Below are 57671 nucleotides of genomic sequence, written 5' to 3' on the forward strand. Positions count from 1 at the left end.
TTTTAATGATTTTGTTCTTCTGTATTTTTTTATTTTCCATTTCTTTAATAAGGTTATTTTCCTCATTTAAAATTTTATCATAGACATTTTGATCTGATGAATTAGATGATTTTGGAATAAACTTATTTGGAAAAAGTACTCTTCCCTCTATAAAAGTGTTCTTTGGAATGTCTTCAGTTTCTATATGAATTAAATTCTCATCTTTAAAATTAATAGTACTGTTTAAAGGACCATGAGAAAATACTTTAACTCTATTATCTTTATTCTGCGGTAATTTAATATTGACTGAAAAAAAATCTATAGGTATTTCATTGTCTTCCCCTAAAAATTGATACTTTAATTCACCAGTATCCTTATATTTTTTTGCTAGATTCTTTATAGTGTATTGAATTTTAAAAGTTTTTTTATCACCCTTTGAATGAGAATATATATATATGATTTTTTTGTTTTTATTAGTCTCTAAGTCAAATACCCCAGAGTCAGCTTTCTTTTTGTCATTAGTTTTACCATATTCTATTTCTTTCCCTTCTAAAATTTCATACACTTTAATATTGTTAATTTCATTATACTTATTAAAAACTATTTCTCTAAATACATTATTAAATTTTTTTGTTAAATCAAAGGTTATATATTCTTCAATATACAAATCTCCATTTTCTAAGAGCTCAGATTCAATTAGCCATCTAGAGATTGATATAGAGTCATCAGCATGGATTTTTAATGGGAAGCTTAATAATACAATAAATATTAAAGATACAATTGAAATCTTTTTAATGAAATTTTCTATTTTACACATCTCCTTTCTATTTCCTTGTTTAAATTATATTACCATTATTTTGTTTTTAGTGTCAAATTTTTAATTAAATATAAAAAAACATTATAACATATAGTATGGAGGAAAAAATGAAAAAATGGAGAATATATAACTAAAGGACATGATTAGATTCTTTTAACTATGATAATGTTAAAGAAGACTTAGGATATATGGAAGCTTTTACTGAAGAATGTGGAGAATTTTATAGAAAGGGATTTTAATGAGAGAAAAAATTCTAAGATTATTAAAAGAAAATAGTAATGATTTTTTATCTGGAGAAAAAATTAGTGAAAATTTTGATGTAAGTAGAGCTGCAATATGGAAACATATAAATACTTTAAAAGAAGAAGGTTATGAAATAGAATCAGTCCCAAGGAAAGGATATAGACTTATTTCATCACCAGATATACTTACCTATGGAGAAGTAGAAAACTATTTGGATACAAAGTTTATTGGAAGAGAAATACATTACTTTAATACCATAGATTCTACAAATATAAAAGCTAAAGAAATAGCCCAAGAAGAAACAGAAGGTACAGTGATTATTTCAGAAGAGCAAACTTTGGGTAAAGGAAGACTTGGAAGGAGTTGGGCTTCTCCAAGTGGAAAAGGTATTTGGATGTCTATTATACTTAAACCGCATATAGATCCAATGAAAGTAGCTAAGATAACCCAAGTAGGAGCAGCAGCTGTTTCACTAGCATTGGAAGATTTGAATATAAAATCTTATATTAAATGGCCTAATGATATAGTCATGAATGGGAAAAAAGTATGTGGTATCCTTACTGAAATGAGTTGTGAATTAAATATGATTAACTATGTAATAATGGGTGTTGGAATAAATGTAAATTTAAATAAGGAAGATTTTAAAGGAGAAATAGAGAAAATAGGTACATCTATTAAAGTAGAGACTGGAAAAGAAGTAAATAGAAAAAAATTATTAGGTTTCTTTTTAAATAGATTCGAAAAATTATATACTACTTTTGTAAATGAGGACAATTTTAAAGATACATTAGGCATTTGTAGAGACAAATCAATACTTATAGGTAGAGAAGTAAAAATTATAAGAGGTAAAGATGAACAAAAAGGAAAAGTAATAGATATAAGCGATGAAGGAGAATTGTTAGTTGATTATGGAGATAATAAAATAGAAAAGATTATGTCTGGAGAAGTATCTGTAAGAGGGCTTTACGGATATGTATAGCCCTCAGAAAACAATTCTATACTTCTATCTATTATTCCATTTAGATAAGCTAGAACTATTCCATAATTAGTTATAGGAATAGTTTTCCTTTTACATATTCTAATTCTATTCTCAATTTCCTTTTTATTTACCATACATCCTCCACAATGGATTATAAGATTGTATTTTTCAATGTTTTCACTAAAGTTAAAACCAGATTCAAAGTAGAAATTAAAGCTTTTTTTAGTTTTTTCCTCAAGAAGCTTTGGTATTTTAACTCTACCTATATCCTCATGACTAGTATTGTGAGTACAGTTTTCAGCTATAAGAATATTTGCTCCATTTTCTAATTTTTCTATAGTTCTAGCTCCTTGAATAAATTCTTTCAAATCACCTTTATGTCTAGCAAATAAAATAGAAAAAGAAGTAAGTTTAATATTTTTAGGAACTATTTTATCTACCTTTTTAAATATTTGAGAATCAGTAATTACTAGATTTACATCTTTTAAATCTTTTAATGCAGATTTAAGCTCCGTATCTCTTACAATATAGGATTTAATGCCATGGTCTAGACAATCTCTTAAAACTTGTACTTGAGGAAGAATAAGTCTTCCTTTTGGAGCTTGTTTATCAATAGGAACTACAAGAATTATCTTACTATTGTAAGGTATTAAGTCTCCAACAATAGGCAATTCTTTTTTTGTATTTTCAATTTCTTTAATTAGTCTATTTTTAAGTACATCTATATTTATTTTTTTAGTAGAAGATATAAATATAGATTCTGGATATTTAGCTTTTATTTTTTTGAGTTTTTCACTATTTATTGTATCTATCTTATTTATAACATGAATATAATTTGTATTATATTTTTCAAATAATTGTCTCATATTTTCAAAAAAGTCATCATCTATATTATTTGCATCCATAATATATAGAGCTATATCAGTTCTTCGCATTATAGATATACTTTTTTGTATTCTTAAATAACCTAATTGGCTACTATCATCAATTCCAGCTGTGTCTATAAATAGTACTGGACCTATTGGATTCAATTCCATAGCTTTCTTTACAGGATCAGTAGTAGTACCTTTTACAGGGCTTACTATAGATATTTCTTGATTTGTTAAAGAATTAAGCAATGAAGATTTTCCTGCATTTCTTTTTCCATAAATAGAAATAACTACTCTATTTGAGTTTGGGGTATTGTCCATTTTTTCACCTCTTATAAATATACATCTCTATGGCCTTCTTCTATGAGTTGCAATTTTTCTTTAATATTAATTTTTCTTTTTGAATTTTTCTTAGATATTTTTTCTAGTTCTTTTTCTATAAGTTTTTCGCCAGTCTCTTTAGTTTGATCTGAAGCATAATCTAAAAGGTATTCTTTTAAAGTAAGTATACCATTAGCTTCACAATAATTTTGTATATTTCCAGGTTTAGCTACGCACATGAAATTTTCTCCTGTTCTTCCAGATCTATAGCATGCCGTACAAAATGAAGTGAGGAAGCCAGAATCATTCATTTCTTTTACTACTTCATCTAAGGAACGATTGTCACCTAGTTGAAATTGTTCTTTTTCAGGTACCTGATCTCCTACAGTATAGCCTCCTATTCCAATATTTGAACCTGCATCTATTTGTGATATCCCAAGAGGAATTACTTCTTTTCTTACTTGGGAAGTTTCTCTTGCAGTTAAAATCATTCCAGTATAAGGAACAGATAGACGTAATATGGCAACAATCTTTTTAAAATCTTCATCAGAAACTTTATATTTTGCTTGGTTATAAAATTTAGTATCTATAGCAGGTTCTATTCTAGGGAAAGAAATAGTATGAGGTCCTACTCCAAATTTTTCTTCTAAATGTATAGTATGTTTTAAAAGTCCCATGACTTCAAACTTCCAGTCATAAAGACCGAATAATGCACCTATTCCTACATCATCAATACCTGCTTCCATAGCTCTATCTAGTCCATATAACCTCCAAGTATAATCTCCCTTTAAATCTGCTGAGGGATGTAATTTTTCATAGGTTTTGTGGTTATAGGTTTCTTGGAATATTTGAAAAGTGCCTATTTCTGCTCTTTTAAGTATTTTATATCCCTCAATATCTAATGGAGCAGCATTTATATTTACTCTACGAATTTCTCCTCTACCTTCCTTAGTATTATAAACAGTATTCATAGTATTTGCTATAAATTCTGCATCGTAATCAGGATGTTCTCCATAGACTAATATAAGCCTTTTATGCCCACTATTTTCAAGAATTTTTACTTGTTCTTTAAGTTCTTCTTTAGTTAAAGTTTTACGTACTATGGATTCATTAGATCTTCTAAAACCACAATATAGACAATTATTTATACATTTATTGCCTATGTATAAGGGTGCAAAAAATACTATTCTATCACCGTAAATATCTTCTTTAATTTTTTTGGCAGCTTCGAATATTTCTTCTAACAATTCTTTATCATTAACTTGGAGAAGTTTAGCAGTTTCTATAGGTTCTAGACGAGTTTTGCTTAGAGATTTGCTTATAATTTCTCTTATTTCATTTATATCTGATTTTTTTCCTTTTTCAAGAAGCTGAAAAATTTCCTCATCATTAATAAAATCTTCCCTATACATTCTCATTCCTCCTAAAATTTAGATTATCTCCTCTTTCCATATTTATAACAAAACCAATATTTTTAGCTTTCTTTTTCAAAATATTTAATTCTTGGATATCCTTAGTTTCTTTATTTTTATAAATTTCATATTTTTTTCTTACATGTGAGGGAGAAATATTTAGCATAATTACATTGGCACCAGCTAAAATTCCTCTTTCAAACCCATATTCATATATAGTATTTAATGCAGTAGTTACTGGGATTAGGGCATCGGGAAGAAGCAATCTTATGAGAGCAATAAGTACAATGGTTTTTTCTGCAGAACCTATTTTTTCTTTTTTAAGTGGTGTATCAGGATGGGGAATTAAAGGGCCTATTCCTACCATAGCAGGCTCTAATTCTTTTAAAAAAAGCAGATCTTCTGCTAATACTTTGTTAGTTTGATTAGGTAGTCCTACAATGAACCCAGCACCTGTTTGATATCCAATGTTTTTTAAATTATAAAGACAATTTTTTCTTTCATTCCAATACATTTTTGGGTGGATACTATTATATATTATTGGGTCAGCAGTTTCATGTCTAAGTAAGAATCTATCAGCACCAGCCTCAAAAAGCTTTTCATAAGATTCAAAACTTCTTTCGCCAATAGATAGTGTAACAGCTTTATCTGGGTATTTAAATTTTATTTCTCTTATTAAATCTTCAAGGTATTCATCAGTATAATATAAATCTTCTCCACTTTGTAATACAAAGGTACTATAACCTAATTCGCTACTTTCTTCAAGAGATGCAAGTATTTCTTTTTTATCTAGTCTATATCTATCTATGTTTGAATTATCTTTCCTTATGCCACAGTAGATACAATTATTCCTACAATAATTAGAAAATTCAAGAAGACCTCGTATAAAAATTTTATTTCCATAAGTTTCAAATAGTGTATTTTTAGCTAAATTAAAAAGATAATTTTCCCACTCTTTATCTATATTATCTAATATAAAAATTATTTCTTCTTTATTCAAACAATTTGTTCTATAAAGTTTATCTAAAATATTTTTCATAGTATTTTAAAAAGAGAATCCTCCTTCCAGATTCTAATTTCCTATGTCTTTGACAATATTTTAACAATTACTAATAATAAAGTCAATAAGGAGAGGCAATAATGACAAAAATTTCATTTTTAAATAAAAAGTAGATGTCTGTTTTTTAGACATCTACCTTATTTGTGTTTCTTTTATAGTCAGTGGTATTATTTTTGTTGCCACATAAGATGAAATAAAACATTTAAGAATATCTCCTGGCAAGAATATTATACAGCCAGTTTTCAAGGCTGTTATAAAAGATATTTTTTTAAGCAAAATCTTATTTAAAATTACATACATATAAGGAACTCCAAAAGTATAGATGACTAAAGTTCCGACTAAAGTAGCTAAAAATATTTTTTTAAATGTAAAATCTCCATTATTATGAGTTATTAATCCTACTACATATGAAGCAAATATAAATCCTATTAAAAACCCAAAGCTAGGACTAAAAATTGATTGAGGACCTCCTGAAAAACCTACAAATATTTTAACACCGGCAAGTCCTAATATTACATAGATAAGCTGAGATAAACTGCCAAGTTTAGCCCCTAATATAAGTCCAGAAAGAATAGTAAATAAACTTTGAAGTGATATAGGAACATTCCCTATTGGAATACTTAAAAAGGCTCCTATAGCTGTTAAGGCTGTAAACAAAGATACTAAAACCATATCTCTAGTACTTATTTTCATATTAAAGAATCTCCTTTCATATGTAAATTAAAAAATATAAATTGGTTTACAATACTAATATACTTCATTCCATGCATATTGTCAACTAATATAATATAAGAGTTTACAATGTATGTAATATAAAAATATATTGACAAATTATTTAAATGTGTATATACTGTATATAAACAACATATACAGTATATACACTATGTTTTTTGAATAGGAGAGATTGAGATGAAAATAATTATTTCAAACTCTTCAAATTCTCCTATATATGAACAAATTTCTAGTCAAATGAAAGGGATGATACTTAAAGGGGAATTGGAAGAGGGAGATATGTTACCTTCTATTAGAAAGCTAGCTAAGGAGCTCCAAATAAGTGTTATTACTACAAAAAGGGCTTATGAAGAGTTAGAAAAAGAAGGATTTATTGAATCAGTTCAAGGGAAAGGTTCTTTTGTAGCTGGCCAAAATAAAGAACTTATGAAGGAAAAGAAATTAAAAATTATAGAAGAAAAACTTATGAAAGTAGTAGAAGAATGTAAAATTTTAGGACTTACTTTTGAAGAGTTAGAAGAAATGATAAAAATTTTATTTGAGGAGGTATAAAATGGGTTCTATTTTAGAAGTAAATAATTTGAGAAAAGAATTTAAAAATTTCACATTAGATAATATTAGTTTTAACTTAGAGCCAGGATATATTATGGGATTTATTGGACCTAATGGTGCAGGAAAGAGTACTACTATTAAGCTAATAATGAATCTACTTAAAAAGAATGGTGGAGAAATAAAAATATTTGGACTAGATCATATTAAGCATGAAAAAGAGATAAAGGACAGAATAGGTTTCGTATATGATGAAAATTATTACTATGAGGATTTGACTATAAAACAAATGAAAAGTATAGTATCAAGTTTTTATTCTAAATGGGAGGATGATGCTTTCAATAGATATATGAATGAGTTTGACTTAAATCCAAAATCTAAGATTAAAACATTGTCTAAGGGTATGAAAATGAAGTTTTCATTAGCAATAGCATTATCTCATAATGCAGATTTAATAATAATGGATGAGCCTACATCAGGATTAGATCCTGTATTTAGAAGAGAGATATTAGATATTCTCTATAATGTAATTCAGGATGAAAGAAAAAGTATATTTTTTTCTACTCATATAACTACAGATTTAGAAAAAATAGCAGATTATATTACTTTTATAAACAACGGAGAGATAGTGTTTTCTAAATCTAAAGACGAAATATTAGATACTTACGCAATAGTCAAAGGTGGAACAGATCTTCTTGATAGGGATGTAAGAAGTCAATTTATAGGATTAAGAGAAACATCAGTAGGCTTTGAAGGACTTACAAATGATGTTAATAATATTAAGAAGATGTTTAAGGAAGAAGTATTGATAGAAAGAGCAACTCTTGAAGATATAATGGTCTATACAGTGAGGAGGTAAAAAATGTTAGGAATATTGAAAAAAGATTTAAATCTTATGATTTCTGATAATAAAAATAGATTATTTTACCTATTATATATACCTTTATTATTTCTTATAGTTGATTCCTATGAGCCAAAATGGATGTATCTTGTTATATTGTATACCTATACTTATCTTACATCTATAACATCATTTTGGCATGATATATCTAATAAAACGAGCTATATGATAAATTCACTTCCCATTAGTAGAAAAGAGATAGTTATATACAGATATGTATCTACGTTTTTCTATTTTTTAATGACTATTGTGTATGTTGGGATTTATTTGTGGATAATTAATATTTTAGGAATAGCAAATGTGGATTATTTTAATTTAGAGATGATAAAGATATCTATACCTATTATACTTATTTCCACTTCAATAGTATATCCAGCATATTTCCGTTTTGAACCCAGATTAGCTCAGATAATCCATCTATTTATGTTTATAACTTTTTTTATAGGAGTAATGAACGTAGGATATTTAGGTAAAAAGTCTTTGGTAGATAATCTAAAATTTTTGAGTAATGGTAAATATATTCTACTTATATCTATATTTTTATATTTACTATCATTACTATTATCTATAAGGATATACGAAACCAAGGATTTATAAAATGAATTGGAGCTATTTTGTGATTTTAAATGGAGGTGATGCTATGTTTAGATTAGTTAAGAAAGATTTGAAATTATCTTTAAAAATAAATATTTTTGCTGTAATTTATTCATTGTTTATTTCTGTAATGGGAATGAATTTACCTAATTATCCTCTTGGTAACATAATGTATATATTAGGAATTATTATGTTAGTATTTATTTCTGTAATATATTCTAATGGCTATGATGATAAGAATAAAACTGAAGTGGTTTTAAATAGTTTTCCCATTAAAAGAACAGATATTGTGAAAGGAAAATATATGACTTTAATAATTTTTATGCTTATTAGTTGTGTTCTGGCCTATTCATTTACTAATATAATAAAGATAATCGGTTATAATGTGGATGGTAATGTCGTGAGTATTTTGGATATTATTGCAGCTATAACTATATTATTTATATTTTATTCTGTATATTATCCCTTGTACTTTAAATTAGGTGATTTAAAGGTGTTTAATACTATTCTTTGGATGCTAATGTTTGCTTCACCATCTATCATTACTAAGATAGTTAAAAAATTAGAAGCAAAGGGATTATTAGATAAAATAGCAAGTTTCGATTTAAAGGAAATAAGTTTATATACCCTAATATTTTCTATAGCAATATATTATATCTCATTTCAGATATCTAAAAAATTATATATGAAAAGAGAATTTTAGAAGGGCAACTTGCCCTTCTTTTACCTGAATAATTTTCCTTTTTTATAATACTCATTCATTATATTCCTTGGTACTAAACTTCCTCCAGTTGCCCAGCAAATATGGGTTATATTGTCTCTTTTATCTAGTAAACCTTGTTTTTTAATGTATTCTAATCCTTGTTCCTTAGACAAAAATACAGGACCCATAAATCCAGCTAAGGCTGAAGGTTCTAAATAGATATTTTCTTCATCTGCTAATATAGACAAAAATTTATAAAGTCTATTGTCATCAATAGTATAAGAGCCACTTAATATGTTTTCCATCATTTCCCCTATAAAACTAGAAGGTCTACCTACAGCTAGTCCATCAGCGTCAGTTTTATTATCTATTCCAAAATCTTGAACGCATATTTTATTATGGAGCTCAGTCATAAGGCCTAGTATCATAGCAGGAGAGTGGGTTGGTTCTGCAAAGGAACAATGGACACTGTCACCATAGACTAATTTAAGACCATAGGTAACACCTCCAGGACCTCTACCAACTCCACAAGGCAAATATACAAATAAGGGATGATCTTTATCAACTAATATATTCATTTCTTCAAGCTGTTCTTTAATTCTATAGCCTGCTACTCCATATCCAGTAAATAGATCCTTAGAGTTTTCATCATCTATGAAATAACTATTTGGATCTGCATCTGAAAGTTTTCTGCCTTCTTCTACAGCCTTTGAATAGTCAGATGAATATTCTATTACCTCTACTCCTTTATTTCTTAGGAGGTCTTTTTTCCACTGTTTTGCATCAGCAGACATATGTACCTTTACTTTAAATCCTAGCTTTGCACTTATTATTCCTATACTTAAGCCTAGATTGCCAGTGCTTCCTACTTGAATAGTATAGTTGGAGTAAAAACTTCTAAATTTATCACTATTAATTTTAGAATAATCATCATTTATGGAGAGGATGCCCTTATTTATGGCTAATGTTTCAGCATGTTTAAGTACTTCATATATTCCACCTCTTGCTTTAATAGAGCCAGCTATAGGTAGATTGCTATCAAGTTTCACTAGTAGATTTCCAAATATTTTAGTGTTTAAATCTTTTTCAATATGGTTTTTCATACTAGGTATTTTGGTTAATGGAGATTCTATAATTCCACCTAATTTTTTTGTCTCAGGAAAAGCATTTTCTATGTAAGGAGCAAATCTATTTAGTCTATCCTTTGCATTCTTCACATCTTTTCCTGAAGTCTTAAGGTCATTTTTTATATTCTCAAAGCTTTTATAATTAGGATTTATCCAAAATATTTCATTCAAATTTTTTATTTCTTTTATAAGAGGTAAATCTTTTTCTAAGGAATTAAAATTTTTACTTTCCATTTCTAAAACCCCCTTTATCTTATATACCTTATATTATCACAAAAATATTTATATAAATAATTGTGTAGTGGTGTTTGCATTTAATAAGGCTGATTGATATAATTAATCTACTCAAAACATATTAATTATAAAATGTAGGTGATAAGTATGAAGTTAGGTGAAAAAACATATGCAAAACCTTTTGTTAAATGGGCAGGAGGGAAAAGACAGTTAATCGCCGTAATAAATGAAAGTTTACCAAGCGAGTTAAAAGAAGGTAAAATAACAAGGTATATTGAACCTTTTGTAGGTGGTGGAGCGATGTTATTTTATTTATCACAAAATTATAAGTTTGATGAAATTATAATTAATGATTTAAATTTAGATTTAATTAATATATATATAACCATAAAAAATGATGTAAATAAGTTGATAGAGGAACTTAGAAAATTATCATATGAATATTTTAAATTAGACAATGAAGACAGAAAGGACTATTATTCTACAATTAGAAGTAAATTTAATAATGATGGATTAGATGAAATAAAAAAATCTGCTTATTTTATTTTTCTAAATAGGACTTGTTTTAATGGTTTATATAGGGTTAATAAGAAAGGACAATTTAATGTTCCCTATGGAAAATATAAAAAACCTTTAATTTTAGATGAAGATAATTTATTAAATGTATCAAAATTATTGCAAAATGTAACTATATTTAATAAGGACTTTGAAGATATGGATACTTATATTGATGAAAATACCTTTGTTTATTTCGATCCTCCATATAGACCATTAAATAAAACTTCAAGCTTTACATCTTACAATGAATATAAATTTGATGATAGAGAACAAATAAGATTAGCAAATTTTTATAAGAAATTAAGTAGTAGAGGTGCTAAATTAATGTTGAGCAATTCTGATCCTAAAAATGTAGATAGTAGTGATGATTTTTTTGATATTTTATATAAAGAAAATAATATTATTAGAGTGGGTGCAAAAAGAAATATAAATTCAAATGCAAACAAAAGAGGAAAAATTAATGAATTATTAATTTTAAATTATTAGGGGGCTTATAAATGTTGTATTTAGAGACTTATAAAAGATTAGGTCTTAAAGACGAGAATGAAGTTTTCGACTATTTTATAAACAATCTAAAACATTCTAATAGAACTTTTGAATACTTTATAGACTGGGGTAAAGTTTTTTGTAATATAGAAAATATAGAAATTGAATTAAATATGTTAAATTATTTAATAGGTAAAGAAAATATACAAAATGAATTTAAAAAGTTAATAAAAGAGTATCCATCTGTGGTTTCAACAATACCGATTTTGGTAGCTGTAAGAGAAAAAAGCATGGAAGTATTGGTAGATTTTAAAGGGGGAAATTGGAGATATAAAAATTATTCCTTTAAAAAGAAAAGAAACTATTCTGATGATGAAATTAATGATATTATAGAGTTTTGTGATAATATAGGCTTATTAAAACTTTTTTCTAATAAAAAAATTAAAAATATACTTGATTACTGCATAGGGCTAGAGGTTGGTATTGGAACTAATGGTCGTAAAAATAGAAGTGGTAAAATAATGGAAAATATTATAGAATGGTATATTAAAGAAATATGTAAAAAATTAAAGTTAGATTATATTTCACAGGCTACAGGTAAAAAAATAAAAAAGAAATGGAGTTTAGATTTACCAATAGATAAATCCTCTAGGCACTATGATTTTGCTATTAATAACAAGCAAAAATTGATATTAATAGAAACTAATTTTTATTCTAGTGGAGGTTCAAAATTAAAGTCAGTGTCTGGGGAATTCAGAAGTTTAAATGATTTTCTTATGAAAGAGGATATTGTGGATAAGTTTATTTGGATTACAGATGGAATTGGGTGGAAAAGTTCCCATAAACCATTGCGAGAAACATTTGAGAATAATGATTACTTATTAAATACAAAGTTAATATCAGATGGTGCATTAGAAGAAATTATAAACTTATAAGGGTGAAAAAAATCATGGCTAAGAAGTTTAAATGTTTATTTTGCAGTGAAAAGCTTTACAAAAATAAATATTTATCTCACCTAAAGGATAATCATAGACATAATTATAATAGTTTATTAAAGGAGATATTGAAATTAAATAATGCAGGCTATACTATTAAAGAAATAGAGAATCATATACCTTTACCAGAGGGATTAATATCAGTTCAGCTAAAATATTTAAGTAAAAATAAAAAGAACTATAATATAAGGGAACCATTGAAAGTAGATAGTTGGGCTCCTGAAAACTTTGCTTTGGAAGCTACAACTGTATGGAGTTTTCCTGAAAGAGGGAAATGGGCTACCCATAATGGAAAGTACAGGGGTAACTGGTCACCTTATATACCTAGAAATATTATACTTAGATATTCTGAAGAAAATGATACTGTATTAGATCAATTTTTAGGTAGTGGAACTACATTAATTGAGACAAAATTATTAAAAAGAAGGGGAATTGGTGTAGATATTAATTCTGAAACGGTAAAATTGTCAAAAGAAAATTTAAGATTCAATAAAAATAAGGAATATCAGCCAATTATTTATAATGCAGATGCTAGGAATCTAAACTTTATTTCTGATAATAGTATCGATTTAATATGTACTCATCCACCCTATGCTAATATAATTAAGTATAGTAAAAATATAAATGGCGATTTATCTCATTTGAATATAGATAAATTTATTATAGAAATTAGGAAAGTTGCAGAGGAATCGTTTAGAGTACTAAAAAATAATAGATATTGTGCTATACTAATAGGTGATACTAGAAAAGATAAACATATAATACCTCTTGGCTTTAAAGTGATGGAGGAATTTTTAAATGCTGGATTTGTGCTAAAAGAAACTATTATTAAAGAACAACATAATTGTAAGGCTACAGGGTTTTGGTATAATAAAAGTTTGCAATATAATTTTCTTTTAATAGCCCACGAATACTTATTTGTTTTTAGGAAAAATTGTAATTATTAAATGGCCTATTATTGTAGTAAGGCCATTTAAAAGCATTTATATAAATAATTGTATATTTGATTCTAATGCATCTTTTAAGTATTCTTCTGCAGTAATTATTTTTACTTCAGGAAGTAATTCTTCTTCTTTAAAACCCATTACCTCTAGAGATAATTTACAACCATACATAGTTACATCTTTTTTTATAGCACCATCTAAAAAATCTGTTAAGGTTGGTGTTTCATTTTCTTCCATCATATCTTTAAGCATCTTCTTTCCAATTCCACCAACGTTCATCTTAGAGAGAGGAAGTTCCTCTATACCTCTAGGAGTTAAATTTGCAAACATTTTTTCATAAGTTGTTTTATCTTCATCGGTCATTTTTTCTGGATCTCTTATAAGGCAAAGTCCCCAAAAAGCAAAAAATATAGTTACATTCATTTCCATTTCTTTTGCTGCATTAGCTAGAATAAGAGCTGCTAGTGCTTTGTCGTATTCCCCACTAAACATTAGAATATTCATTTTTTTATTCATTGAAAAACCTCCTTTTTATTAGTTTTAGAAAAAAAGAGGTTTTCTATACTTAGTATTATATTTTTCTCTATTTAATGCAATTTCTCTGAGCAATTCTATAAAAATATTTATCTCTTCAAAGTTATTATAGAGGCCAAAACTGACTCTAACCATACCAGGGCGAGGTAAAGTTGAATCATCTTTATATTTTTCTATATCTTTCGGATCAATTTTAAGCAATTTTTGTATATAAGGTTGGGCACAGAAACATCCACTTCTTACTGCAATTCCACCTTCGGAAGCAAGGATTTTAGCTACTATTTCATGGTGAATCCCTTCAATATTAAAAGGAATTATAGAAACTCTATTATTAATAGTTTTATCACAATATAGATTAATATTAGGTATATTTTTAATTTTTTCAAGAGTATAATTTGTTAAAAGTTCTTCATATTCATGAATATTTTCCATTCCTATATCTCTTAGATTTTTTATGCTGGCCATTAAAGCTACTACACCCATAATATTTGGAGTGCCGGCCTCTTCTTTATTGGGTGGATTTTCCCATATAACAAAGTCTGGGGTTACAATACTGACAGTTCCTCCTCCTACAAATTCAGGATCTCCTTTCACAAAAGTTTCCCTTGGGCCTATAAGGACACCAGTGCCAAATGGAGCATACATTTTATGAGCAGAAAAGGCAAGGTAATCTATATGACTATTAGAATTAATAGGTTTCATATCTACTGGATAGTGGGGGATTAGTTGTGCACCATCTACTAATATTTTTGCATTATATTTATGGGCTATTCTAGCAATTTTATAAATAGGATTTATATAACCTGTCACATTTGAAGCTCCTGTGACTGCCACCAATTTAACTTTGCCATTATATTTTTTAAGTTTGTATTCTAAATCATCTAAAGAGAGTCTACCAAATGTATCTATATCTATATAATCTACTTTGTATTTGTTTCTCCAAGGTAGGTCATTTGAATGATGCTCCATAAAGGTAGATAATATAACATCATCTTTATCTTCTTCAAATAATCTATAGGAGAGCTTATTTATAGCTTCTGTTGTATTTTTAACAAAGATTACTTCATGATATCGAGGGTCTCCTTTGACAAAATTTAATACTACATTCCTTGATTTATCATAGAAATCAGATGAAAGAACAGATTTATATCCAGTGCCTCTATGTATGGAAGAATACCAAGGTGCAAAATTGTTAATTCCATTAATAACAGAAGAAAAAGGAGGGGTTGTAGCTCCATTGTCAAAATTTATATAAGGTACTTTTTTCCCATTCCTAATTGGAACTAATGTATCTATTCCAAATATTAAATTTCTATACATTATTCATCACCTAAAATTTATTTTACTATCATTATATTGGAGAGAATAAAAATTGTTACTTAAAAAGTATTAACAAACATTTAAAATCTTTATTTCATATATGGTTTTATATTATAATTAAAGTCAGAATATAAATAAAATTTGGAAATAAGAATGGATAAACATTGTGAAAATAGTTCCAAAGTAGTTAAATTCTTTGAAAAGCATCCAATAGTTGAAAAAGTCTACTATCCAGGACTTAAAAGTTTTCCTCAATATGAATTAGCCAAAAAACAGATGAAACTTCTAAGGGCTATTATATCCTTTGAAATAAAAGGTGGTATAGAAGACGGAAAGAAAGTTATGGATAATGTTAAACTTTGCTCTTTAGCAGTAAGTTTAGGAGATACAGAAACTTTGATTCAACATCCAGCTTTTATGACTCATTCTCCTTATACAGAAGAAGAAAGAAAAGAAAGTGGTATTTCAGATGGACTTATAAGATTATCTATTGGTTTAGAAATAACTGAAGATATAATTAATGATTTAAAGCAAGCATTATGTATTATTATTTAGCATTTAGATAAATATAAATAAGAAGAGTATATACTCTTCTTATTTATATTTTGTTAAAATAATATCAGTATTTCACTTATTTCTTTCCAAATGATATAATTATTATAATAATGGCATAATATATTCAAATACATAACTTAAGGTGATGTAATGAATAAGCAAAAAAAGTTTCTTTTAACTATCCTTGCAGTAGGTATATCAGCACAATTATATATAAATTTTTACATATCGAATTTTAAATTTTCTTTTGCTGGTATAGTGTTTCCGATATTCTTATTTATGTATGATGAGATAAATCCAATTTTATTAGGAATTTTTTCAGGATTGTCCTTATATATTTTTAGAGTTATTTTAGGAGGAAGTTTTCCTAATACAGACATATTTTGGTATTTTCCAGAAACGATATTTTATATAGTTTATGGTACCGTTTTCTTCATATGTAAGAATTTTCTAGTATCTATTACTTCAAATCAAATGTTTATTATTTCTTTTGTAAGTGATTTTTTAGGAAATTTATTAGAGGTCTATATTAGAATTGGAGACAATGTTTTTTTAAGAGAATCAAATGTAATAAGAGGTTTAATATTAGTAGCTTTTATAAGAGCGGGGATTGTGTGGTTAATACTCAATTCTCTCAGGTATTACAGAATGTTTTTAATGAAAAAAGAACATGAGGAAAGATATATTAAACTTCTCTGGCTTACATCTAGACTTAAGACGGAAATATATTGGATGGAAAAGAACATGGAAAATATTGAGTCAGTTATGTCTAATGCATATGAATTGTTTTTCAAGATTAATAATAAAGAAGATAGGGAAAGTTGGGGTAATAGAGCTTTAGATATCTCTAAAGATGTTCATGAAATTAAAAAGGAATATGGGCTAGTAGTTAAGGGGATAGAAGAAGTAATTTCTAATAAACTTAATGACAAAGGAATTTATTTTCATGAGATAGAACGAATATTAGAAAATAGTATGAAGACAGAGATTAAATATAAAAAGAAAAGAATTGCATTGGATTTTCAACTAGGAGAAAACTTCTACACAGAAAAACATTATTATTTAATGTCTATATTAAGAAATATTATAATGAATTCCATTGAATCTATAGAAAATACAGGCAAAATTATATTTATTCATGAAGTTAGAGAAAAGGAGCATTTATTTATAATTAAAGATAATGGCTGTGGAATAAGTGAAGAAGATTTAGATTATATTTTCTCACCAGGATATTCTACAAAAATAAATTATGTAACAGGTGAAATAAATAGAGGATTAGGATTAAGTCTTGTAAAAAACATAGTTGAAGTTCACTTAAAGGGAAATATTAATATATTCTCTAAAATAGGTGAGGGTACTACATTTGAAATATTTATTCCAATTACAGAATTGGAGGTTGAAAATATATGAAAATATTTATATTAGATGATGATATGAATGTTGTTAGGATATTGGAAAAGATTATTTATGATAGAAATTTAGGGACTGTTGTAGGAAAATCTACAAATGGAAATGAAGGATATGAAAAGATCAAAGAACTTGAACCAGATTTAGTACTTATAGATCTTTTGATGCCAGGTGAAGATGGAATATCAATTGTAAAAAAACTTAAGAATTATTATCCTAATATAGAATTTATAATGATATCTCAAGTATCTTCTAAAGATATGGTAGAAAAAGCTTATAAATACGGCGTAGAGTATTATATTTACAAACCTATAAATGCATTAGAAGTAGAGATAATTATAAAGAAAGTAAGAGAAAGAATAGAGATTGATAGAACCCTTGTAAAAATTCAACAATTATTTAATGATAAAGAGTCTTATGTAGAGTATAAAGATAGAAAATATTCTTGTGAACAATGTATCAAAGATATATTAATAAAATTGGGCATTATGGGTGAAAAAGGAAGTTATGATATTATTAAAGTGTCCCAATATATTATTAATAAAGATATAGATATTTCCAATGTGACTATACGAAATCTTTGCAATAATTTTTCTAAAAATCCAAAATCTATGGAACAGCGAATGAGAAGAACTATTGCCGTGGCTATGTCAAATATAGCTAGCTTAGGAATTGAAGATTATATGAATGATACGTTTGTAGAATATTCAAGTAGCTTATTTAACTTTGAACAAGTCAAGAAGGAAATGGATTATCTAAGGAAAAAATCTGATAGAAGAGGTTCGGTAAATACAAAAAAGTTTATAGCTGGCCTCATAACACATTGTGAAAATAAAAACGATTAAAAATTTTCAGAATATATTTTGTAGTACTCTGTAGTTTGTTGAATCTCCTAATATATACTTTAATTGAGTTTAAATTAGGAGGTTTTTATATGAAAACTTTTGAGGCAATCGTTTCCCAAGGAGTAAAGTTAGCCTGGGGACCTGTAACTATTATTTTATTAGTAGGAATAGGTATTTACTTAAGTATTGCTACTAGGTTTATTCAATTTAGGAAAATGAAAACTAGTCTTAAACTTCTTACATCTAAATCAGATGAAGGAGAAGGTGATTTAACACCATTTCAAGCTTTAATGACATCTATGGCAGCAACTATTGGAACTGGTAATATTGCAGGAGTAGCATCTGCAATAGTGATGGGAGGACCAGGAGCTATATTTTGGATGTGGGTAAGTGGTCTCTTCGGTGGTGCAACTAAGTTTGCTGAAGGTCTTCTTGCTGTGAAATATAGGATAACAAATGAAGATGGAGAAAAATCTGGCGGTCCAATGTATTATATAAGTCGAGGCATTAAAGAACAATATGGAATTAATGCTAGTTGGCTTGGATGGTTGTTTGCACTTTTTGGACTTATAGCTTCTCTTGGTATTGGAAATATGACTCAAGCTAATGCAGTTTCTGATTCATTAAAGGTAGTTATTGGAATAAACCCTTATATATCAGGAGGGGTTATAGCAGTATTGACAGCATTAGTAATAATTGGCGGAGTTAAAAATATCGGAAAAATAACTGAAAAAATAGTTCCTATTATGTCAGTATCTTATATTGTAGGTTCAATTATAGCTATATTAAGTAATGTATCTATGGTTCCTACAGTTTTCAAAATGATATTTATAAATGCTTTTACAGCAGAAGCGTTAGCAGGTGGTACATTAGGTACTATAATCAGAATAGGTGTATCTAGAGGTATGTTTTCAAATGAAGCAGGACTTGGAAGTGCTCCAATAGCTCATGCATCATCTAAAAATGATGATCCTGTAGCTCAAGGTATTATAGCTTCTCTTGATTCATTTTTTACTACAATAATAATATGTACTATGACTGCAATCGTTATCTTAACTTCTGAGTTAGTAACTATAAATGGAAATGGTATTATGGAAATTGAAGGTAATTTAAATGGTGCTACATTAACTACAGTAGCATTTGATAAATTGATACCAGGTATAGGTGGTTATATTGTAACTTTTGGACTAATATTTTTCGCGTTTTCAACTATTATTGGATGGTATTATTATGGAGCTAAATGTATTGAGTATATTGCAGGATTAAAAGCCGTAAATGTATATAAATGGGTCTGGGTAGTACTTTCCTTTGTAGGAGCAATTGTACCTTTAGAAATAGTGTGGAATTTATCAGATATGTTTAATGGTTTAATGGCAATACCAAATATAATAGGTCTTATAGCTCTTAGTCCAGTTGTGTTTAAAATGACAAAAGAATATGATAAGAAAATTAAAATTGAGAAAGACAAAGTAAGAGAACAATTAACAAATCCTATTGGATAATATATGGGAAAAGAAATATCATAAATTATAAAATATTTATAAATAGGCTTCTTTAATTTATAGGATGGGAAATCCATAATTAAAGAAGCCTATTTTATTATTCTTTAAATGTAAAGGTATAATATTAATATTTTAGTAAAAAAGGTATTGTTAATTAGATATCAACGATATAGAGAAAAAAGTAATATACTGTAATAAAAAATAAGAAAATTCAAATTTAATAGTATGAAGATAGATCAACAACCCAGAATATATAAGACTTTAAGAAAATAATATAAAACTTAAATACCACATAAAACTTCAAAATAAGTCGTTAAAATACAGACAAATATTTGTGAAAATAAAAACGATTTATAATTTTCAGAAAACAGTTTGAAGCTTAAGGTAGTTTAGTGTATTTTATTGAAGCTCATATTGTATAATTTTAACATTGAATAATCCAAAATTTATTAACTAATAAAACAAATTGGGAGGTATATTTATGAGTTTTTTCCAGAGTTTTATTTCTAAAGCTGCTGATATAGTTTGGGGACCCTTTATTGTTGCACTACTAGTGGGAACTGGAATATATTTGAGTTTTAGAACTAAGTTTATCCAATTTAGAAAGATGAATGCAGCAACAAAATCCCTTCTTTCTGGAGAAGAGTATGGTGAAGGAGATATAAGTCCCTTCCAAGCTTTAATGACATCTATGGCAGCCACCATTGGAACAGGAAATATTGTTGGAGTTGCATCTGCTATATCCTTTGGTGGACCAGGAGCTGTATTTTGGATGTGGGTAAGTGGAGCTTTTGGTGGTGCAACTAAATTTGCTGAAGCGTTTCTTGCAATAAAGTATAGAATAACAAATGATGATGGAGAAAAATCTGGTGGACCTATGTATTATATAAGTAAGGGGCTCGAAAAAGAATATGGGATTAATGCTAATTGGCTAGGTTGGTTGTTTGCTTTCTTTGGCTTTATAGCTTCCTTTGGTATTGGAAATATGACTCAAGCTAACTCAGTCTCAGAATCTGTTAAAGCTACTTTTGGAGTAAGTCCTATTATAACGGGTATAGTAATTGCTGTACTTACGGCGTTGGTAATAATTGGTGGTATTAAAAATATTGGACGTGTAACTGAAAAATTAGTACCTGCTATGGCAATAATGTATATTATAGGTTCACTTATAGCTATATTTAGCAATATAACTATGCTTCCAACAGTTTTTAAAATGATCTTTGCAAATGCTTTTACAGGTCAAGCGGTAGGAGGAGGATTGCTCGGGACAGTAATAAGATTTGGAATTGCAAGGGGAGTATTTTCTAATGAGGCTGGTCTTGGAAGTGCTCCAATAGCCCATGCTGCTTCTAAAAATAATGATCCAATAACTGAAGGTATTATGGCTTCATTAGGTGTTTTTATAGATACTATTATAATTTGTACAATGACAGCTCTTGTTATTTTGTCTTCTGGATTAGTAACTGTAGGTTCAAATGGTGCTATGGTGATTGAAGGTAATTTACAAGCCGCAACTCTAACTACAGCTGCTTTTAAAACATTACTTCCAGGTATAGGAGGTTATATCATATCCATTGGACTAATATTCTTTGCATTTTCAACTATTCTTGGTTGGTTTTACTATGGTTCTAAATGTGTTGAATATATTGCAGGGTTAAAGGCTGTTAACTATTATAGCTGGGCTTGGATAATTATAACTTTTATAGGAGCAACTACTTCCTTAGAAATAGTATGGAGTATATCAGATGTATTCAATGGTTTAATGATAATACCAAATTTAATAGGTATTTTAGGTTTAAGCCCAATTATAATTAAAGCAACAAAGGATTATGATAAGAAAATAAAAATGGAAAATGGTGAGGTAAGTGAACAATTAACAACACCATAATATAATAAAAGTATAAGAATTAGGAAGCCTAAATTTAGGCTTCCTAATTCTCTTTTTTAATTCTATATTGATCCATAATGCTTGCAAATACTTTTCCACTTGAAGGTGGGGTATAGGTAATGGCATTGGCTCCCGCTTCAATAGTATTCAATATAGATTGGTCTGTAGGACCGCCTGTTGCTATGATTGGAAGTTCTTTTCCATAGTCTTTTCTAATTTTTTCGACTATTTCAGTGGTTTCTGATCCCCCTGATACATTTAAAATTCTTGCTCCAGCATCTAATTTGGCTTTATAATCATCATAATGAGATGCTACAGTTGCAATAATAGGTATATCAATTCTTTTATACATTTTACTTATTACTTGTGTACTGGTTGGAGCATTTACTACTACTCCATAAGCTCCCATAAGTTCAGCTTGAAGAGAAATATCTATAGATCTTTTCCCTGTAGTCAGTCCCCCACCTACACCTACAAAAACTGGAACTGGAGCAACTTCTAAAATTGCTTGCGTAATAGACAATTGAGGAGTAAAAGGATATACTGCTATTATTGAATTAGCATTAGTGTTTTTAATTACTGCTACATCTGTAGAAAAAAGAAGGGATTTAATCCTTGTTCCCAATACTTTTATGCCAGTAGCTTTATATATAACTGGTGGTACTTCTATTATCCTACTCCTTAGTTTTGATTTTACTTCAGGAATATATTTTTCCTTTTCCATTTTATATACCTCCAATCTTTATAGATTTACATAGAATATTATGTCCTAATTATAGTTAATGATTATATTTACCCTAAAATAAGTAAGTCAATCTATTTTAATATGTTTTTGAATATGGTGTGTTTAAAAAATATATTATTTGGCTTAATACATTTATTTTGACATAGTATCAAATATGATATAATTTCGTTTAATTGGAAGGCTCTATTATTGAAGTTAAGGTTTTCATATATGAGGAAATATATCTTTAACTATTTTAATTATTATATTCATTTAAGTCAATAGAATTTAATAATATTTTTTAATAATATTTTAGATAATAAAAGAGGGGGCGTTTAAAGTGAAAAATTTAGAGGGGTTAAGTGCGCTTTGGGAAACAGCAAGAGCTGTTATACCTATCTCTGCTTTTCTTATTCTATTCTAAATTTTAATACTTAGAAAGCCAATAGAAAGTGTAAAAAACTTTACTATAGGTTTCCTATTAAGTATATTTGGACTACATTTTTTCCTAAAAGGGGTATCAATATCTTTAATACCATTAGGGGATTCTGTAGGGAAAATTTAATATATCTTGAACGTAAATGGATAGTGATATTATTTGCATTTGTACTAGGATACTTTGCTACTCTGATAGAACCTACTTTAAAGGCATTAGCATTGAAGGTTGAAGGGAGCTATTCCACAAAAGATTCTTATTCATGCTGTAGCTATTGGATTTGGGGGAGGAATGGCATTGGGAATATTTAAGATATTAAATAATATTCCTAATACTAAGATAATAATGCCTATACTAATTCTAATACTAATACTTACTTATTTTGCACCAGATGAATTTGTTGCTATTGCAATGGATTCAGCAAGTTCAACTATAGGTCCTGTAAATATTCCTTTAAATATGGCAGTAACAATTGGATTTTCAAAGATACTAGAGAATTCAGACTCTCTTCTCAATGGCTTTGGTATTGTAGGATTGACATCATTAGGAGCAGTAGTTTCAGTTCTGATTTTAGGTATAATAACTAGTATTTAAGAAAGGGATTATATAATGGAAGAAAAGATATGTATTGTAGCTATAGTTGAAAGGGGTAAGGCAGATAAAATAGTTGATAAAGCAAAAGATGCAGGGGCAAAGGGGGCTACAATTTTGTATGGAAGAGGAACTGGAGAAAGTGAAATACAAAAGTTTTTAAATATACATATTGAAGCTTCAAAGGAAATAATACTTATAGTAAGTAAGAATCAAAATATAAAAAAATATTTGACACAATGATAGAAGCAGGTGGGCTTAAGAAGCCAGGGGCAGGAATTATATTTACTATTCATATATCAAATCTAGTGGGACTTCGCCACAGGAAGGAATTTTAGAAAGGTGTGAATATATTCATGCTTTTCTAAAGTGGCTATGGTTACACTAAAATATAAAAAGATGTGAGAAAATCACATCTTTTATTATAAAAAATTATTTAGTCATTATAAAGAAGATATAGGTCATTGATGATATACAAAGTCCAATCCAAGTACAGCCACCTAGCATAATAGGTTTTATGCCTTTTGTAAATAAGTCCTTAAAATTAATCTTGAATCCAACACCGGCAAGAGCTGTTGTTACTAAAAATTTAGATGCTTTTTTAATAAAAGGTGCAGTACTTTCAGGAAATACTCCTATGGTATTTAAAAGGGCCATTATTACAAATATTAGTATAAACCATGGAAATACTCTAAGAACTATTTTTCCTACGGATTCATTTTTACCATCATCTATTGAAGATGATGAGCCATTGATCCCTTGAACAGCTAAGCTTTTTCTTTTATTATTAATTGTAATAAAAGTGAAAATTATTGCTAGAACAACTAACATAGTTGTACGTGTTAATTTGACTATTACAGCCAAGTTGCCTCCAGTTAATCCGCTAGCAGACATAGATAGATTACCTAATAGCTTATCAAAGGTATCAGCAGCAGCTACTACACTTGAGGTATCATTTATAGCTGTTCCTGCCAGTACACCAAATTGTTCTGGAGATAAGGCCAATGCTCTTCCTAAATAGGGAAAGCCTAAAGCAGCTATAATATCAAATAAAAATATTGCTGTAAGTGCATAAGCCATTTCTGACTCTTTTGCTTCTATTATAGATGATAAAGTGGCTATAGCAGTACCACCACAAATAGAAGTTCCTCCCCCTACTAAGGTTCTTGTATTTTTACTTACTCCTAGTTTTCCACCTATTAAATAAGCAATACCAAGAGCAAGAGCTATATTAAAAATAATAAGAGGAAGTGCACTAGCTCCAAATCCTACAATTTCTTTGAAGCTTAGAGTTGCACCTGTAACTATAATTCCTAAATTCAAGAACTTTTTAGCGGCAAAAGTTGTACCATCTTTAAAATCTCCTTCTGGTGGTTTAATATTAGCAACTAACATTCCAATGAAGAGACCTATCATAGGGCCACCTATTACACGTTGTAATCCACCTAGATAAGTTGCTATAAAGGCTATAATTACACATACTACTACACCTAATAACATATATATCCCTCCTTTAAAATATAATGAAAATTAAATAGTATTTTCCAAACCATAAAAGTTTAAAAGTCAAGTATATATGTAGTTTATAATATGTAAATAATAAATTAATTTTAATAGTTTGGAATTTTAAGTTTATTATATTGACAAAGACTTGTTAAAATAGTAACATTTAGCTACATAATTATTCTCTAACTACAATTGTATAATATATTAGTAATTAGTAGTGATTAATTATGCTTATAGTGTATAAGAGTTATTGATAGTCAATTAACAAACAATATAAGATCCTTCATAATTTAGTCTTGTTTTATAATCTGATAATATGGATTTATAGGAGGAAAGGGGAGCTACTATGAATATTTATAATTTAAGAGCTTTTATAGAGATAATAGAAGAAAATAGTATTTCTAAAGCGGCAAATAAATTGCATTTGACCCAATCAGCTTTAAGTCAGAAACTAAAATCTATAGAAAAGGAATTAGATTGTAAACTTTTAGAAAGGAGTAATAGAGGGGTTGAACCAACAGAAAAAGGGGATATAGTATTTAAATATGCAGAAATATTTTTAAGTTTATATGATAATATGATTGAAGAAATAAAAAAATGTGATGAAGTTCAGATAAAGGAAATAAGAATTGTATCATCTGGCAGTGTAAGTGAGTATTTAATTCCCTGTACCCTCTATACTTATAAGGAGAAGCATAAAGATGTAAAGTTTTCTACTAAAAGCGATTATACTAAAAATGTAGTGGATTTAATATTGAGTAATGGTGCAGATGTAGGTTTTGTAACTATTCCTATAAATAAGAAAAGCATTGAATGTATTAAACTTGGCAAAAGCAATTTAGTTTTTATATATTCACCTGAAAACGAATACATAAAAGATGCAGATGAATACATTAGCCTTAAAGAAATAGCTTCTTATCCGTTCATATTAGGGCCAGAAGAAAGTGGTATAAGGAAAGTTACAGAGAATATGTTCTATGAGAACTCTATTTTACTTGATAGTTTAAATATTCATATGGAGTTAGGTAGTATAGAATCAATTAAAACATCAGTTATAAAGAATCATGGTGTATCCATGGTCCCTTATATATCTGCTAAGAAGGAGTTATATACAGGCGTTTTAAAAACTAAGCCTATAAAAGATCTAGAGGTTAAATGTGATATTTGTATGTTATATCAAAAAGAACAGTTGAAAGATGAATATATAAATAATTTCATTAATTATATGAAAAAGTTTGGCAGGGACACTTTTTGTTAATTATAATTTTTTAATTGTTATTTGCCAAATACCTGGTATTTCTTCTTCATCTTCAACTATACATTTTTCATCTTCAAATGCATCTCTTATATTGGAGGAGGCACAGCTAAGATCAGTTATTAGTACTACTTTTTCTCCACTTTTAATCCTTTTATATTCTTGTTGAGCTTTAAGTAAAGGCAAGGGACAGAAATCGCCAAGACAATCAATTTTTTTTATCATTTTTTCACTCCTCTTGAATAATTGAAATCTATATTTAATTTATGGAAAATACATTTTTATAATAGTATTATACTATAAAAATAATAAAATTTCTTATGGTATTAAATTTTAAAAATATATTTTTGGGTATATAGTCCTATGGGGAGGTTAGAATATGCTTTTTACTTGGAAGGAAGATTTTAGTGTAAATATTGAAGATATTGATAAACAACATAAGGAACTTTTTAGAATAGGCTCAAGGTTATATACTATTGTTTCATTAAAGGATGGAATAGATAGATATGATGAAATAATAGAAATATTATATGAACTTAAAGACTATGCAGAGTACCATTTTAGTTTTGAAGAAGAGCTTATGAAGAAATATGGATATGATGGAACTGAAGATCAGATAAAGGCACATAAGAAATTTATAGAAAAAGTAATTTCTATAAGTGAAGAAGAAGTGGATATTGAACAGAAAAAGATGGGGATGGATCTTATATTATTTATAGCCAATTGGATTGAAAATCATATCTTAAAAAGTGACATGGGATATAAAGATTTTTTAAATGAAAAAGGTGTATATTAGATCTTATAAATTAAATTATAAAAGACTATTTAAGCAATAGTCTTTTATTTTATCTTGAAAAAGCGTATTTAATATATTATGATATATATGAGTACGGTTTCGGAAAATAATAAATGTACCCATACACATAAATAAAAGGGGGACATATAAATGGAAAATCAAAAATTGAAAGAAATAACTAGATATGCTATTATGATTGCTCTTACTACTGTAATGACCATGGTTGTCCATATACCTACACCATCTACAAAAGGATATTTAAATTTAGGAGATATGGTAGTGTTCTTAGCTGCAATTATGTTTGGCAGGAAAGGTGGATTCATAGTAGGAGGTTTTGGTTCTGGATTAGCTGATATGTTACTTGGATACACACATTATGTTCCTATTACTTTTATTGTTAAGGGATTAGAAGGGTTCATAGCAGCTAGTTTATTGAAAACTAATCTAGGAAAAAAAGTTCCAATTATTCCAATGATATTAGGAGGAGTTTGGATGGCTTTTGGATATTATATAGCAGAAATATTTATGTACGGAGCCAAAGCAGCATTAGCTTCTGTTCCTGGTAATATAGTACAAGGACTATTTGGTGGAGTAGTAGCTACAGTATTGGGAGTAGCTCTAAAGAAAACAGGGGTATTTAATTTATAAAATCCCCTGTTATTTTTTTGTCTATGGTATAATTTATAAAAAGGCAAAAGGAGAATTATTATGAATAGAATATTACTTGTAGAGGATGATAGTACATTAGCCATTGGAATAGAGTATTCATTAAAAAATGAAGGCTATGAAGTTGATGTATCAGAGACCATATTAGAAGGGAAAGAATTATTTGAAGAAAATACATATAGATTAGTGCTTTTAGATGTAATGCTTCCTGATGGAAGCGGATATGAGCTTTGTAAAGAAATAAGAGAAAAATCTAATACCCCTATAATTTTCTTAACAGCTTGTGATGAAGAAGTAAATATTGTAATGGGTCTTGATATTGGTGGTGATGATTATATCACTAAACCTTTTAGAATAAGAGAACTTATCTCAAGAATCAAGGCTGTATTAAGAAGATATGAAGAGGATAGCTATGGAGATATTTTAATATCTGAAGATATAAAGATGTTTCTTTTAGAGGGGAAAGTAGAAAAAAATGGAGAAGAAATTTTTCTTACACCTATTGAATATAAACTTCTTGTGCATTTCATGAAAAATCCTAATCAAATTCTTTCAAGAAACACTATATTAGAAAGACTTTGGGATACTAGTGGAGAGTTTGTAGATGACAATACCCTTTCAGTCTATATAAAAAGACTTAGAGAAAAAATAGAAGATAGCTCATCAATACCTAAGTATATTAAAACAGTAAGAGGATTAGGATATAAATGGGATACAGATATAAGGAGGGGATAGAATGTTTAGAAATCCTGAAATTAAATCTATTGCTGCAAAGCTTTTAGTATTTCAAATTGTATTTAGCATTTTTATATTCATAATAGCAGGTGCAAAAATGGAAAAATTGAATGAAAGAATAATTGATCAAAATGCGGCATTAGTAGGAAATATTTTAACCAAACATCCTGATTTAGAAAATGATATTATCAAGTATATAACTAATGGACCTAGTCAGGAGGAAATAGGAAATGGTAGAAAAATTCTGTCCCAGTATGGTTATGATGAAAATCTTGAAAAAGTCGCCCAACCTTTATTAAAAAATATAAGTCCTAAAATTGAAATCATATTGTTCGTTGTGTCTCTTGGTTATTTTATACCTTTACTTTTATTAATAATATCAGAATATAATTCTATTTATAAAAAGGTACGGAAAATTTCTTTTGCTGCCGAAAGAGTTGTAGAAGGCGATTTTTCTATTAAATTAAAAGAAGAAGGCGAAGGAGATTTTAGTATATTAAGCAATCAGTTTAATAATATGTCAAACAGGTTGGAATCTACTTTAGGAAGTTTAAAAGAGGAAAAAATATTTTTGAAAAACATAATATCCGATATTTCACATCAATTAAAAACTCCATTATCTTCTTTAATCATGTTAAACGAGTTAATAATTGAAGATGAGAACATGGAAGAAGACATTAGAAAGGATTTTTTAAATAAAATGAAAAGCCAACTTTCTAGAATGGAATGGCTTATTATAAATCTTTTGAAATTAGCAAGGATTGAGGCAGGTGCTATACAATTTAGAGAAGAAAGAGTCCCATTGATAGAAGTAGTTAAAGCCTCTATATCTTCTTTAAATATGAAAGCTAGTGAGAAAAAACAGAAGATAAATATTATAGGAGAAAATGAAGATTTTTATTTATATGGAGATATGGATTGGACAATAGAAGCTTTAACAAATATTATCAAAAACTCTATAGAGCATAGCTATGAGGGTGGAGAAATTAAAATAAGCCTAGGTGAAACTCCATTATTTAGCCAAATAATCATTGAAGATAATGGTGAAGGAATAGATGAAAAAGATTTGCCACATATATTTAAAAGATTTTACAAGGCTTCTACTAAAGTAAAAGCGGAAAGTATTGGTATAGGTTTAAATCTTTCTAAATCTATAATTGAAGCACAAAATGGGAGCATAAAAGTAAGAAGTGAAAAAGGAATAGGGACTAAATTTATTATCACTTTTTTAAAAGGCGTGATATAAATGAATAGAGTAGATTTTTAATAAGATTGATTTTTTACTAAAATCTACTCTATTTATTTAAGTAAATATTACTTTAGTTTCATAGATAATATAGCTAATTTATTTATATCTGTATTATCTAGATGTTTTGAAAATAGCTCTGCATTTGGTCCATAGGCTTTAACAGGGACATCTACTCCTGTATGAGCTAAGGAAGTCCACCCAGTATTTGATCTTGTATTCATTATATTAGTAAGTATTTCAAAAATATCTCTTTTATTTTTATTTTCTAATGCAAGCGTTATTTCTGATTCTTCTTTTTTAGTGAGATCATTTATTCCTAGTTCATCTTTAATTACAGCTTTATAATTAGATATTGTAATAATTTCTGATAAGTATTCAATTGATTTTCTTTGACCTTTTAAAACTTCTGGATAGTATTCATATTTGTCATTGGCACCAATAGAAAGACCTCCAGTTTCATGATCTGCTGTGACTATAACCAAAGTTTGTTTATCTTTTTTTGCAAACTCATAAGCGGCCTTTACTGCCTCATCAAAATCTAATACTTCATTGACCATAGTGCCAGGATCATTGCCATGGGCAGCATGATCTATTCTTCCACCCTCAACCATTAAGAAAAATCCTTTATTATTCTTACTTAATATATCTATAGCTTTATTTGTCATTTCCTCAAGATTTGGTTCTACTGAAGAATTTCTATCTAATTTATAATTTATATGAGAGTTGTTAAACAGACCAAGAATTTTTCCGTCATTTATATTTTTTAAATCATTTTTTGTTTCTATATATTTATAACCTATGTTTTTAGCTTCTTCTATAAGATTCCTACCATCTTTTCTTTTACCACCATCTTTTTTATCAATAAAATTAACTTTTCCTCCTCCTAGTATTACATCTACTTTATTTTCTATTATATCTACAGCTATTTCAGTTTCATTGCCTCTATTAATATTGTGGGAAGCAAAACAAGCAGGTGTTGCATGGGTGACCCTAGTAGTAGTTACAATACCTGTAGATTTCTTATTTTTTTGAGCTTTTTCAAGTATTGTCTCTATAGGTTTCTGGTTTAAGTCTACACTTATAGCTCCAGCATAGGTTTTTACACCAGTAGCTAATGCAGTTCCTGCTGCAGCAGAATCAGTAACCCATTTATTGCCGGGATCTGCCGAATATGTAGAAGCAGTACCAGTATAATCAAACTCGTCCATATATAGACTATCACCTTTATGGATCCTTCCTAAATTAACTTGCTCAGTACCCATTCCATCTCCAATGAGAAGTATTACATTTTTAACTCTACTTGGTTGGGCAAAAGAAGGAATATATATTGCCAGAAATAGGGAAAGAACTAATAATGTTGTTAAAACTAAATTAAATCTTTTTTTCTTAAAAAAATTCATAAAAAAACCTCCCTTGAAATTATATTTAATTTAATCATATGGGAGGTTTATTAAAAATATGTTAAATTACGGTAAAAGTTTGTAAAGATTAAAAGGCCCAATTACCATTTTTAAATATTTGAAATTTTTCACATTCTTGAGTTTCTCCTACAATATTTAAATCTTTTGCTCCTACCATAAAGTCTACATGTACAAGAGAGGAGTTAACACCATGGGCTTCTTTTCCCTTATCATCCATTTTACTTCCACCTTCAATACAGGTAGGATAAGCCATACCAAAAGCTAAATGACAGGAAGCATTTTCATCAAATAATGTATTATAAAATAATATATTTGAATTAGATATTGGTGAATCATATGGAACTAATGCTACCTCTCCTAAGTATTTTGCTCCTTCATCAGTTTCTAAAAGATTTTTAAGAGTCTCATAACCTTTTTCTGCTTCAAAATCTATAACTTTTCCATCTTTAAAAGTAAGTTTAAAATTATCTATTAAATTTCCACTATAGTTTAATGGCTTTGTACTTACAACTGTTCCATTAACACCAGTCTTTTTAGGTAAAGTAAATACTTCTTCAGTAGGCATATTTGCTACAAAAAATATATCTTTTGTAGTATAATCTCCACCACCAGCCCATATATGACCTTTAGGTAGTTCAACAATTAAATCAGTACCATTTGAAGAGGTATAATGTAGATTTTTAAATTTTTTCTTATTTAAAAACTCTAATTTTTTATTTAAATTATCTAAATGTTCATTCCAAGCTTTAATAGGATCTTCTTTATCTATCCTTACAGTTTTAAATATGGTTTTCCAAAGTGTATTTAAAGCTTTTTCTTCAGACATCTCAGGGAATACTTTAACTGCCCAGTCTTTTGTAGGTATGGAAATCACGCACCAAGATACATGATTATTCATAGTATATTCTCTAAACTTTTCCATAGCCTTAGAGCTAGATTTATTACTTGCAGCAATTTTTCGAGGGTCTACTCCTTTTAGAAGCTCAGGATTTGATGCAGCTATAGATAGAAATCCTGCTCCATTTTCAGCAAATTCTTCAAATCCATCGGCTTTCCATTTTGGAAAGTTTTCAAATACTTCTATAGGTGCATGATCATATTTCATTCTAGTTAGACTTTCATCATTCCATTCTACATGGACTTCTTTTGCTCCTTCTTCATAAGCATATTTTGCTACAAGCCTTACAAAATCTGCAGCTTCAATAGGAGAATTTATTATTAGAGTTTGTCCCTTTTGAATATTTATACCTGTTTTTACTGCAAGTTGGGCATATTCTTCTAACATATTTTCAAAACTCTTCAAATTAATCACCTCGCATATATTCTTGATTATAGTTTATATGAAAATATAGACATTGTAAATATTTACTAAGGAAAAGGTTTTCGTTTATATAAAAAATATTATTTTCCTATTGATTTACAATTTGATTTGTATTATAATTTTCTATATAATAGGAAAATTTGTTTTATATACACTTAAAGGAGGCTTTTAACAATGATTAAAATAGTGAACTCAATTTTATCAAAAAAATATAATAATAAGTTGGATATGTTAAGAGCCTTAAATGAGATTTTTTTGTCCAATTAAATATTGACAATAAGTAAGTCATAGCAAATTAGGCTATGGCTTTTTTATTTTAATAAATATTATATTGCAAAAAACCATAGGGCTTTCTATGGTTTTTTTTATGTTCAAAAAAGAAAGGAGGATTAGAAAGATGTTATTTGTTAAAAAGGTAAATTATCTAGTTTATTTATATGGAGGTGATTTTAAATGGAGGTATTTTTAATGTTTTTATTAGGTCCTTTTAGATTTAAAAGAGATAAGGGTCTTGAAGAGTATTTAAGATTAGAATACAAGAATTCAAATGGAAGAATGTAGTCTTACAAAAGTGTAAGAGAAAAATTCACCTCCCTGTAAGATTTTTATATTAAATTATAATTAAAGCTAATAAGAAGCGAGGGAGGTAATAAATTTGGAAGTTGTAAAAATAGTAGATTTATGCAAAAGCTATGGTACTGGTGAAATGAAAGTGGATGCAGTTAAAAATATAAATTTTACTATAAATAAAGGAGAATTTATAGCAGTAGTAGGTCCTAGTGGTTCAGGAAAGAGTACTTTACTCCATTTATTAGGAGGAGTAGATATACCAACTAGTGGAAAAGTATATGTAGATGGAATAGATATATTTGGGCTAAGTGAAAAAGAGTTGGCTGTATTTAGAAGAAGAAAAGTAGGATTTATATTTCAATTCTATAATTTAATACCAGTTTTAACTGCAGAAGAAAATATACTTTTGCCATTGCTTTTAGATAATAAGAAGATAGATAAAAAATATATAAATGAGCTTATTTCTATACTTGGACTTGAAGATAGGAGAGGGCATCTTCCTAGTGAGCTTTCAGGTGGTCAACAACAGAGAGTCTCCATAGGAAGGGCTCTTGCCTATAGTCCTTCTATAGTACTTGCTGATGAGCCTACTGGAAATTTAGATAGTGAGAATAGTAAAGAAATAGTAGATCTTTTGAAACTATCAGTTAAAAAATATAATCAAACATTGGTTTTAATAACTCATGATTTGGATATTGCTTCTCAAGCAGATAGAATAATAACAATTGAAGATGGCTCTATTACAAAAAATGAGGTGCTTTACAATGGAAAGTTATAAAGAGATAACTGGAAGGTATTTAAAAGAACAGAAAAAGAGAACAATACTCACTTTATTTGGCATTATACTTTCAGTAGCCCTTGTTACAGCTATTGCTACTATGACTGTAAGTATGAGAGAAGCAGTTATAAAAGAAGTAATTAGAAGTAATGGAGATTATCATGCTATTTTTAAAGAGATTCCAGGAGAAAAGATAGATAAAATAATAAATAATGTAGAGATAGATAAGGCAGGTATAGCTAAAGCAGAAGGCTATGCAACTATAAAAAAAACAACTGAAAAAGAAAAGAAAGAATGGGGAGATAATGTTCTTCCTTATAGATATTTAAGTATAATAGGATATGATAAAGAAGCTCTTGATATATTCTCTTATAAAGTGGAAGAGGGTAGGCTTCCTAAGAATTCAAATGAGATAGCAATGGATAAATACACAATGGAATACTTTCCTAAAAAGCTTGAAATAGGAGATAAAATAGTCCTATCTCTAGGTAATAGAATAGGTAGTCCTGGAACTAAGGAAGAGTTTTTTTATGAACAAAATACATCTAGTTTTATTTGGCATGATGATGGGAGTGAAAATGAGAAATTTGAAAAGGAAAGAGAAAAAGAATATACAGTAGTAGGAATTATTGAACACTCTCAGGAAAGGTATTTTATATCAAGTGCTATAAGTGGTGTAGACAAAAAAGATTTAAAAGGCAATAATTATGATATTTATACAAGGTTTGATAATGTGAATAAAGTTCATGATAAGGCTACAAGCTTAGCTGCAAATATAGCAATAGAATCAGATAATATAGATTTTAATGAAGATCTTTTAAGACTATATGCTCAAAGTTTATCCAGTGATTTAAATAGAACTCTTATTTTGTTACTAGGATTTATTATATCCTTAGTAGTAGTAGCTACAGTGGCAGTTATATATAATTCTTTCAATATTTCTGTATTAGAAAGAATATCTCAATTTGGGCTTTTACGTTCCATAGGTGCTACTCCAGAGCAAATTAAAGGGTTGGTACTTAAAGAAGCAAGTATATTGAGTATGATAGGTATACCTATAGGATTATTTTGTGGGATACTTGCTATGAAAATAGTTCTTTATATAATAGGATTTTTTAAATTTGAACTATTTAATAATGTAGAATTAGTAATATCTCCTATAGTTCTTATAATAAGTTCTATAATTGGGATAATAACTGTTTTTATTTCAGCTTATGGTCCAGCTAAAAAGGCAGCTAAAATATCCCCATTGGAAGCAGTGAGGAATGCAGGAAGTTTTAAGAAGGAATCCTTTAAGAAAGTTAGAAGTTCCAAATTAATTAAGACTATATTAGGAGTAGAAGGGGAAATAGCTTATAAAAATTTAAGAAGGAATAGGAAAAGATTTTTAATAACAGTGTTCTCTATGATTATAAGTATATCACTTTTCATTACTTTTTCTAGTTTTTCTAATTTCATGTTTAAAATGGGAGTAGCAGATTATGAAGAGAAGGGAGATTTTGTTGTACCTACTAACAGTAAATCTGATGAAGATGTAGAAAAAATATATAATGAACTAAAGGGAATATCCGATGTAGAAAGAGTATATAAAGATATCTCGGCTTATAGCAGTTTGTTAATTGAAAATGAGAAAATAAACCCTAAACTAAAACAATTGAGACCCTATGACTACGAAGAGAGTAGTGAGAAAAAAGGTTTTACATTGGTGGCTAACAATAAGTTGGAGGCCTATGGAAATGATAATTTAGAGGTTTTAAAACCTTATTTAAAAGAAGGTACTCTTGATATAAATGAATTAAATAAAGAAAATGGGATTTTAGTAGTAACAACTACCAAAACTTTTAATGATAAAACAAAGAGACCTGTAACAATAGATGGATTTGATTTAAAAGTTGGAGATAAAATATTTATATCAGATTATAATGAATTTTTTGAAGAAGGTTCAGGAAAGTTTAAGGAAGCAAAAGTAATGGGAGTATTAGAAAGTGGAGCATTGGGGAATCCCTATAATGAAAATGGAAGTATGAATATTATATTTACTGAGGAAAATTTTGAAAAACTAATGGGTAAGAAATATGGAAATGATGTATTCAAGATACAAATGAAAAAAGATGGGGATATAGAAAGTATAAGAAAAAAACTAAATGAATTATTGGACTCAGGTTCAATAGAAGAGTATGTAGATTATTTAGAAAGTGCAGAAGAGGATAGAAATGCAGCTATAGTTATGAGTATATTTTTATATGGCTTTGTAGCAGTAATTTCTTTAATCAGCTGTATAAATATTATAAATACAATAAGTACTAATTTAATTCTTAGAACTAGAGAATTAGCTATGCTCAAGGCAGTGGGAATGTCCCAAGGTAGTGTGAAAAAAATGGTTGCTCTAGAAAGCCTATACTACGGCATAATAGCTGCAATATATGGTGGATTATCTGGAACAGGACTTTCATTCTTATTATATAAAATAGTAATAGGTATAAATGAAATAGAGTGGATTGTACCATGGAAAAGTATCATTATTGCTTGCCTAGGAGCTACTATTATAGCGTTAGTATCAGGTTTTGTACCACTAAAAAGAATAAATAATGGTGATATAATTGATAAGATAAAAATAGAAGAATAAAGCCCTGAGGTGATAGCATGAATAATATAAGAATGAGACAATTGTTATTTTTTACAATGATTTTCATTTTGTCTACAAGCTCTGTAACTTTTGCTAAAAATATAGGAATAGAGAATGATGTCTCTGCATACTTGTTAGGAGATTTTGAAAGTGGACAAATTGTTGAAGAATATAATATAGATGTTCCTTTAGCAATAGCTAGTATTACAAAGCTCATGACTTATACAGTAGTTATGGATGAAATAGAAAAAGGAAATATATCTATGAGAGATAGGGTAGTTATAGATAAAGAGACTGAAGAAATTAGTGGTTCAACCTTTGACCTAAAAGAAGGAGAAAAATTTTCTGTAAAGACTTTACTTGAAAGTGCTTTAATAGTTTCTGCAAATGATTCTTGTGTAGCATTAGCTAAGTATACAGCAGGGGATGTATCAAACTTTGTTAATAAAATGAATGAAAAAGCTAAAGAAATAGGTTTAGAGAATACAAATTATTTAAATCCTAACGGACTTCCTGAGAAATATGGCCAGAATACTATGAGTGTTAGAGATATATTTAAACTTTCAAGGTATATATTAGAAGAATATCCTGAAGTACTTAAAATAACTAAAAAACCCAAAATGAGTATGGGAATAGGATTAAACACAAAAGACAGAGAGTTTATAAATAAAAATACTAATCCATTATTAGAGGAAATAGATGGAGTAGATGGCCTAAAAACAGGGTTTACCAATGAAGCTGGATATTGCCTAGTTTCTACTGTAAGTGTGAAGGGACGATTTGGATGTAAGGATTCTAGACTTATTGGTATAGTAATGGGAACTGAAAGTGAAGAAAAAAGAAATGAAACAAGTAAAAATTTATTAGATTATGGAATATCAAATTATGAAAATAAAGAAATTGAAGTTTTTCAGGATGGGGATTTAGTAAAAGATAATTTCATTTTTAGAATTGTTAGAGAGATTATAGATTTTGTAATAAGCTAATAGTAAAAAATATACTTGACTTTACCAGCATCAATAAACATGGTACAATTTAGTTATGTACTATGATTGGTAATATCAAGTATATTTTTTATATTGGAAGATTAGGACAGAATTTAAGGGGGAAAGTTATGAGGGTTCAAGTTTCTTTCGATACAAATGAAATACCAATTGCATATAATATGTTAGTAGTATCTCTTATAAAAGAAGCATTAAAAAGATCAGATTCAAATTATTATAAAAAACTTTTTAACTATAAAGGAAAGAAAAACAAGAAGAGCAAAAATTATTGTTTTAGTTTAGACTTAAAAAACTATGAAATTGTAAATCATAATTTTATGATTAAAGGAGGAGTAATAGTAAATTTTAGTTCTCCAGATAATGAATTTACCTTTAATTTATGCAATGGATTAAAAGAAATTAATAATTTTAAATATAGAGTATATAGTTTGTTGCGTAAGGCCATTGTAGAAATTAAGGAAAAGAAAATAGAAGATAGAAAAGTTATGTTTGAAACATTGTCTCCAATATATATTAAAAATAAAGAGGGCATTCATCTAAGTCCAGAATCTGAAAGTTTTGAAAGAGAGTTAAATTATATATCTAATATAATATTGAATAATTATAGAAATTATGGATTAAGGGAGCCGCTGTATTTTAAGTCTATAAACATGAAAAAAAGAGTAGTTAAAGAATATGTAAGGGATTTCAAAAAGATTACTGGTAGAAAATATATGTATATAAATGCTTATGGAGGTAGATTTCTTTTAGAAGGAGATAAAGATGATTTGAATGATCTATATAAACTAGGTATTTCTTTTAGAAGAAACCAAGGTTTTGGAATGTTGGAGGTTATTAGCTAAAAAAGGATAAGGGGTTTACCCCTTATCTAAGTATTTGCCATCAGAAATATCTTTAAAGTTTATGGAAGAAAGCTGTTCTATTAGTGTTTCCTGAACGCTGCCCAGTGCATTATGTATTAGACATTTATCCGGTCCCTTATTATTACATTCTTTAGGATTTAATAGGCAACGATTTAAATGTATAGGACCTTCTACTGCTTCTATAACATCTTTTAAAGAAATATCTTTAGGTGATTTTTTTAGGGCATATCCTCCGTTTACTCCCATAAAAGATTCCACTATATCTGCTTTTTTTAATTTCTGCAGAAGTTTTAAAAGGAATCTTAAAGGAATATTCTGATTTTCAGCTATAATATTTGCACTTACTTTAGCTTTGGGTTCTAATGTTGAAAAGTAGACAACTACTCTTAAAGCATAGTCTGACTCTTGTGTTATTTTCATAATAAACTCCTTTTTACAAAAGATTATATACTAACCAAGTTTACATTCACTATATTATAATTGAGAAGGCTTGTCAACAATCTTTGACAAAAAAGTATCATGTTTTTATTTTATTCACAATACATTTAAGATTTTCATATAGAAGTGGATTATTTAAGTGGAATATTAAAGGATTTTATTATATTTAAAATTTTATTTAAAATTAAATCTCTATTTTCTTCTGTAATTTCTATAATTATAACATCGTCTCTTGCTTTAATATTATTTAGAAACTCACAGTCATATTTTTTTAGAACTCCTAATACTATTTTGTCACTATCTAACAGTCTATATATTTTGGAAGTAAAGATATTTATATCATTTTCCATAAACCCTAGCTCATCTAATACTATTATATCCCTATTTTCTAAACTTTTATCAAGAATAGATGGAATACCAGTACTAAAAGATTCCATAAAAATTTTTCTGGAAAAATTTTTGTTATTTATTTTGGCTATAATATATTTTTCTATATTATCATATAATGATTTTACAGTGTGTGTTGTTATATCATTACATATTGTTTTTTCTGTCATATATCCTCCCACAGGGATATTAATTTTTTTTAATACCTTTTTTAATACAGTAGATTTTCCTACTTTAATTTCTCCAGTTAAAAATAAATTATTCATTATCCCACATCCTTTTTCTGAACAATACTGGGACTAAGATTATACTTAATTGACAGTAATGACGATTTCATTATATAATGAAATTAGAAAATTGTAAATTTATTTTATAAAAACCAAATATATTCCCGAGTATATATTCCTGTAGACAATTGTCCAAGGATTATATACCGATAGGGTATAGGAAGAAATTTCTATGCCTCCCGTTTGGAAAGGGAATGCTGATTAACTACTAATTTAAAGATATGCAAAGGCATATCTATTAAAGTTATTGTTTGAATAAAACAGCTCCCTTTACAATGGAGCTGTTTTTAGTTGTTTATAATTTGAGAAGAAAGGAGGATATTGTGAAATCATTTTCTAAAAAGTATAAATTTATTTTAATAAGTATGATGATATTAGCATTGACATCTTGTAATAAAGCTGTAAAAACAGGAAATAAAAATTCAGAAACTTCTAATAAAATATGCATATCGGGACTAGAAAAAGAAAATATAGAAGTAAAAGTAGATGAAATAAAAAAATTAAAAAAAGTTAATAAAGATGTAGTAGCTGTAACTTCTAGTGGGGAGAGGAATGAAATGAATGTCTCTGGAGGGTTATTGGAGGAATTATTGGGAAAGTATAATAAATCTCAAAAGAATCTCTCCATTGTACGATTTATTGCTACAGATGGATATTCAATAGACATACCAAAGGAAGTGTTAGAAAATAGAGATATAATACTTGCCTATGAAATTGATGGAAAACCTTTATTTGAAGATAGCCAGCCATTGAGGATTATTATTCCAGATGAAAGGGCTATGTACTGGGTGAAGGGCCTAAATAAAATAGAAATTGTAGAAAATGATAAAAAACAAGGGAATAAAGAAATAGATAAAATAATAATATTTGATACAGCCATACTAGATTTAAAACAAGAAGATTATAAGTATTATGAAAGTGTAGACAAGGCTATTAAAACAAATGATTTATTAACAAGTCATGCATCAGATAATATAGAGGATGAAATATTTATTAAAGCAGCTGATGGACTTGAAAAAAGTGAATCAAATAAGGTATTTAGAGATGCTTATATTAAAACTACTGGTAAAGATTCTCCAATATTTCTGTCATCAGATATGCCTAAGGGAATGACTGTAAAAGATATATTGTGGTTTAGTACTGGAAGCACTTCATTTTTATCAATATCTAAATCATTTGAATATTTTGATGAATCCAATTCAGATAATATTAAAGGAATTTTGTTTAAAGACATAATGGATGATATAGATTTAACAAAGGGGAATACATATATATTTGTTGCAAAAGATGGATATAAGGTAGAGGTATCTTCGGAAGATGCTAACAATTGCATTTTATATAAGAATGAAGATAATAAAGTAGTAGTTTATTTTTCAGGTCTTGAGAAAAGTACTTCTGTGAAAGATTTATTATTTATAGAAGTGAAAAGATAAATTTAAGGGGGATTTTGATGTTTAGAGTGAATAGAAAAAAATCATTATTAACGGTATTTGTTCTAATTTCAATACTATTGTTTACTGCTTGTTCATCTAAGAAAGTATCAGAAGAAGGAAATAGTTTAGATGGAGAGCCTGAATGGAAAATAGCTATTGAAACTCCAGATGAGAAAACAGTAGAATTAACAAATTTAGATATGGACGAAGTAGGTACAGTAGATATAGAAGCTACAATGAGAAAGAAAGATGGCACTGAAGAAGAAAACAAATGGTCAGGAATGCCATTAAAAGAAATTTTAGAGTTTGCTAAAGCTAGTGAATACAGCACAGTTGAAATTGAAGCTGAAGATGGATTTTCTGTTGTATATGATAAAGAGATAGTTGAAAGTGATGGAACAATTTTGGCTGTAGAAGTTGATGGCAAAAAGCTAGATGAAAAATCAGGTCCAGTACAAGCTGTTGTAGATGGAGAAGGAGCAAAGCTGTGGGTTAGACAGGTTTCAAAGATTAAAGTAAGCAAATAGTTGGAGGACTTTGGTATGCTTAAGAAATTAGTAAATAGATTTTCTGTATTTGAACTTATTATAATTGCTCTTATGGCTACATTAGGTATAGCAACTAAGCCTGTGATAGTTCCTCTTGTTCATATAATAACAGGACCACTGTATATTCCTGGTGGTGCTATTGCTGGAGGATTATATATGATGTGGATTGTTTTAGGTGCAGGATTGATTGGTAAAGTGGGAGTAGCTACATTGATAGCTTTAGTCCAATCAATAATAGTTATTAGCTTAGGAATCTATGGAACTCATGGAATCATGAGTTTTATAACTTATATAATACCAGGAATAGCTGTAGATATGTTTCTTCTAATTTCTGGCGGCTGGGACATAAGTCTTGGTTGCCTTTTTATCTCAGGAATATTGGCTAATTTAAGTGGTACTTTTTTGGTCAATCTAGTTTTTTTTAGATTACCTTTAGTACCTTTAATCTTAACCTTATCAGCTGCTACCCTTTCAGGAGGAATAGGAGGAGTAATATCATATATAATACTTAAAAAGCTAAAAAAAGATGGTATTTTAGAAAAAATGATGTTGGGGAGAGATCAGAGTGAATAAAAAGCTTATAGCTATATTATTATTCTCTATAGTTTTGTTTATAGCATGTATTTATATAACTAACTCTAATAAAGATACAAGCTATATACCACCATTGCAAATAGTTGGAGATGTAGAAGAGGCTGTTACATTGTGGGAGTTTCCGAAAGATATTCATATGGATGCAATAGAGAAGGATAATAAAAAAATAAAAGCGATGAATTTAGAGGATATAATACTCTTATCTAAACCTATGACAGAAAATAATGATGTGTTATTAGTAGGTATAGATGGTCTAATGTCTAAGATAGATGGAAGAAATTTAGAGAAAAGTTATATAACTTTTAGTGATGATAATGGTTGGGAAGCTATAAATTATAATCACACTATAAGTAGCAATGTAAAGCATTTAAAAGAGATAGTCATTGTATCTAATAATGATAGGTTAGATATAGGTATGAATATAATAGATAGTGAGAAAAATATAAAAAATTTAACAGTAGGAGAATTATACGCTGGACCTAGTACAATTTTACCTTATTTTGAAGGTGAATCTAAGAAAGAAAAAGGTGGAAAAACCTATAGTACAACAGTATATACTCAAAGACGTATATTGAAGGTAAAAGATATATTGGAAGATTACAAATCAAAGAAAGCTTTAGTTATGGGAGATAGAGGAGAAATAAAATATATTGATGAATATGGATATTTTGAGGCAAATAAAAATCATATAGATTATGTAGGAAAGAATGGTAAGGAAAAAGTAGAAAATATCAAAGGAGTAATTATAGATCCACCAAAAGTAAGTATAACAGACTCTTACTATGATGTATCCCATTATATAGAGGAAGAAGATGTTTTATTTCTGTTTTTAGATGGTTTTGGATATCATCAGTATGAATATGCATTAGAAAACGGATATCTTCCATTTTTATCTAATATTGAGAAAGGTAAGAAGGCTTTATCTGTATATAAGCCAGTAACTAATGCAGGTTTTGCAGCTATGATTACTGGAAAATCACCAGTGGAAAATGGCATATATTCTCGTAAGCAGAGGAAGCCTAAAGTTGATTCAATATTTAAGCTTGTCAATGATTTAGATAAAAAGTCTGTGTTGTTGGAAGGAGATATTAGAATATTAGATACGGAAATTGACCCTGTTTTGAATATAGATAGAAATAAAAATGGGACTACAGATGATGAAGTGTACCAATCTACCTTGAACTCAATTGATGAAGGTTATAATTTAGTTTTTGCCCATTTTCATGGCATAGATGATGCAGGTCATAATTATGGAGATTTATCTAATGAAACTATGAAAGTAATAGCTAGAATAGATGAATATATTAAGGAATTAGCATCAAAATTCGAAGGCAAGATAATCATAACAGCTGATCATGGCATGCACTCAACAAAAGATGGAGGAGATCATGGAGAGTTTAGATATGAAGATATGATAGTTCCATATATAATATTAGAAGGGGGTTTATCTAATGAATAAGAGAACTGTTATTATTATGATACTTGTGTTAGCCTTGATAGTAGGTGTTTTTGCTTTCATAAATAAAGATATGATAAAAGATAAAAAAGAAATACATGAAAATGCTGAAATACTAATATCAGGTAGTGGAAAAGAAGTTAAATTAACATTCAAAGATATAAAGGAGTTTGGAGAGAAAGATTTTGTTGCTAATTTAAAATCTAGTGGCAAGCCAGCTAGAGAGCATAAATATACAGGAGTGCTATTAAAAAACTTATTTGAGAAGGCAGGTATTGATATTAAAGACAAGAACCAGTTGTCAGTTAAGGCTATTGATGGTTATACAGTAGCTTTAGGTATAGATGAAGTTTTGGAAAATAATAATATATATTTAGCATATAAAATAGATGGAAAGCCCCTTGGAAACAAAGAAGATGGAGGAAGTGGGCCTTATCAAATTATAATAAGGAAGGATCAGTTTAGTCAAAGATGGTGCAAGCATGTAGTGGAGATAGAAATCAATGACTAAGCTAATTGAAGTAGAAAATTTATATTTTAAATATAAAGGCAGTAAGTATAATATATTGGATGGAGTTAATTTTAATTTATCTAGGGGAGAGGTAGTAGCTATAGTAGGACTAAGTGGAAGTGGAAAAAGTACATTTTTAAATATTATCTGCGGAATAATACCTTATATATATAATGGCAAAATAAAAGGAACAGTGAAAATTTGGGGACAAAAGATTTCAAGTATGAGATTGTCAGAGATATCTACCAAAATAGGAATAGTATTTCAAGACCCAGATACTCAGCTTTTTTCACCTACTGTTGAAGATGAAATAGCCTTTGGTCCTGAAAACTTAATGGTAGATAGAGAAGAAATTGGCTGGAGGATAAAAAAGATATTAAAAGTTGTGGGAATGGAAGATTATAGATATGAAAATACTAATAATTTATCAGGTGGACAGAAGCAACTTATAGCCATGGCTTCTGTTCTTGTTATGGAACCAGAGATTTTATTATTTGATGAAGTATTTGCCCAGTTAGATAAGGAAGGGAAAAAGAGAATAAGTCAAGTTTTAATGAATTTAAAAGAAGAGGGAAAGTCTATGATTCTAGTAGAACATGATTATAATAATATTAAATTTGCAGATAGGATAATGGAGCTTAAAGATGGCAAGTTACAAGAATTTAAGGGTCGGTGAATTTATTGGAATATATAGAATTTAGAAATACAAGCTTTGAATATATAAAGGATAAAAAAGTAATTAATAGTATCAGCACTAAAGTATATAAAGACGATATTACAGCTATAGTAGGACCTAATGGAAGTGGGAAGACTACATTAGGAAAATTAATGACAGGAATTTTAAAGCCTACATTTGGCAAAGTTTATATGTTTAATAAAGACATTAAATACATGACTTTAGGACAAGTTGGTAAGCAAGTAGGCTATTTATTCCAAAATCCAGAAAAACAATTCTTTTCCTGTACCGTAGAAGAAGAAATAGGTTTTGTACTTAAAATTAAAGGATTTGATAGGGAATACATAGATAAAAAAGTAGAATATTTATTAGAATTATTCCAGCTGGACCATCTTAAAGAGGCTTTTCCTCTCAAACTAAGTCAAGGGGAAAAACAAAGGCTTGCTATAGCAGCAATTCTTGCTAATGAACCAGAATATTTAATATTAGATGAGCCTACTAAAGGATTAGATATGGATAGAAAAACTACATTAGTAAATATTTTGGAAAAGTTAAATGAAAAAGGTATTGGTATAACTCTTATAAGCCATGATTATAATTTAGTAAATCAAATTTCAAACAGGGTTATAGAAATATATAGAGGTGAAATAGTTGAGGATAGAAGAAATAAGGATTGATCCTAGGACAAAATTAATTATAGTATTATGCCTTTCTACTTTAGGTATAGTTTTTAAGGATATAATTTCTCTTGTTAAAATATTATTAACTACTATATTTATTTCAATTTGTTTTCATGTTGATTTAATGGGAAGTATAAAAAAGCTTAAAAGTCTTTTATATATACTTATAGTTATAACATTGGCTCAAAGTATTTTTTCTTCAGATGGTAACCCTTTAGTTACTATTGGAAAAGTTACTTTTTTGACAACAGAGGGTTTATACAAAGGATTAGAATTTATTTTTAGAATGATGATAATAATTTTCTCAGCTACAATACTCACTACCTCAAGTTCAAGAGAAATAGTACAAGGGTTTGTTCAATGGGGATTACCTTATGAAATGGCTTTTATGGTGGCTATTGGCATTAGGTTTTTGCCAATATTAACTGAGGAAATAAAGGATTCTCTTATTGCAATTCAATTAAGGGGGATAGAGCTGGATAAAATTCCAATAAAGAAAAGAATTCATGTCTATTCCTATCTATTTACACCGATAGTATTAGGAACTATATCAAAAGCAGAAAGGTTATCTATTGCTATAGAGATGAGAGGATTTAGAGCATATGATAGCCGTACTAGCTACATGGTTTTAAAAATGTCTATCTTAGATTATATAATAATATTTATGAGTATTGTAACAACTATAATTTTTTATATAGTTTATTAGTTAATATTATTAGATAAAACATATTTTGATAGTAGAAAATACAATTAAATAAGAAATTAGTTAAATTATTATCCCATAAGAAGCTATGGGATTTTTTACTTTTTATATGGTTTTTAAACTTCATAAGCTAGGAAACAGGAGCTTTATAAAGACTTTTAAGCGAGAGAGCTTGTTGTATAAAATATGAAAACAATCTAGGAGTTTTATATAGTGTGTGATAATAATCACGGAATTCGTTTGACTAGAATGATAATATTAATACAATACGCAATAAATTGATATATTTATAACGAGGTAAAGGTTAAATTATTAACAAAACAGGTTATAGTATATTTATTAATATTTACATCCTAAATTAATATTCTAAAGTGGAGGGTGGTTTCATGGAAGTAAAACAGTCAACTTGTAATTATTGTTCAATTGGTTGTAATCTTGATTTTTATGTGGAAGATAATAAGATTAGAAAGATAATTCCTACTAAGAATCATACTGTAAATAAGGGATTTTGCTGTATTAAAGGATTACAGCTAAATAGGCAAGAATCAAGTAGAAGGTTACCTCTTTTAAGAGGAGAAGATGGAGTAATGAGAGAAGTTTCTTGGGACAAGGCTTTTGAAACTTTTAGCTCTCGAATGAAAGAAATTCAAAATAAATATGGTAAAGAAAGTGTAGCATATTTAAGCACAGCCCAAATAACTACTGAAGAATTAGCTCTTTTAGGATTTGTAGGAAGAACTTATATGGGTATTAATGGAGATGGAAATACAAGACTTTGTATGGCTACTGCAGCAGTAGCACATAATCAAAGTTTTGGATATGATTCTCCACCATATGCATTAAAGGATTTGGAACTATCCGATACAATTATTTTCATAGGAGCAAACCCGATAGTAACCCATCCTGTACTGTGGGAATATGCAGTTAGAAATAAGGATGCAAAAATTATATCTATAGATCCAAGAAAATCAGAAACAACGATTAAATCTGATATATGGATAGATATTAAACCAAAATCTGATATTAGATTGTTTTACACTTTGGCAAATGTTTTAATAGAAAAAAATTGGATTGATAAAGAATATATAGAAAAGTATTCTGAAGATTTTCAAGAGTTTAAAGAGCATGTAAATAAATATACTTTAGATGGTGTAGAGGAAAAAACAGGTATATCTAAAAAAAGAGTGTTAGAACTTGCTGAAATAATACATAAAGGTAAAAAAGTTTCTTTCTGGTGGACTATGGGTGTAAACCAAGGTTATCAAGCAGTAAGAACAGCTCAATCTATAATAAATCTTGCAGTAATGACAGGAAATATAGGAAGGGAAGGAACTGGTGCAAACTCAATAACAGGACAATGTAATGCTATGGGTTCAAGATTATATAGCAATACTACATGTTTATATGGTGGTAGAAATTATAATAACCTAGAAGATAGAAAAGAAGTAGCTAATATATTAGATATAGATGAATCTATATTGCCAACAAAGCCAACAATATCTTATGGTGAAATAATAGATAGAATAAATAGTGGAGAAATCAAAGGGCTTTGGGTAATAGCAACAAATCCAAGACATTCATCTTCAGATAACATGAAATTTGCTAAGGCAATTAATAATTTAGAATTTTTAGTAGTACAAGATTTATATGATGATACTGACACTGCACAGCATTGTGACCTATTTTTACCTTCAGTACCAGGTACTAAGAAACAAGGAACTTTAATCAATACAGAACGTCGTTTATCTGCAGTGACACCTGTTCTTGAAAGAGAGGAAGGAGAATTAAGCGATTATGAAATATTCCTCGGCATTGGTAAGGCTTTAGGCATAGAAGAACCTTTGGAGAAATGGAACACTCCTAGAGATGCTTTTGAATTGATTAAACAGTTCAGTAAAGGTATGCCTGGAGATATAACAGGTGTAGACTATAATATGATTGTTAATTCTAATGGAGTTCAATGGCCTTTCAAAAAAGGAGATAGGTTAATTGAAGATGAAAGAAGATTATTTGAGGATAATAAATACTATACACCAAGTGGGAAAGTTAAATTTATATATGAGGATATAATGGAAATACCTAATCCTATAACTAAAGAATATCCCTATGTGTTAAATACAGGAAGAACTACAGTAGGACAATGGCATACACAAACAAGGACAAGCGAAATTCCTATTGTGGAAGATGCTTCAATAAAACAAGCTCACTTGCTTATAAATGTAGAATTAGCAAATCAATTAGGAATAAAAGAAAGTGACAAGATAATAGTTTCAGCTATAAATGGAGAAAAAGGTAGATTTATTGCTAAATTAAGTAGAAATGTTAAAAAATATCATCTTTTTGCACCAATTCATTATATAGAGACAAATGCTTTAACTCCATCAATATTCGATACTTATTCTAAAGAGCCTTCATATAAATATATGCCAGTAAATATTAAAAAGGTTGCAAAATAAGGAGGTAGTATAGTGAAAAGAATAAAGATAGATAGAGATAAATGTATAGGATGCCTTACATGTACTACTGCCTGTATTATCTCACATGGATCTGCAGATAACAGAAGTAGGGTTGTTATAGATAGTTATGGAAAATATGCTCCTATATTTTGCAGGCATTGTGAAAAACCAGAATGTGTATATACTTGTATGACTGGCGCTATGAAAAAGAATCAAGACACAGGTATTGTAGAATATGATAAGGATCATTGTGCAAATTGTTTCATGTGTATAATGGCATGTCCTTATGGAGTACTAAAACCAGATAGTGTAGAACATAAGGTGATTATGAAATGTGATATGTGTCAAGGTACAGAAAGCGGTAGTCCCAGTTGTGTAAAAAAATGTCCTATGAATGCAATTACTTTAGAGGAGGTGTAAATTTCATGAGATATGTTGTAATAGGGTCGTCTGCTTCAGGAATAAATGGAGCAAAGACCCTTAGAGAACTTGACAAAGATGCAGAAATAATATTAATTTCAAAAGATGAACAAGTTTATTCAAGATGTATATTACATCATTATATTAGTGGAATAAGAGATATAAAAGCCCTTAATTTTAGTGGAGAAGATTATTTTGAAAAATATAATATAAGATGGATTAATGGTGTAGAAGTAATTAAATTAGATGATGAAGAACAAATAATAGAACTTTCAAATAAACAAAGTATAAAATATGATAAAGTTCTTATTGCAAGTGGTGCATCACCTTTTATACCACCAATTGAAAATTTAAGGAAAGCTAACAATATAATTGGACTTAGGAACTTAGATGATGCACAAGAAATAAAGAAAGCTATAGACCATATTAAAAATGTAGTAGTCTTAGGAGCAGGTCTTGTAGGAATAGATGCAGTTGCAGGACTTGTAGATTATGGTTTAAATATAACAGTAGTTGAAATGGCAGATAGGATTTTGGCTATGCAATTAGATCATTATGCAGCAAGTAAATATGAAAAACTATTCAATGAAAAAGGTGTGAACTTTAAACTTGGAGTTAAAGCAGAAAAGCTTATAATAGATGATGGAAACAATCCAAAAGAATTAATTATAAATACAGGAGAGGGGATTCCTTGTGATCTTATTATTGTAGCTACAGGGGTAAGATCCAACATAAATTTCTTAAAAGATAGCCAAGTAGAAACTAATAAATTCGGGCTTATATTTAATGCAAAAGGTCAAACAAATGTTGAAAATATTTATGGTGCTGGAGATGTATCAGGGAAAAATCCAATATGGCCAACAGCTGTTAAGGAGGGTATAATTGCAGCTAATAATATGGCAGGAAATGAACTTATTATGACAGATTTTTTTGGAAGTAAAAATACTATGAATTATTTAGGTTTAGCAACTATGTCTTTAGGGAAAGTAATATTACCAGATGAAACTTATATTGAAGAAATAGAAAAAGATGAAAATAATTATAAAAAAATAATACATAAAGATGGAAAAATCTATGGAGCTATAATGCAAGGAGATTTATCTTATGGAGGTATATTAACCCAATTGATCAGAGCAAAGATAGATGTTTCTAAAGTTAAAAAACCTATTTTTAATATAGATTATTCTGATTTTTTCAATATAAAAGAAAATCTAGAGTACACTTACTAAGGAGGGAGCCACAATGAATAATCATTTTATAGAGAGATTAGAAAATTTGCCAGTGCCCATTTTGCCTACTTTTGTTGGGGCATTGACTTTATCTAATGTTTATCAGGGATTAGGATTCTCTTGGATAAGACATGTTACTATGTGGATTGCTACTATTATTTGGATTTGTTATATCATAAAAATTTTAAATTTTCCCAATACATTTAAAAAAGAATATTCAAATACTGTTCTGAGCAGTTTATATGCAGGATTTACAATGATTATGATGTTATTAGGAAGCTACTATATTCAATTTCATAAAGGTATTGGAAAGGGACTTTGGTTCTCAGGTATTATAATTCATATGATACACATACTCGTATTCACTTATAGAAATATAATTAAAAAATTTAATAAAGAGACTTTTTTACCTAGTTGGTTTGTAACTTATAATGGTATAATGGTTTCAGCAGTAGTAGGTGGTTTAATGGATGAACTACTTATTTGTAAGTTTATCACTTATTATGGTATTTTTACATATATAATAATTCTTCCATTTATGATTTCTCGTTTAATAAAATTTGAAATAAAAAGGGAAGTCTATCATACTCAAGCAATTTTATTAGCTCCATGTAGTTTGTGTTTAGTAAGTTATTTGAATACTGTAGAAGATCCAAATATATATTTAATAGGATTTCTTTATATTGCTGTTCTAATTTCTCTAGGCTTCCTAATTTATAAATTACCAGTATTTTTTTCAATAGATTTTAGTCCGAGCTATGCTGGAATGACTTTCCCCATGGCTATAGGTATAGTTGCATCTAATAAGATTTCTGAATTTCTAGATAGTTTAGGATATGAATTTTTATCTTATATAACTACTCAAATAGTTGGATTTCAAATATATCTTACAACGGGGATTATAGCTTATGTCTTATTGAAATTTTTAATCATGGCTTTAGGGACTAGAGAAAAGGTAAGAGTTTATAAAGGTATAGAATAAGTAAAGTATATAGTTTTTGCTATGACAGTTAATTGAACTATTTGATTATATGGAGGTTAAGATATGATACCTATTTTTTCAATTGTAGGAGCCTGCTCTAATGTAGGGAAAACTACAGTTTTATGTAATATAGTGAAAGAACTTAAATATAGAGGATATAGGGTAGCTACCATAAAACATAACTCCTGTGATTTTAATATTGACCATCCAGGTAAAGATACATGGAAATATACTCAAGCAGGCTCAGATACTGTAATTATTTCATCATCACAAAAATTTGCTATGATTGAAAATGTTGAAAAAGAGTACAATTTAGATAGTATAGTAAAAAAGATTAATAATGTTGATATAATAATAACTGAAGGATATAAAAAAGAAAACAAACCTAAGCTAGAGGTTTTTAGAAAGGGCTTATCTAAGGAAATTATATCTAGAGACGAAGATTTATTTGGTATTGTTACAAATACTCCTATTAATAAGGATATTCCACAATTTAGTTTTGAAGAGACAGAAAAATTAGTAGATTTTATTGAAAGAAAGTTTTTCAAGGAATAATTTATATTGATATATAATCATAGCTATGATATTATTAAATTGAAAATTACATAGGATAATTTTAGGTTCATAAGATTGAAAGGGAAATTGGTGAAAATCCAATGCAGCCCCGCTACTGTAAGTGAGTACGAAATCAACAAAATGCCACTGATATTTGGGAAGGCGTTGAGAGTAGGATGATCCACAAGCCAGGAGACCTGCCTATTATTCTTAAAGTAAACCTTCGGTGGGAAGTGGTTACTTATTATTTGTATGCATTTTATTTGTTAAATAATAAACCCAACCTTAGGTTGGGTTTTATTTTATTAAGGTGAGGTGATTTTTAATGAAAGAAAAGAAAAAATATTTTTTTATTATTTTATTGCTATTAGGTCTTACTCCAAGTGTTTCTAATGCAATGCATATTATGGAGGGTTTTTTACCAGTTAAATGGGCTATATTTTGGGCTATTATAACTTTACCGTTCTTAGTTATAGGAATTAAAAGAGTTAATAAAATATTTAAAGAAGAGAGCAATAAAAAAGTATTATTAGGTTTGGCAGGAGGTTTTGTGTTTGTATTATCAGCTTTAAAGATACCTTCTGTAACAGGTAGCTGTTCCCACCCAACAGGAGTAGGTTTAGGTGCAATAATATTTGGACCTACTACTATGACAGTAGTTGGAATAATAGTTTTATTATTCCAAGCATTATTACTTGCTCATGGAGGTTTAACCACTTTAGGAGCCAATACTTTTTCTATGGCAGTTATAGGACCATTAGTATCCTATGGTTTATTTAAATTCATGAAAAAAAGAGGGGCTAAAACATCTGTATCTGTATTTGTTGCAGCATGTTTAGGAGATTTAGCCACATATGTTATTACATCTATCCAACTTTCTTTAGCTTTTCCAGATCCAGTAACAGGTTTTGCAGGTTCTATGGCTAAGTTCTTAAGTGTATTTGCAGTTACGCAGATACCTCTTGCTATTGTAGAAGGTATTTTAACAAGTGTTATATATAATTTATTAATTGAATATCATAAGGAAGGAGTGTTGGGCAGTGAAATCACTAAGTAAAAAGAATATACTACTCCTTATATTAGCAATAGTAATTGTTATACTTCCTTTAATATTTATGGGTGGTTCAGAGTTTGAAGGGGCAGATGATCAAGCAGAAGGTGTTATAGAAGAAATAAATCCTGACTATGAACCATGGTTTGATAGTTTATGGGAACCACCAAGTGGAGAAATTGAAAGTTTGTTGTTTTCAGTTCAAGTAGCAATTGGAGCAGGAACTATTGGATATATATTAGGTAATATGAAGGGGAAAAAAGACGTTGCTTCTAATAGATAGATATGCATATATTAATAAACTAAAAAAATTTAATCCTATGGCAAAATTTATTTTTGCCATAGCTGCTCTTTTTGTAGCTATAGGATTTAATAATATATATATTAATTTTATAATTTTTATAATTATGGTTCTATTAACAACAGTAGTAGCTAGAATACCAAGTAAAAATTATTTTGAAATTTATTTATTGCCTTTATTCTTTCTTTTTATAAGCATTTTAACTATAATAATAAGTAGATCCAATGATGATATTTTTTTATATTCCTTAAAAATTGGCAATAGTTTCTTTGGAGTAAAAGGAGAATCTTTAGTTGAAGCAGTTATTTTAATATTTAGAGTTTTAGCTTGCCTTTCGTCTACATTCTTTATAGCCCTAACTACTCCTATAAATTATCTTATCAAGGTGTTTAAGAAGTTAAAACTCCCATCTGTAATTATTGAACTTATAATTTTAATATATCGTTTTATATTTGTATTTTTAGAAGAAAGTAAGGAGATAATTTTTGCCCAAGAAATGAGATTTGGATACATGGGCATTAAAAACACTTATAGATCCATTGGACTTTTAATGAAATCATTATTTATAAGAGTTTTATTAAAGTATGAAGATATGATAGATTCTTTAGATACTAAATTATATAATGGAGACTTTAAAATAGGGTGATTAAATGTTAGAAGTAAAAGATTTAACTTATCTATATGAAGATGGAACAAAAGCATTAGAGAATATAAATATAGAATTAGGAAAAGGCAAAAAAATAGGCATAATAGGAGCTAATGGATCTGGAAAATCTACACTATTTCTCAATATGGTAGGAGTTTTGAAGCCTAAAAGAGGGAAAATTGTCTATAATGGAGAAGATATAAAATACAGCAAGAAGTATTTAAGAGAATATAGAAAAAAGGTTAATATAGTTTTTCAAGATCCAGATAAACAAATATTCTATTCAAATGTATATGATGATATAGCTTTTGCATTAAGAAATATAGGGTATAGTGAAGAAGAAATAAAAAATAGAGTAGATAAGGTTCTAAAGAGGGTAGGGGCTTATGATTTTAAGGATAAACCAGTCCATTTTTTAAGCTATGGCCAGAAAAAGAGAGTGGCAATAGCAGGAATACTAGTTATGGATGGCGATATAATACTATTTGACGAGCCAACAAGTGGATTAGATCCTTTAATGACAAGAGAAATTGTTAGTATAATAGATGATATTAGTAAAAATAAAACTATAGTAATATCTAGCCATGACATGAATCTAATATATGAAATATGTGATTATGTATATGTTCTTGAAAATGGAAATGTAATAGATGAAGGCCTAGTAACAGAAGTATTTACAAAAGAAAAAGTATTGAAAAAAGCAGGCCTTGAAGAACCTTGGCTTGTGAAAATTCATAAAAGATTGGGCATACCACTTTTTAAGTATGAAGAAGACTTTTTTAACTATTGGAGGGATAGATTTGGATCTGGCATTGATTGGAGTTAATCATAATATATCTCCTATTGAAGTGAGAGAAAAAGTTTCTTTTACTGAATCTATGAGGATAGATGGTTCTAATATGCTTTTAGATAAATCTATTGATGAAGTAGTCATTCTTTCTACTTGCAATAGAAGTGAAATATATATAGCTAGCGAAAATATAGAAGATTCTATTGAAGAAGTAAAGTTTTTTTATAGTGATTTTTTTAATTTTCCTCAGATAGAAAAATATTTATTTACTAAAAAAGGCAAAGAAGCAGTAACTCATCTATATATGGTTACATCTGGACTAGATTCTTTAGTGTTAGGAGAGGATCAAATATTAGGCCAAGTAAAAGAATCTATGATTTTTTCTATGGAGCTAGGATTTAGCGGAAAGGTTTTAAATAAATTATTTATGGAAGCTATAGGAGAGGGAAAAAAAGTAAAAACAAATTTAAAGATATCTGAGATTCCTTTATCTACTAGTTATATTGGAATTAAGCTTTTAAGAAGTGAAATAGGATGTCTTGAAGGGAAGAAGGCTCTTGTAATTGGTGCTGGAAAGATAAGTAGACTTTCGTTGAAGTATTTACATGAAGAAGGATTAGATAAAATATATGTGACAAATAGGACTCATAGAAGATTAAAGGATATATTTAGAGAGTTTTCTTGTTTGATACCAATAGAATATGGAGAAAGATATAGTTTGTTAAAAGATATAGATATAATTATAACTGCTACATCAGCTCCCCATACAATAATATCTTATGAGGACATGCCTAAGATTGAAAATAAACTATATATATTGGATTTAGCTTTGCCTAGAGATGTAGATTCTAAAGTTCAAAATATGGAAAATGTAGTTCTATACCATATTGATGATCTTAGAAAAGTATCTGAGGACAATCACAAGAGAAGAGAAAAGCTTTCTAAAGAAGCCATGGAAATGATAGATAAGGATGTAGAGGAATTTGTAGAATGGATGGGAAGTACAAGAGTAGATCCAGTTTTAAAATCTTTAAATGAAAGATGCTTAGATATAAAAGAAGATACAATGGATTATATAAATAGGAAATTAGATTTAGATCAGAGAGAGAAGAAAATAGTAGACAAAATGCTTAATTCAGCTTTGAAGAGAGTTATAAGAGAACCAATAAAAAATTTAAAGAGTATAGAAAAAGAAGATATAAATAGCTATATTGAAATGTTAAACAATTTATTTGAATTTTAGGAGTGTAGACATGTTTTATCCCATAATGTTAGATATTGTAGATAAAGAAATTGTTATTATAGGCGGCGGAAAAGTTGGATATAGGAAAGCTAGAAATTTTTTAGAGTTTAAAGGAAAGGTAACAGTAATAAGTGAAAATTTTCTTGAGAAATTTTGTGAATTAAAAAACAAGAATAAGGAAAGTCTTACTCTAGTTAAAGATACGTATAAGAAAGAATATATATATAATTCTTTCTTAGTGGTAGCAGCTACTTCTGTAGAAAGTATAAATAAACAAATTTCTAAAGATTGTAATGATGAAGGTATTTTATGCAATGTGGTAGATAGTTTAGAGGATTCAGAGTTTATTTGTACCTCTATTGTAAATAGAGGTGATCTTGTATTATCAATTTCTACTATGGGAAAATGTCCCTTTTTAAGTAAAAAGATAAGATTAGATTTAGAAAAACAGTATTCGAAAATAGATGAGGAATATATTATACTATTAGGAGAAATAAGAAATATTATTATCTCAAAATATAGTCATAGAAAAAAAGAGCTTTTAGATTATTGTTTAAAGTTAAGTAAAGAAGAATTGAAAACTTTTTATCAAGAACTTAAGGGGGATAAGAATATATGAAGATTGTAGTTGGAGCTAGAGGAAGTACATTATCAGTTACTCAAACTAATTCAGTTATAAACATGATGAAGAATGCCCATCCTCATTTAGATATAGAATTAAAAACAATAAAAACTAAGGGGGATGTTCTAAGGGAGGCTTCATTAGATAAAATTGGTGGTAAGGGAGTATTTGTAAAGGAAATTGAAAAAGAACTTTTAAATGGTCAAATTGATATGGCTGTACATAGTATGAAAGATATGCCTGGAGTGCTTCCAAAGGGACTAAAGTTGTCCTATGTACCAAAAAGAGAGGATTATAGAGATGTATTGGTCCTTAGAGAAGGTTTAAGTAGTTTAGATAAACTACCTATTGGAGCAAAGATTGGCACAGGAAGTAAAAGAAGAAAATATCAATTACTTAGGTATAGAGAAGATTTAAATATATCTGACATAAGGGGAAATATTGAAACTAGAATTAAAAAAATAGAGTTGGAAAATTTAGATGGAGTAGTATTAGCAGCTGCAGGGATTAAAAGGTTAGGGCTTCATAAAGATTTAGCTCATAGGATTGTGTATTTAGACAAAGAAATATTATTGCCTTCCCCTTGCCAAGGAATCCTTGCTATTGAGATAAGGGAAAACGATGTAAAAATAGAGGAATTATTAAAAAGTATATCTCATGAAAAAACAGAGATACAAGCAAAGGTAGAAAGAGCATTTTTAAAAGGAGCAGGAGGAAGTTGTAAAGTTCCTGTGGGAGCATATTGTGAAATACATAGTGAAAAGTTGATTTTAGAAGGCTTTTTAGGTACAGAAGATGGTGAAATATTAATTGATAAAAAGTTAGAGGGAAAAAAAGATTCTTTGGAGGAATTAGGTTATAATCTTGCAAATATGATGATCAAAGAGAGGGATGCCAAATGAAAGGAAAAGTATATTTGATAGGAGCAGGCCCAGGAGATGCTAGTTTAATAACTTTAAAAGGTCTTCAATGTATAAAAGAAGCAGATGTAATAGTATATGATAGATTGGCAAGTGATAGCCTTTTAGAAGAAGCAAAAGAAAATTGTGAATTTATATATGTGGGAAAAAAATCAAAAGATCATACTAAAACTCAAGATGAAATAAATGAGATAATATATAAGGAAGCTTTAAGTGGAAAAATTGTTGCAAGACTTAAAGGTGGAGATCCTTATGTTTTTGGAAGAGGTGGAGAAGAGGGAGAATACTTAGTGGAAAGAAATATTCCCTTTGAGACTGTACCAGGAGTGACTTCTTCTATTGGAGGGCTAGCCTATGCAGGTATACCTATAACTCATAGAGATTATGCATCTTCTTTCCATGTTATAACAGGACATTTAAAGGATGAAAGTGAAGAGTTAAACTGGGAGGCATTAGCATCCTTAAGGGGAACTCTTGTATTTTTAATGGGAGTTTCAAACCTAAAGAGAATATGTGATAGACTTATGGAAAATGGGAAAGATGAAGATACTCCTGTAGCTATAGTAAACTGGGCTACTACATCTTACCAGAAAGTAGTTGAAGGAAATCTTTCAAATATATATGAAAAAGCAATAAAAGAAAAAATAA

The 57671-nt window shown here is 28.6% G+C and carries 59 protein-coding genes, 1 pseudogene and 2 riboswitches (2 of these 62 running past the window's edge); of the genes and pseudogenes, 45 read left to right on the plus strand and 15 right to left on the minus strand.

Annotated elements, in window-relative coordinates:
• On the minus strand, positions 1–796 hold the 5' end (the start) of the coding sequence (locus NSA23_RS05835; RefSeq protein WP_042680434.1) for a DUF2207 domain-containing protein. It extends 968 nt beyond the left edge of the window; 796 of the gene's 1764 nt are visible here — the first part of the coding sequence; the start codon lies at positions 794–796; its stop codon lies off the left edge, out of view.
• Positions 797–1034: 238 nt separating this feature from the next.
• Here NSA23_RS05835 and NSA23_RS05840 point away from each other — a divergent pair, with 238 nt between their 5' ends.
• Complete coding sequence (locus NSA23_RS05840) at positions 1035–2018, plus strand: biotin--[acetyl-CoA-carboxylase] ligase (RefSeq protein WP_042680432.1); 984 nt, start codon at positions 1035–1037, stop codon at positions 2016–2018.
• Here the strand turns inward: NSA23_RS05840 and hydF are convergent.
• The 4 genes from hydF to NSA23_RS05860 all read right to left on the minus strand — a co-directional run bounded on the left by hydF (position 2003) and on the right by NSA23_RS05860 (position 6373).
• Positions 2003–3208, minus strand: coding sequence for a [FeFe] hydrogenase H-cluster maturation GTPase HydF (gene hydF, locus NSA23_RS05845; RefSeq protein ID WP_042680430.1), 1206 nt, complete (start codon positions 3206–3208; stop codon positions 2003–2005). The two genes, NSA23_RS05840 and hydF, sit on opposite strands and share 16 nt — an antisense overlap.
• An 11-nt stretch (positions 3209–3219) precedes the next feature.
• A complete protein-coding gene (gene hydG, locus NSA23_RS05850) occupies positions 3220–4620 on the minus strand; it encodes a [FeFe] hydrogenase H-cluster radical SAM maturase HydG (protein ID WP_246119185.1) in 1401 nt (466 codons plus the stop codon).
• Positions 4613–5659 carry a [FeFe] hydrogenase H-cluster radical SAM maturase HydE gene (gene hydE / locus NSA23_RS05855; RefSeq protein WP_042680426.1) on the minus strand — a complete coding sequence of 349 codons (1047 nt, stop codon included), beginning with the start codon at positions 5657–5659 and terminating at the stop codon, positions 4613–4615. Before hydE ends, hydG begins: the two co-directional genes overlap by 8 nt.
• Before the next feature lie 153 nt (positions 5660–5812).
• Entirely contained in the window at positions 5813–6373 is a 561-nt protein-coding gene (locus NSA23_RS05860) for a biotin transporter BioY (protein WP_257490330.1), read from the minus strand.
• 216 nt (positions 6374–6589) lie between these two features.
• Here NSA23_RS05860 and NSA23_RS05865 point away from each other — a divergent pair, with 216 nt between their 5' ends.
• The 4 genes from NSA23_RS05865 to NSA23_RS05880 are packed head-to-tail and all read left to right on the plus strand — an operon-like array spanning position 6590 to position 9159.
• Entirely contained in the window at positions 6590–6964 is a 375-nt protein-coding gene (locus NSA23_RS05865) for a GntR family transcriptional regulator (protein WP_042680422.1), read from the plus strand.
• A gap of 1 nt (position 6965) precedes the next feature.
• Positions 6966–7820: an ABC transporter ATP-binding protein gene (locus tag NSA23_RS05870; protein WP_042680420.1), complete on the plus strand. Its 855-nt coding sequence runs from the start codon at positions 6966–6968 to the stop codon at positions 7818–7820.
• Between the two features lie 3 nt (positions 7821–7823).
• Positions 7824–8459: an ABC-2 transporter permease gene (locus NSA23_RS05875; protein ID WP_042680418.1), complete on the plus strand. Its 636-nt coding sequence runs from the start codon at positions 7824–7826 to the stop codon at positions 8457–8459.
• Positions 8460–8502: 43 nt separating this feature from the next.
• Complete coding sequence (locus tag NSA23_RS05880) at positions 8503–9159, plus strand: ABC-2 transporter permease (RefSeq protein ID WP_187116647.1); 657 nt, start codon at positions 8503–8505, stop codon at positions 9157–9159.
• A 20-nt stretch (positions 9160–9179) separates the two neighbouring features.
• Here the strand turns inward: NSA23_RS05880 and NSA23_RS05885 are convergent, their stop codons facing one another.
• Positions 9180–10520: a D-serine ammonia-lyase gene (locus NSA23_RS05885; protein WP_042680414.1), complete on the minus strand. Its 1341-nt coding sequence runs from the start codon at positions 10518–10520 to the stop codon at positions 9180–9182.
• Positions 10521–10667: 147 nt separating this feature from the next.
• On the opposite strand from NSA23_RS05885, the gene NSA23_RS05890 reads away from it, so the two are divergent.
• The 3 genes from NSA23_RS05890 to NSA23_RS05900 are packed head-to-tail and all read left to right on the plus strand — an operon-like array spanning position 10668 to position 13506.
• Positions 10668–11564, plus strand: coding sequence for a DNA adenine methylase (locus tag NSA23_RS05890; protein WP_042680412.1), 897 nt, complete (start codon positions 10668–10670; stop codon positions 11562–11564).
• Between the two features lie 11 nt (positions 11565–11575).
• Positions 11576–12499, plus strand: coding sequence for a type II restriction endonuclease (locus NSA23_RS05895; protein WP_042680410.1), 924 nt, complete (start codon positions 11576–11578; stop codon positions 12497–12499).
• Between the two features lie 14 nt (positions 12500–12513).
• Positions 12514–13506 (plus strand): TRM11 family SAM-dependent methyltransferase, encoded by a 993-nt coding sequence (locus tag NSA23_RS05900; protein ID WP_075052112.1) that lies wholly within the window; start codon positions 12514–12516, stop codon positions 13504–13506.
• Positions 13507–13542: 36 nt separating this feature from the next.
• Here the strand turns inward: NSA23_RS05900 and NSA23_RS05905 are convergent, their stop codons facing one another.
• Entirely contained in the window at positions 13543–14019 is a 477-nt protein-coding gene (locus NSA23_RS05905; RefSeq protein ID WP_042680408.1) for a DsrE/DsrF/DrsH-like family protein, read from the minus strand.
• Positions 14020–14043: 24 nt separating this feature from the next.
• Entirely contained in the window at positions 14044–15357 is a 1314-nt protein-coding gene (locus tag NSA23_RS05910; protein WP_042680406.1) for an aminotransferase class V-fold PLP-dependent enzyme, read from the minus strand.
• 153 nt (positions 15358–15510) lie between these two features.
• Between NSA23_RS05910 and NSA23_RS05915 the strand changes: the two genes are divergently transcribed.
• The 5 genes from NSA23_RS05915 (at position 15511) to NSA23_RS05935 (ending at position 21554) form a co-directional block, all read left to right on the plus strand.
• Positions 15511–15912 carry a PLP-dependent transferase gene (locus tag NSA23_RS05915; RefSeq protein ID WP_042680404.1) on the plus strand — a complete coding sequence of 134 codons (402 nt, stop codon included), beginning with the start codon at positions 15511–15513 and terminating at the stop codon, positions 15910–15912.
• 150 nt (positions 15913–16062) lie between these two features.
• Positions 16063–17322 carry an ATP-binding protein gene (locus NSA23_RS05920; protein WP_042680402.1) on the plus strand — a complete coding sequence of 420 codons (1260 nt, stop codon included), beginning with the start codon at positions 16063–16065 and terminating at the stop codon, positions 17320–17322.
• Positions 17319–18164, plus strand: coding sequence for a response regulator (locus NSA23_RS05925; protein WP_042680400.1), 846 nt, complete (start codon positions 17319–17321; stop codon positions 18162–18164). Before NSA23_RS05920 ends, NSA23_RS05925 begins: the two co-directional genes overlap by 4 nt.
• 89 nt (positions 18165–18253) lie before the next feature.
• Positions 18254–19666, plus strand: a complete 1413-nt coding sequence (locus tag NSA23_RS05930; RefSeq protein ID WP_257490332.1) for an alanine/glycine:cation symporter family protein — start codon at positions 18254–18256, stop codon at positions 19664–19666.
• 481 nt (positions 19667–20147) lie between these two features.
• Entirely contained in the window at positions 20148–21554 is a 1407-nt protein-coding gene (locus NSA23_RS05935; RefSeq protein ID WP_257490333.1) for an alanine/glycine:cation symporter family protein, read from the plus strand.
• 43 nt (positions 21555–21597) lie between these two features.
• Here the strand turns inward: NSA23_RS05935 and NSA23_RS05940 are convergent, their stop codons facing one another.
• Positions 21598–22278, minus strand: a complete 681-nt coding sequence (locus NSA23_RS05940) for a hydrolase (RefSeq protein ID WP_042680394.1) — start codon at positions 22276–22278, stop codon at positions 21598–21600.
• 430 nt (positions 22279–22708) lie between these two features.
• On the opposite strand from NSA23_RS05940, the pseudogene NSA23_RS05945 reads away from it, so the two are divergent.
• A pseudogene (locus tag NSA23_RS05945) lies at positions 22709–23308 on the plus strand (DUF1538 domain-containing protein).
• A 15-nt stretch (positions 23309–23323) separates the two neighbouring features.
• The gene (locus NSA23_RS05950) at positions 23324–23548 is read left to right on the plus strand and encodes a P-II family nitrogen regulator (protein WP_246119184.1); all 225 of its coding nucleotides are present in this window, start codon (positions 23324–23326) and stop codon (positions 23546–23548) included.
• Positions 23549–23737: 189 nt separating this feature from the next.
• Here the strand turns inward: NSA23_RS05950 and NSA23_RS05955 are convergent, their stop codons facing one another.
• Entirely contained in the window at positions 23738–24805 is a 1068-nt protein-coding gene (locus NSA23_RS05955) for a YeiH family protein (protein WP_042680392.1), read from the minus strand.
• A gap of 352 nt (positions 24806–25157) precedes the next feature.
• On the opposite strand from NSA23_RS05955, the gene NSA23_RS05960 reads away from it, so the two are divergent.
• Positions 25158–26069 carry a LysR family transcriptional regulator gene (locus NSA23_RS05960; RefSeq protein ID WP_042680390.1) on the plus strand — a complete coding sequence of 304 codons (912 nt, stop codon included), beginning with the start codon at positions 25158–25160 and terminating at the stop codon, positions 26067–26069.
• Here NSA23_RS05960 and NSA23_RS05965 read toward each other — a convergent pair whose 3' ends face one another.
• The gene (locus tag NSA23_RS05965; protein ID WP_042680388.1) at positions 26070–26291 is read right to left on the minus strand and encodes a sulfurtransferase TusA family protein; all 222 of its coding nucleotides are present in this window, start codon (positions 26289–26291) and stop codon (positions 26070–26072) included.
• Positions 26292–26445: 154 nt separating this feature from the next.
• Between NSA23_RS05965 and NSA23_RS05970 the strand changes: the two genes are divergently transcribed.
• The 4 genes from NSA23_RS05970 to NSA23_RS05985 all read left to right on the plus strand — a co-directional run bounded on the left by NSA23_RS05970 (position 26446) and on the right by NSA23_RS05985 (position 29509).
• Positions 26446–26862, plus strand: coding sequence for a bacteriohemerythrin (locus NSA23_RS05970; protein WP_042680386.1), 417 nt, complete (start codon positions 26446–26448; stop codon positions 26860–26862).
• A gap of 150 nt (positions 26863–27012) precedes the next feature.
• On the plus strand, positions 27013–27510 hold the full coding sequence (locus tag NSA23_RS05975; protein ID WP_042680385.1) for an ECF transporter S component: 498 nt from the start codon (positions 27013–27015) through the stop codon (positions 27508–27510).
• A 60-nt stretch (positions 27511–27570) separates the two neighbouring features.
• Positions 27571–28263 (plus strand): response regulator transcription factor, encoded by a 693-nt coding sequence (locus NSA23_RS05980; protein WP_042680383.1) that lies wholly within the window; start codon positions 27571–27573, stop codon positions 28261–28263.
• 1 nt (position 28264) lies between these two features.
• A complete protein-coding gene (locus tag NSA23_RS05985) occupies positions 28265–29509 on the plus strand; it encodes a HAMP domain-containing sensor histidine kinase (RefSeq protein ID WP_042680381.1) in 1245 nt (414 codons plus the stop codon).
• Positions 29510–29577: 68 nt separating this feature from the next.
• On the opposite strand, the gene NSA23_RS05990 is transcribed toward NSA23_RS05985, so the two are convergent.
• Positions 29578–30912: an alkaline phosphatase gene (locus NSA23_RS05990; RefSeq protein WP_257490334.1), complete on the minus strand. Its 1335-nt coding sequence runs from the start codon at positions 30910–30912 to the stop codon at positions 29578–29580.
• 88 nt (positions 30913–31000) lie between these two features.
• A complete protein-coding gene (locus tag NSA23_RS05995; RefSeq protein WP_097668023.1) occupies positions 31001–32236 on the minus strand; it encodes an aminopeptidase in 1236 nt (411 codons plus the stop codon).
• Between the two features lie 673 nt (positions 32237–32909).
• On the opposite strand from NSA23_RS05995, the gene NSA23_RS06000 reads away from it, so the two are divergent.
• The 4 genes from NSA23_RS06000 (at position 32910) to cas6 (ending at position 38074) form a co-directional block, all read left to right on the plus strand.
• Positions 32910–33602: an ABC transporter ATP-binding protein gene (locus NSA23_RS06000; RefSeq protein ID WP_042680376.1), complete on the plus strand. Its 693-nt coding sequence runs from the start codon at positions 32910–32912 to the stop codon at positions 33600–33602.
• The gene (locus NSA23_RS06005; protein ID WP_042680374.1) at positions 33589–36228 is read left to right on the plus strand and encodes an ABC transporter permease; all 2640 of its coding nucleotides are present in this window, start codon (positions 33589–33591) and stop codon (positions 36226–36228) included. Before NSA23_RS06000 ends, NSA23_RS06005 begins: the two co-directional genes overlap by 14 nt.
• A gap of 17 nt (positions 36229–36245) precedes the next feature.
• Positions 36246–37214, plus strand: coding sequence for a D-alanyl-D-alanine carboxypeptidase family protein (locus tag NSA23_RS06010; protein WP_050069750.1), 969 nt, complete (start codon positions 36246–36248; stop codon positions 37212–37214).
• Positions 37215–37342: 128 nt separating this feature from the next.
• Positions 37343–38074, plus strand: coding sequence for a CRISPR-associated endoribonuclease Cas6 (cas6, locus tag NSA23_RS06015; RefSeq protein WP_042680372.1), 732 nt, complete (start codon positions 37343–37345; stop codon positions 38072–38074).
• A 15-nt stretch (positions 38075–38089) separates the two neighbouring features.
• Here the strand turns inward: cas6 and NSA23_RS06020 are convergent, their stop codons facing one another.
• Positions 38090–38515, minus strand: a complete 426-nt coding sequence (locus NSA23_RS06020; RefSeq protein WP_042680370.1) for an RrF2 family transcriptional regulator — start codon at positions 38513–38515, stop codon at positions 38090–38092.
• Positions 38516–38664: 149 nt separating this feature from the next.
• On the minus strand, positions 38665–39186 hold the full coding sequence (locus tag NSA23_RS06025) for a nucleoside-triphosphatase (protein ID WP_042680368.1): 522 nt from the start codon (positions 39184–39186) through the stop codon (positions 38665–38667).
• Between the two features lie 111 nt (positions 39187–39297).
• Positions 39298–39417, plus strand: a riboswitch (molybdenum cofactor riboswitch).
• Between the two features lie 41 nt (positions 39418–39458).
• Between NSA23_RS06025 and NSA23_RS06030 the strand changes: the two genes are divergently transcribed.
• The 21 genes from NSA23_RS06030 to cobA form a co-directional block, all read left to right on the plus strand.
• Positions 39459–40640 carry a molybdopterin-dependent oxidoreductase gene (locus NSA23_RS06030; protein WP_081915192.1) on the plus strand — a complete coding sequence of 394 codons (1182 nt, stop codon included), beginning with the start codon at positions 39459–39461 and terminating at the stop codon, positions 40638–40640.
• Positions 40641–40657: 17 nt separating this feature from the next.
• The gene (locus NSA23_RS06035) at positions 40658–41167 is read left to right on the plus strand and encodes a molybdopterin-dependent oxidoreductase (RefSeq protein WP_042680365.1); all 510 of its coding nucleotides are present in this window, start codon (positions 40658–40660) and stop codon (positions 41165–41167) included.
• 15 nt (positions 41168–41182) lie between these two features.
• On the plus strand, positions 41183–41761 hold the full coding sequence (locus NSA23_RS06040) for an ECF transporter S component (RefSeq protein WP_042680363.1): 579 nt from the start codon (positions 41183–41185) through the stop codon (positions 41759–41761).
• The gene (locus NSA23_RS16605; RefSeq protein ID WP_042680361.1) at positions 41754–43241 is read left to right on the plus strand and encodes an alkaline phosphatase family protein; all 1488 of its coding nucleotides are present in this window, start codon (positions 41754–41756) and stop codon (positions 43239–43241) included. Before NSA23_RS06040 ends, NSA23_RS16605 begins: the two co-directional genes overlap by 8 nt.
• Entirely contained in the window at positions 43234–43749 is a 516-nt protein-coding gene (locus NSA23_RS06050; RefSeq protein WP_050069749.1) for a molybdopterin-dependent oxidoreductase, read from the plus strand. The genes NSA23_RS16605 and NSA23_RS06050 overlap by 8 nt, the downstream gene beginning before the upstream one ends.
• A complete protein-coding gene (locus NSA23_RS06055) occupies positions 43742–44425 on the plus strand; it encodes an energy-coupling factor ABC transporter ATP-binding protein (protein WP_042680359.1) in 684 nt (227 codons plus the stop codon). The genes NSA23_RS06050 and NSA23_RS06055 overlap by 8 nt, the downstream gene beginning before the upstream one ends.
• Positions 44422–45102 (plus strand): energy-coupling factor ABC transporter ATP-binding protein, encoded by a 681-nt coding sequence (locus NSA23_RS06060; RefSeq protein WP_050069748.1) that lies wholly within the window; start codon positions 44422–44424, stop codon positions 45100–45102. Before NSA23_RS06055 ends, NSA23_RS06060 begins: the two co-directional genes overlap by 4 nt.
• Positions 45077–45811, plus strand: coding sequence for an energy-coupling factor transporter transmembrane component T family protein (locus NSA23_RS06065; RefSeq protein WP_246119183.1), 735 nt, complete (start codon positions 45077–45079; stop codon positions 45809–45811). Before NSA23_RS06060 ends, NSA23_RS06065 begins: the two co-directional genes overlap by 26 nt.
• Before the next feature lie 383 nt (positions 45812–46194).
• A complete protein-coding gene (locus tag NSA23_RS06070; RefSeq protein WP_042680355.1) occupies positions 46195–48264 on the plus strand; it encodes a molybdopterin oxidoreductase family protein in 2070 nt (689 codons plus the stop codon).
• Positions 48265–48276: 12 nt separating this feature from the next.
• Positions 48277–48684: a 4Fe-4S dicluster domain-containing protein gene (locus tag NSA23_RS06075; protein WP_042680353.1), complete on the plus strand. Its 408-nt coding sequence runs from the start codon at positions 48277–48279 to the stop codon at positions 48682–48684.
• Positions 48685–48689: 5 nt separating this feature from the next.
• The gene (locus NSA23_RS06080) at positions 48690–49913 is read left to right on the plus strand and encodes an NAD(P)/FAD-dependent oxidoreductase (protein ID WP_042680351.1); all 1224 of its coding nucleotides are present in this window, start codon (positions 48690–48692) and stop codon (positions 49911–49913) included.
• A gap of 13 nt (positions 49914–49926) precedes the next feature.
• Positions 49927–50895, plus strand: coding sequence for a TDT family transporter (locus tag NSA23_RS06085; RefSeq protein WP_042680349.1), 969 nt, complete (start codon positions 49927–49929; stop codon positions 50893–50895).
• Positions 50896–50958: 63 nt separating this feature from the next.
• Complete coding sequence (gene mobB, locus NSA23_RS06090) at positions 50959–51450, plus strand: molybdopterin-guanine dinucleotide biosynthesis protein B (RefSeq protein WP_042680347.1); 492 nt, start codon at positions 50959–50961, stop codon at positions 51448–51450.
• Positions 51451–51496: 46 nt separating this feature from the next.
• A riboswitch (cobalamin riboswitch) is annotated at positions 51497–51669 on the plus strand.
• Positions 51670–51775: 106 nt separating this feature from the next.
• Positions 51776–52507 carry an energy-coupling factor ABC transporter permease gene (locus tag NSA23_RS06095; protein ID WP_042680345.1) on the plus strand — a complete coding sequence of 244 codons (732 nt, stop codon included), beginning with the start codon at positions 51776–51778 and terminating at the stop codon, positions 52505–52507.
• Positions 52491–52784: an energy-coupling factor ABC transporter substrate-binding protein gene (locus tag NSA23_RS06100; protein WP_257490335.1), complete on the plus strand. Its 294-nt coding sequence runs from the start codon at positions 52491–52493 to the stop codon at positions 52782–52784. The genes NSA23_RS06095 and NSA23_RS06100 overlap by 17 nt, the downstream gene beginning before the upstream one ends.
• Positions 52768–53448 carry a cobalt ECF transporter T component CbiQ gene (cbiQ, locus tag NSA23_RS06105; protein WP_257490336.1) on the plus strand — a complete coding sequence of 227 codons (681 nt, stop codon included), beginning with the start codon at positions 52768–52770 and terminating at the stop codon, positions 53446–53448. Before NSA23_RS06100 ends, cbiQ begins: the two co-directional genes overlap by 17 nt.
• Before the next feature lie 4 nt (positions 53449–53452).
• Complete coding sequence (locus NSA23_RS06110) at positions 53453–54274, plus strand: energy-coupling factor ABC transporter ATP-binding protein (RefSeq protein ID WP_042680340.1); 822 nt, start codon at positions 53453–53455, stop codon at positions 54272–54274.
• Complete coding sequence (hemA, locus tag NSA23_RS06115; RefSeq protein WP_042680337.1) at positions 54249–55481, plus strand: glutamyl-tRNA reductase; 1233 nt, start codon at positions 54249–54251, stop codon at positions 55479–55481. Before NSA23_RS06110 ends, hemA begins: the two co-directional genes overlap by 26 nt.
• A 10-nt stretch (positions 55482–55491) precedes the next feature.
• The gene (locus NSA23_RS06120) at positions 55492–56100 is read left to right on the plus strand and encodes a precorrin-2 dehydrogenase/sirohydrochlorin ferrochelatase family protein (RefSeq protein WP_042680335.1); all 609 of its coding nucleotides are present in this window, start codon (positions 55492–55494) and stop codon (positions 56098–56100) included.
• Positions 56097–57005, plus strand: coding sequence for a hydroxymethylbilane synthase (hemC, locus tag NSA23_RS06125; protein WP_042680333.1), 909 nt, complete (start codon positions 56097–56099; stop codon positions 57003–57005). The genes NSA23_RS06120 and hemC overlap by 4 nt, the downstream gene beginning before the upstream one ends.
• A protein-coding gene (gene cobA / locus NSA23_RS06130; protein ID WP_042680331.1) for a uroporphyrinogen-III C-methyltransferase crosses the window boundary here: on the plus strand, positions 57002–57671 show its 5' portion. The gene runs 839 nt beyond the window's last position; 670 of the gene's 1509 nt are visible here — the first part of the coding sequence; it begins with the start codon at positions 57002–57004; its stop codon lies beyond the right edge, outside the window. The genes hemC and cobA overlap by 4 nt, the downstream gene beginning before the upstream one ends.

Source organism: Anaerosalibacter massiliensis (assembly GCF_024623155.1).
GTDB lineage: Bacteria > Bacillota > Clostridia > Tissierellales > Sporanaerobacteraceae > Anaerosalibacter > Anaerosalibacter massiliensis.

What these genes read in the sequence shown, in the direction of transcription:
- NSA23_RS05840 (WP_042680432.1), top strand. Translation starts at nt 1,035, where the DNA reads ATGAGAGAAAAAATTCTAAGATTATTAAAAGAAAATAGTAATGATTTT.
- hydF (WP_042680430.1), bottom strand. Translation starts at nt 3,208, where the DNA reads ATGGACAATACCCCAAACTCAAATAGAGTAGTTATTTCTATTTATGGA.
- hydG (WP_246119185.1), bottom strand. Translation starts at nt 4,620, where the DNA reads ATGTATAGGGAAGATTTTATTAATGATGAGGAAATTTTTCAGCTTCTT.
- hydE (WP_042680426.1), bottom strand. Translation starts at nt 5,659, where the DNA reads ATGAAAAATATTTTAGATAAACTTTATAGAACAAATTGTTTGAATAAA.
- NSA23_RS05860 (WP_257490330.1), bottom strand. Translation starts at nt 6,373, where the DNA reads ATGAAAATAAGTACTAGAGATATGGTTTTAGTATCTTTGTTTACAGCC.
- NSA23_RS05865 (WP_042680422.1), top strand. Translation starts at nt 6,590, where the DNA reads ATGAAAATAATTATTTCAAACTCTTCAAATTCTCCTATATATGAACAA.
- NSA23_RS05870 (WP_042680420.1), top strand. Translation starts at nt 6,966, where the DNA reads ATGGGTTCTATTTTAGAAGTAAATAATTTGAGAAAAGAATTTAAAAAT.
- NSA23_RS05875 (WP_042680418.1), top strand. Translation starts at nt 7,824, where the DNA reads ATGTTAGGAATATTGAAAAAAGATTTAAATCTTATGATTTCTGATAAT.
- NSA23_RS05880 (WP_187116647.1), top strand. Translation starts at nt 8,503, where the DNA reads ATGTTTAGATTAGTTAAGAAAGATTTGAAATTATCTTTAAAAATAAAT.
- NSA23_RS05885 (WP_042680414.1), bottom strand. Translation starts at nt 10,520, where the DNA reads ATGGAAAGTAAAAATTTTAATTCCTTAGAAAAAGATTTACCTCTTATA.
- NSA23_RS05890 (WP_042680412.1), top strand. Translation starts at nt 10,668, where the DNA reads ATGAAGTTAGGTGAAAAAACATATGCAAAACCTTTTGTTAAATGGGCA.
- NSA23_RS05895 (WP_042680410.1), top strand. Translation starts at nt 11,576, where the DNA reads ATGTTGTATTTAGAGACTTATAAAAGATTAGGTCTTAAAGACGAGAAT.
- NSA23_RS05900 (WP_075052112.1), top strand. Translation starts at nt 12,514, where the DNA reads ATGGCTAAGAAGTTTAAATGTTTATTTTGCAGTGAAAAGCTTTACAAA.
- NSA23_RS05905 (WP_042680408.1), bottom strand. Translation starts at nt 14,019, where the DNA reads ATGAATAAAAAAATGAATATTCTAATGTTTAGTGGGGAATACGACAAA.
- NSA23_RS05910 (WP_042680406.1), bottom strand. Translation starts at nt 15,357, where the DNA reads ATGTATAGAAATTTAATATTTGGAATAGATACATTAGTTCCAATTAGG.
- NSA23_RS05915 (WP_042680404.1), top strand. Translation starts at nt 15,511, where the DNA reads ATGGATAAACATTGTGAAAATAGTTCCAAAGTAGTTAAATTCTTTGAA.
- NSA23_RS05920 (WP_042680402.1), top strand. Translation starts at nt 16,063, where the DNA reads ATGAATAAGCAAAAAAAGTTTCTTTTAACTATCCTTGCAGTAGGTATA.
- NSA23_RS05925 (WP_042680400.1), top strand. Translation starts at nt 17,319, where the DNA reads ATGAAAATATTTATATTAGATGATGATATGAATGTTGTTAGGATATTG.
- NSA23_RS05930 (WP_257490332.1), top strand. Translation starts at nt 18,254, where the DNA reads ATGAAAACTTTTGAGGCAATCGTTTCCCAAGGAGTAAAGTTAGCCTGG.
- NSA23_RS05935 (WP_257490333.1), top strand. Translation starts at nt 20,148, where the DNA reads ATGAGTTTTTTCCAGAGTTTTATTTCTAAAGCTGCTGATATAGTTTGG.
- NSA23_RS05940 (WP_042680394.1), bottom strand. Translation starts at nt 22,278, where the DNA reads ATGGAAAAGGAAAAATATATTCCTGAAGTAAAATCAAAACTAAGGAGT.
- NSA23_RS05950 (WP_246119184.1), top strand. Translation starts at nt 23,324, where the DNA reads ATGGAAGAAAAGATATGTATTGTAGCTATAGTTGAAAGGGGTAAGGCA.
- NSA23_RS05955 (WP_042680392.1), bottom strand. Translation starts at nt 24,805, where the DNA reads ATGTTATTAGGTGTAGTAGTATGTGTAATTATAGCCTTTATAGCAACT.
- NSA23_RS05960 (WP_042680390.1), top strand. Translation starts at nt 25,158, where the DNA reads ATGAATATTTATAATTTAAGAGCTTTTATAGAGATAATAGAAGAAAAT.
- NSA23_RS05965 (WP_042680388.1), bottom strand. Translation starts at nt 26,291, where the DNA reads ATGATAAAAAAAATTGATTGTCTTGGCGATTTCTGTCCCTTGCCTTTA.
- NSA23_RS05970 (WP_042680386.1), top strand. Translation starts at nt 26,446, where the DNA reads ATGCTTTTTACTTGGAAGGAAGATTTTAGTGTAAATATTGAAGATATT.
- NSA23_RS05975 (WP_042680385.1), top strand. Translation starts at nt 27,013, where the DNA reads ATGGAAAATCAAAAATTGAAAGAAATAACTAGATATGCTATTATGATT.
- NSA23_RS05980 (WP_042680383.1), top strand. Translation starts at nt 27,571, where the DNA reads ATGAATAGAATATTACTTGTAGAGGATGATAGTACATTAGCCATTGGA.
- NSA23_RS05985 (WP_042680381.1), top strand. Translation starts at nt 28,265, where the DNA reads ATGTTTAGAAATCCTGAAATTAAATCTATTGCTGCAAAGCTTTTAGTA.
- NSA23_RS05990 (WP_257490334.1), bottom strand. Translation starts at nt 30,912, where the DNA reads ATGAATTTTTTTAAGAAAAAAAGATTTAATTTAGTTTTAACAACATTA.
- NSA23_RS06005 (WP_042680374.1), top strand. Translation starts at nt 33,589, where the DNA reads ATGGAAAGTTATAAAGAGATAACTGGAAGGTATTTAAAAGAACAGAAA.
- NSA23_RS06010 (WP_050069750.1), top strand. Translation starts at nt 36,246, where the DNA reads ATGAATAATATAAGAATGAGACAATTGTTATTTTTTACAATGATTTTC.
- cas6 (WP_042680372.1), top strand. Translation starts at nt 37,343, where the DNA reads ATGAGGGTTCAAGTTTCTTTCGATACAAATGAAATACCAATTGCATAT.
- NSA23_RS06020 (WP_042680370.1), bottom strand. Translation starts at nt 38,515, where the DNA reads ATGAAAATAACACAAGAGTCAGACTATGCTTTAAGAGTAGTTGTCTAC.
- NSA23_RS06025 (WP_042680368.1), bottom strand. Translation starts at nt 39,186, where the DNA reads ATGAATAATTTATTTTTAACTGGAGAAATTAAAGTAGGAAAATCTACT.
- NSA23_RS06035 (WP_042680365.1), top strand. Translation starts at nt 40,658, where the DNA reads ATGTTTAGAGTGAATAGAAAAAAATCATTATTAACGGTATTTGTTCTA.
- NSA23_RS06040 (WP_042680363.1), top strand. Translation starts at nt 41,183, where the DNA reads ATGCTTAAGAAATTAGTAAATAGATTTTCTGTATTTGAACTTATTATA.
- NSA23_RS06050 (WP_050069749.1), top strand. Translation starts at nt 43,234, where the DNA reads ATGAATAAGAGAACTGTTATTATTATGATACTTGTGTTAGCCTTGATA.
- NSA23_RS06055 (WP_042680359.1), top strand. Translation starts at nt 43,742, where the DNA reads ATGACTAAGCTAATTGAAGTAGAAAATTTATATTTTAAATATAAAGGC.
- NSA23_RS06070 (WP_042680355.1), top strand. Translation starts at nt 46,195, where the DNA reads ATGGAAGTAAAACAGTCAACTTGTAATTATTGTTCAATTGGTTGTAAT.
- NSA23_RS06080 (WP_042680351.1), top strand. Translation starts at nt 48,690, where the DNA reads ATGAGATATGTTGTAATAGGGTCGTCTGCTTCAGGAATAAATGGAGCA.
- NSA23_RS06085 (WP_042680349.1), top strand. Translation starts at nt 49,927, where the DNA reads ATGAATAATCATTTTATAGAGAGATTAGAAAATTTGCCAGTGCCCATT.
- mobB (WP_042680347.1), top strand. Translation starts at nt 50,959, where the DNA reads ATGATACCTATTTTTTCAATTGTAGGAGCCTGCTCTAATGTAGGGAAA.
- NSA23_RS06095 (WP_042680345.1), top strand. Translation starts at nt 51,776, where the DNA reads ATGAAAGAAAAGAAAAAATATTTTTTTATTATTTTATTGCTATTAGGT.
- NSA23_RS06110 (WP_042680340.1), top strand. Translation starts at nt 53,453, where the DNA reads ATGTTAGAAGTAAAAGATTTAACTTATCTATATGAAGATGGAACAAAA.
- NSA23_RS06120 (WP_042680335.1), top strand. Translation starts at nt 55,492, where the DNA reads ATGTTTTATCCCATAATGTTAGATATTGTAGATAAAGAAATTGTTATT.
- hemC (WP_042680333.1), top strand. Translation starts at nt 56,097, where the DNA reads ATGAAGATTGTAGTTGGAGCTAGAGGAAGTACATTATCAGTTACTCAA.